The organism is Shewanella intestini (assembly GCF_018221465.1).
Lineage (GTDB): Bacteria > Pseudomonadota > Gammaproteobacteria > Enterobacterales > Shewanellaceae > Shewanella > Shewanella intestini.
In genome coordinates this window covers 1-57,671 of sequence record NZ_JAAIKR010000015.1, presented here as the reverse complement: position 1 = coordinate 57,671, position 57,671 = coordinate 1, and the positions used below count along the sequence as shown (strand labels likewise).

Below are 57,671 nucleotides of genomic sequence, written 5' to 3'. Positions count from 1 at the left end.
ACTGCGCAGAAACTAGTAATGAAGCACAAGAGTAATGCTAAGCAAATTGATTTCATGGGAGTTCCTTTGCCAGACGATATATTATTAGTTTAACGAGTTGTGGTGATTATAACGAAGTTAACGCGCCTTGGCGGCTACTTACTATGGCTATTTTTGCATGAACAGTTAACCGTGCCAGCAGGCTGACACGGTGAGTCAATAAACTAAAGTTAGCGTTATCTTTTGCAATGAAAATGATTGCCGTGTTGCCAACAATTACGCTTATTAATTCGTTTATTCACCACAATAATATTGGCATGGGTATGCTGATTATTGAGTTGAACTACCGTATATGTTGTGGGTTTATATGGGTGTTTTTTTACTTTATGAGGCGGTTGTTGTTGTTGGTTGCTTGAGCAAGCGGATAGTGCCAGTAATCCTACACATAGCGCTGAAACTTTTAGCAATCTAGTTCTAATAAATGAGACAGCCATAATAACTCCAGTGACGATGATTCATGTCGTTATAATACTGATTTTACAGTCAATGAACTGCTACAAAATGTAAAGCAATGCAAATATTGTTAGGGCTATAAACGCTATTTTTATTGATTGTTCATGCGAATTTTAACGATAACTTTTTGAGGCAGCTTACATAGCGAAGTGGATAACCATTTAAGCGTTTATGTTGGCGTTAATAGCCATAGTTAAAAAGCGAGTATGTAGAGAGTAAAGATAAAAAAATACCAGCGACAGCGCTGGTATTTTGAATGTTAAAGATAAAAATGACACTAGATGTAAATTACACGCGCACCATAATATCGGTTAAGTTGCGACGAGATTTTGGCAGCTTGTCGTTGTAGTCATCTTCCTGGTGTTTATAGCCTATCGCTAATGCCACATCACACTGATAACCATCAAGCTCGGCTTTGAATTCTTCATTAACTAATTCAGTATCAATGCCTTCCATTGGCGTGGCATCAATTTTTAAACGTGCCAAGGTATGGAGGGTGTTGCCAAGCGCTAAGTAAGTTTGTGCTTTAGTCCATGCGCTGTTGTCACCATTTTCATCGGTATTAAGTTCAGCAAACATGTAACTGTTAAATGCACTTTGGCGGTTTTCTTGTTTGGTGCGTTTGTCTTCAATGCCCTTATCAACCACTTCAGCATAATCTTTTTGGGTGTAGTTAGGGTTATGAGCAAACAAAATAACAAGTGAGCTGTCAAATATATGTGGTTGATTAGGTTTAAATTTATTGGCAAAAGTACTGTTCATGCGAGCTTTGGCATCATCGCTTTCAATGACCACAAAACGCCAAGGTTGAGAGTTAATTGATGAGGCAGAAAGGCGCATGGCTTCAAATAAAATATCTAAATCTGCTTGAGGAATTTGCTTTGACGTGTCGTATTTTTTTGCTGTATGACGCCAAAGAAGGTCTGCAATAATTGGATGTTGTTCGCTCAAAATTACCTCGCTATTATATTTTTATTTAATGATTGCTATGATGAAAAACCAACCGATGCACTTGTCTGTCGTTGCCGCCTGATTTAAAGCGCAATCTTTTCTCATTTAAAGCTAGCATATTCGTGAATAAGGGTTTGTAACTTATTTTTAATGTAGTTGCTTTACGTTGCAGGTGATGGCAATGGACTATCTTCGTTTGGCGGCTTGACTGTTTGGGATGTGCGGCGATGCATCGGAAATAAGATGGGCAATAACCCATTGTTGGGGAAAATTTCGAGTCGTAAATACCGAGCGCTGAGAAGGGAAAGGGCAAATAACTAAGGGGCAACATCATGTTGCCCCTTATGTGTTAGTGGGTTATGAGAACCTATTGTGATTAACGATATTTGGCCGAGGTAATAAATTCACCAAAGCGTTCACACCAAATTATCACGGTATTGTATTGATCTAATTGCAGTGGCACGGAGGAGTGCAGGGCAAAGTTGTCAAAGGTTTTCACTTCACCAACTTTATGCATAGCATATTTTAAGCGTTTGAACTCGGACTCTGTTTCAACAAATTTAGGTGATAAATACACTTTATAATCTGGCCCTGGAGAAAGTTCACCAATAAAAGTAATCGCGTGATCGCCCAATGAGACAGTGCCTTTTCCCCAGTGCAGTAAATCGCTGTCTTCTAGGTCTTTGGTGAATTTAGCAGTGTAACGGCTGTCGAGTGACAGTTTGGCAATGTCAGCGTCGCTAATTGATGGCGGAGCGCTAAGAATGGGTAATGCGTAGATTCCAAGGGCAAAACCAATGGCGGCGAATGAGAAATGTGAAAGAGTAAGCAAAATTTTTGATGAAAATCGCATGTGAGTCCTAAAACAAGTACGGAATTTTGTTGCTAAATACAATGTATATTAGCGAAACGTTATCATGATTGAGCCGTAACTTACAGTGATAATTTAGGCTTAATATAATCGATAAACGCAGACACCCTTTTGGCGACAGATGATGACTTGTAATACACCGCATTAATGCGCTCTCGGCCAGTATCGGTAATTTTTTCATTCGTTAATAGCGGAATTAAATTGCCTTGCTCAATGTCTCTTCTGACCATAAATCCAGACAAACACGCAATGCCGTTGCCTGCCAATACTAACTGACGTATCGCTTCTCCATTTGAACAAGTGATCTTAGGGGTGAGAGTGTCAAACCCTTTTAGTGGCCAACGGTTTAAAATTTTTGGTGAGCTAAAACCAATGGTGTCATGTTGGGCTAATTCATTGACCTTCTTCGGCGCGCCATGTGTTGCAAGGTAATTGGGGGCGGCGACAATATAGAGTTCGCTTTTACCTAGTGCTCTGGCATGTAAGGTAGAGTCGGTTAACTCGCCAATTCGAATGGCTACATCAGTGCGTTTTTCAAGTAAATCAACAAAACCTTCGTTAGAGCTTAAGTCGATTTGAATGTCTGGGTAAGCTTGATTAAAACCCGCAATCAACGGGACTAATTGATGGAATACAAACGGACTTGCGGCGTCAACGCGTAACCGACCTCGCGGGAGCTCGCCTTGCATAATCAAGCTCTGCTCGGCTTGTTGAATATGGTCTAAGCCATTGCGGATTGTGTCGACAAATTGCTTGCCTTCATCAGTAAGTTCAATGCGCCGCGTGGTGCGAATAAGAATAGAAACACCTAACTGCCGCTCCACTTTGGTGACCGCGCGTGACACTCTGGCGACTTGAACATCTAACGCTTCTGCTGCCGCTGAAAAACCGCCGCTATCAATAACCGCCAATAACATATGCAAATCATCTGAGCGAGTGAGCATTTGACCACCTTAACCATTTATGGCTTTCATGAGGCTTAATCTTAGCACTATTACCACTATTTATAACAAAAGTCATTTGCAAAAGATGCTGTTTTTCACAAATATGGGTTTGGGCATAATAGCGCCATCGAAAACAAGCTGGCTAAATTAAGCCCGCTTATTAACAAGAGAGCAGATTATGCCTTTAGCACTTCTTGCATTGACGCTAAGCGCCTTTGCTATCGGAACAACAGAGTTTGTTATTGTTGGCTTGATCCCAACAATGGCATTAGATTTACACGTGTCATTACCATCGGCTGGCTTATTAGTCAGCTTATATGCCTTAGGCGTGGCGATTGGTGCACCAGTATTAACCGCGTTAACAGGCAAGTGGAATAGAAAGTATGTTTTACTTTCGGTTATGACGTTATTTGTATTGGGTAACGTATTAGCTTGGCAAGCACCCGGTTATAGCACCTTAATTTTGGCGCGTATCCTGACCGGTCTTGCCCATGGGGTTTTCTTTTCAATCGGTTCGACTGTTGCGACAGGTTTAGTCCCTAAAGAAAAGGCGGCGAGCGCAATTGCGATTATGTTCACTGGGCTGACGGTAGCGTTAGTGACGGGTGTACCACTAGGAACGTATATTGGCCAAACGTTTGGTTGGCATGCAACATTCTTAATTGTGGCACTTCTGGGTTTAGCGGCGTTAATTGGCAGTGCGATATTAGTACCAAACAACTTAAAGCAACCGCCAGCAGCTAAATTGTCGGCACAGTTAAAAGTGTTAACTCAACCAAGACTATTATTAGTTTATGCCATGACAGCTCTAGGTTATGGCGGCACATTCACCGCATTTACTTACCTTGCGCCAATTTTAGAAAACGTGTCTGGTTTTAGCTCTGGTGCCATTGGTTTAATTATGTTGGTTTATGGTGTATCGGTTGCTGTTGGTAATATTTGGGGCGGTAAAATGGCTGATAAATTTGGCCCAGTAAAAGCGCTGACGATTATCTTTATTGGCCTTGCTGCAGTACTACTTACCTTTAATGTGACGGCGTTTAATCCTATTGCGGCAGTGGCAACGATTTTAGTTTGGGGTGCGTTTGCCTTTGGTAATGTGCCTGGATTACAAGTGTATGTTGTTAAGCTTGCTGAAAAATATACGCCTGAAGCTGTAGATGTGGCGTCTGGTTTAAACATTGCCGCCTTTAATGTGGGGATTGCATTAGGCTCTTGGGGCGGCGGAATGATTGTTGCTGACTCAGGTTTAATGAATACGCCTTGGATTGGTGCATTGATTGTCTTGGTGGCTTTAGGGTTAACCCGCTTAAGTGGCCACTTAGATACACGCTCAAGTCATCAGGGGGGTTACTCAAAGGTAGCATAAGTTAACTTAGTGTCTGTTATATCACGACATATCACCGCAGTATAAACAACAGGGCGATGCATTGCATCGCCCTGTTTTTTTGTGTTAACTCATCTAGCAGTAAACCCATTTAATGATTGGGTTAGATTATGAATATTTGATATTCATTGAAATCATTGCTTCACGTGAGCCTTTTTCCGCGCGAAGGCGGGCGAGGTATTTTTCCCAAATTTCAACTTGCTGACTACCCAGTTCATATAATATTTTCCATGAAAATAGCCCTGTGTCATGGCCATCATCAAAGACAATTTTTACCGCATAATTACCCACAGGTTCAATGGCGGTAATGTTGACCTCTTTTTTATGGGTTACCAGTATTGGATTGCCGTGGCGCTGCACCTCGGCAGATGGAGAGTGGACCCTAAGCATTTCACAACTGATGTTGTAGGTTTCATTATTGTCAAAGCTAACCACTAACATTTTTGATTTGCGCTTTAGTTTTATGTCGGTCACTACGGGTGAAGCAGTCATAACATGGCTCACTTGGTTTGGGGTTAAGGGGTAATTGATTATGATTTTAGCAAACTGTGCCAATAAAAAAGGTGGTCACTTCAATGAAGTTTACCACCTTTAATGATATTAGCTGGGCGCTGGCTTACCTTTTAAGGAAGCACAGCAGCTTAGTATGCCTTTAGAGAATGAAGCGACTTAAATCTTCATCTTGCACTAATAGATCAAGGTGGCTATTTACATAGCTGTCGTCAATCACAAATGAAGTGCCTGACTTTTCTGATGCATCATAGGAGATGTCTTCCATTAGTTTTTCCATCACCGTATGCAAACGACGTGCGCCAATGTTTTCGGTGCGTTCATTTACTTGCCATGCGGCTTCTGCAAGACGGGTAATGCCTGATTCAACAAACTCAATGGTGACGCCTTCAGTTGCCATTAATGCCACGTATTGTTCGGTTAACGATGCGTGAGGCTCAGTAAGAATACGTTCAAAATCATTGGCGGTTAAGGCGTCTAATTCAACACGAATGGGTAAACGACCTTGTAGCTCAGGGATTAAGTCTGATGGTTTTGACATTTGGAATGCACCAGAGGCGATAAACAAAATGTGGTCTGTTTTTACCATGCCGTGTTTGGTATTGACGGTGCAACCTTCTACTAATGGCAGTAAGTCGCGCTGGACACCTTCACGAGAAACGTCTGGGCCTGAAGATTCGCCGCGTTTACAAATTTTGTCGATTTCATCAAGAAATACAATGCCATTTTGTTCTACTAACTCAATCGCTTGTTCTTTTAAATCTTGTTGATTAACTAATTTTGCCGCTTCGTCTTCAACCAGTTGTTTACGCGCATCTTTGATTTTCATCTTTTTGCGTTTGGTGGTGTCTTGACCGCCCATGTTTTGGAATAAACCTTGAAGCTGGTTGGTCATCTCTTCCATGCCAGGAGGTGCCATGATTTCAGCAGTAATTTGCGGTGCAGCAACATCAATTTCAATTTCTTTGTCGTCTAACTGACCTTCGCGCAATTTTTTGCGGAAGATTTGGCGCGTACTTGAGTTATCTTTCTCTTGTGCGTCCCACTCACTTTTTTTCGGTTGCGGTAGCAAGGCATCTAAAATACGCTCTTCGGCTTGTTCTTCTGCGCGATATTGGCATTTTTTCATTTGCTGTTCGCGCGTGAGTTTAATTGCTGAGTCCGTTAAATCACGAATGATTTGCTCAACTTCTTTACCGACATAGCCCACTTCAGTGAACTTGGTGGCTTCTACCTTAATAAAAGGCGCGTTAGCCAGTCTAGCAAGGCGACGCGCAATTTCAGTTTTACCTACGCCGGTAGGGCCAATCATGAGAATATTTTTTGGGGTAACTTCTTGGCGCAATGAAGGCTCAAGTTGCATACGACGCCAGCGGTTGCGCAATGCAACAGCTACTGAACGCTTCGCTTTACTTTGACCAATAATGTGAGAATCAAGTTCGTGAACAATTTCACGTGGAGTCATTTCAGACATGGTTATTCCTTACGTTCAGGTTTAGTAGTCGATTTGCTCAACCGTTTTGTGTTGGTTGGTAAATACGCAAATGTCACCCGCAATGGTGAGTGACTTTTCGGCAATTTCACGAGCGCTAAGTTCGGTGTTTTGAATTAATGCCAATGCTGATGCGTGGGCAAAGTTGCCACCTGAACCAATGGCAATTAAGTCGTGTTCTGGTTGGACGACGTCACCGTTACCGGTAATAATTAATGACGCTTCGGTATCGGCTACAATGAGCATGGCTTCTAGGTTGCGCAACATTTTGTCGGTGCGCCAGTCTTTGGCGAGCTCAACGGCAGACTTTAATAAGTGGCCTTGGTGCATTTCGAGTTTGGTTTCAAAACGCTCAAATAGGGTAAAAGCATCAGCAGTACCACCGGCAAAGCCAGCGAGTACTTTATTGTGATATAGACGACGCACCTTACGTGCATTGCCTTTCATGACAGTATTGCCGAGGGAAACTTGGCCATCACCAGCGATGACAACTTGATTATTGCGGCGTACGGATACGATTGTAGTCACGGTAAATCCTCTTCACTTTCACACCGCATGAGTGGATCCTCAGCGGTTGATTGATAAAAAAGATATGGGGATAATATTTATTATTTCAAGGACAGATAAGATTCAAGCCACAAAATGTGGCCTGAATGAATACCGTTATTGCTGAGGGTGAGCGATTATTGCCATAACCAAATTTGACAGCCGTTTATGCCATCTTTTTGAAGCTTATGGTTTTGTGTTTCTGCTAGGCGTTTACCTTCATAAGGCCCCATGACCACTTTATACCAAAGACCCGTGGTGCCTTCTGTTCGTTTAACTTGCGCCTCAAACCCTTGAAAAGCAATGCGCGCTTTTAATGTTTGCGCTTGCGATTCTTTGCGAAATGACCCGCACTGCATTTGGTACAGCTTAACTTGCAGCTTTTCAGACTCAGGAATATCAACTTCAATTTGCTTATTTTTAAGCTCTTCTTGGTAGGTCCATTTTTGTTCAGGTTTAGGCGGTAAGTCGTCTTTTTTCACCGGTTTTGCGTTAGGTTGTTCAATCACCACCGGCGTTTTTATCGCTGGGGCCGCAGGTTCAGTGGTCGGGCTTTTTAACCACCACAAGAAGTAGCCAAAAACACCAGCAAAAACCAATACCATGAGGAATAATCCATAAGGTTTCCTGCGTTGTGGTTGCGCTTTTTTGCCTCGAGTTGCACGAGGCTTTTTGGCTGTTTTAGGTTTACGATTTGCGTAGTCACGACTCATAATTACATGCGCTCTAGAGTGTCAATGCCTAATAAAGATAACCCGGTTTTTAGCGTGTTAGCGGTCAGTTTAGCCAACAATAAACGAGACTCTTTTTGTGCTTGGGTGTCTGCAGCAAGCACTGGGCAAGCCTCATAGAAGCTTGAAAACTCACTGGCAAGTTCGTACAAGTAAGCACATAACACATGCGGCTGACCTTTCGTGGTCATGCGGGTAAGCACTTCATTAAATTGTGCTAATTTGTTGGCTAATTCTTTTTCTTTAGTATGTTCAAGGACAATTTTTGCCTGACTTAAATCAACATCTTGTGCCCGTTTGAAGATACCCGCCACGCGCGTGTATGCATAAAGTAAGTAAGGTGCGGTGTTACCTTCAAAACTGAGCATTTGTTCAAAGCTAAAGATGTAATCGCTAGCACGGTTTTTAGATAAATCAGCATATTTAACGGCGCTAATACCAACGACACGGGCGATTTCAGCTAATTCGGCTTCGTCCATGTCTGGGTTTTTACTGCGCACTAACTCTAATGCACGTACGTCGGCTTCATCTAATAAGTCGACTAATTTAACTACGCCGCCTGAACGGGTTTTAAATGGACGGCCGTCTTCACCGTTCATGGTGCCAAACCCGGTGTGTTCTAATGACATTTCTGGATTAACAAAGCCTGCTTGGCGTGCAAGACTAAATACTTGCTGGAAGTGCAATGCTTGGCGTAAATCAACAAAGTACAATGCGCGGTCGGCTTTTAGTACGTTTGAACGGTAACGCATGGCGGCCATATCGCTCGTTGCGTATAAGTAACCACCATCAGCTTTTTGGAGGATAACCGGTAATGGATCGCCGTCTTTGGTTTTAAATTCGTTTTGGAAGACGACTTTAGCGCCATTGCTTTCGCTCAGCAAGCCTTTGGCATCAAGGTCGGCAACCACTTGCTCAAGGTCAGCATTGTATGCACTTTCGCCGCGTACGTCTTCACGGGTTAGGCTAACACCTAAACGTTGGTAAATTTCAAGACAATGGCTTAGAGAAATGTCGTTAAATTCACGCCATAGTTTGTTGCAGTATTCGTCACCTGATTGCAGCTCAACCACTAATTTACGGGCGCGAGTGGCAAATTCGTCAGATTCATCAAAGCGGACTTTTGCTGCGCGATAAAATTCTTGTAAGTCAGATAATTGCAATGACGCTTGTGCTTGATCGTCAGTACGTAATTCTTCCATGTAAGCCAACAGCATACCAAATTGCGTGCCCCAATCACCGACATGGTTTTGGCGAATAACATGGTGGCCTTGAAACTCAAGTGCACGCACCACACTGTCGCCAATAATGGTCGAACGTAAGTGACCTACGTGCATTTCTTTTGCAAGGTTTGGTGACGAGTAGTCGACAACAATAGTTTGTTTCGTTGGGCGTTCAATACCAAGGTGATCATCGTTTAGGGCGGCTTGCAATTGGCTTGCGAGGGCATTGTCGTCAATAAAGAAGTTAATGAAACCCGGGCCGGCAATTTCTACTTTGGCCACATGGCTAGACTCAGGCAAGTTGTCGATGATCAGCTGAGCGATGTCGCGAGGATTCTTTTTTGCCACTTTGGTGAGCATCATTGCAAGGTTAGTTGCTAAGTCTCCATGACTCTTATCTTTCGTGCGATCCACTTGTATGCGAGCTTGAAAATCGGCAGGGATCAGTGCTTGCTGCTTAAAGGATTCAACGGTTTGTTCTAACAAAGAGATAATATGTGATTTCATGGCGTTTATGTGCACTTAAAAATGGGTTTAAAATGGGTAATCAACAGACGTGACTGAACCGTTTATTTTACCTGTTTATACTGTCTAATTGCTATGCGTTTTGTGGCATTTGTTGAGTTTTTTATCAAAACGGCCGTTGTTTGCCCTAAGTTTTGAGCTTTTGTTGTTAGATTGTGATCACATTAAATCTTGTGGATCTCTATCTAGACTCCACCGACAACGTTTTTGCTCTGGCAATTGTTCGATTAAGGGGAGTGCATGTTCAAATGCCCGCTGCAATATCACTCTGCTTTTGGTTTGAAATAATAATTGGCGACGGTATTTACCGGCTTTACGATCAAGCGGAGCAGGAATTGGACCAATGATTTCGCATTCTTTATTTTGTGGTAATAACTGGGCAACGGCCTCTAAAAAGCTATCGGCATCTTGAGCGTTATGGGCTTCAGCACGCAGTAGTAACATATGCCACACTGGCGGCAATAAAGCTTGTGATCGTTCTGTGAGTTGGTTTTTAGCAAACTGGTGATAACCATGCTTAATAATGTCGCGAATAATCGGGTTGTCACTTTGATGAGTTTGTAATAAAACTTTTCCGGGTTTATCTGCACGTCCTGCACGGCCTGACACCTGAGTATAGAGTTGGGCAAAGCGTTCTGGGGCGCGAAAATCTGCGCTAAATAATGCGCCGTCGACATCAATTAACCCAACTAAGGTAACGTCAGGAAAGTGATGTCCTTTAGCAAGCATTTGCGTGCCAACTAAAATTTTGAACTCACCTTTATGAATTGCATGTAATTGTTTCTCTAATGAGCCCTTTTTACGGGTGGTATCGCGGTCGATTCGTACCACGGGATGTTTAGGAAACATCTCACTTAGTGCTTGTTCTAGTTGTTCGGTTCCTAAACCGTGACCCATTAGCATTGTGCTGCCACATTGGTGGCACTGGTGCGGTATGGCATAGTCGTTACCACAATGATGACAACGGATTTCATTAAGTCCTTTATGGACGGTAAAAAAGGCATCGCAGCGATCGCATTCATGCAAATGGCCGCACTCATGGCATAACAACGCTGGGGCAAAGCCGCGGCGATTTAAAAATAACAACACTTGGTTGCCAGCGTCTAAATGCATGCGCATTTCATTAATTAATGCGTCGGATAAACCGACTTTCAACGGCAATGAGCGGATATCAATTAAGCCTTGCTGTACCATTTGCGCTTTACCAGCACGCTCAGAAAGTTCAAGGTGATGATAACGACCATTGAGGGCATTTTGTAAGCTTTCTAATGAAGGGGTTGCGGTGCCGAGAATGACGGGAATATCTTCATAATGGCCGCGCATAACCGCAAGATCGCGCGCATGATAACGTACGCCTTCTTGTTGTTTGAAGCTGCTATCATGCTCTTCATCTAAAATAATTACTCCAGGAAAGGCCATCGGAGTAAATAGTGCTGAGCGAGTGCCGATAATAATCGCGGCTTGTCCTGAGCGGGCCATTCGCCATGCATCTAGACGTTGGTTGTCTGTTAATCCCGAATGAATAACTGCAATATGAACATCAAATCGACGTTTAAAACGGTTAATTGTTTGTGGGGTTAAGCCAATTTCTGGTACTAAAATAAGTGCCTGTTTTCCCTGCTTTAATACGGTTTCAAGTACATTAAGGTATACCTCGGTTTTACCTGAACCGGTGACACCTTCAACTAAGGTGCAATGATAGCCTTGTTGTTGATTTAAAATCGATACAGCAATGGCTTGCTGCTTATTGAGTTTGTGACCCGACTCGTTCATGGTTAATTGTTGTCGCCAGCTTAAATCAACCGAAATGGCAATGTCTTGACGGATTAACCATTGACGATCTTCAAGCGCCTTTAATGCTGCTTTGCTAAATTCAAGGGCGTTAAATTCATCGATAGTGAGTGGTTTTTTACTCAGTTGTTCAAACAGCTTTTTCTGTGCAGGTGCTCGTGATAACACCTTGATGTCAGCTTGTTGGCCTACCTCTGATAATTGCAATTGAGTGATAGATTTCGGTGCCGCGTCAGCGCCTTTTCGTAATGCGACCGGTAATGCTTGGCTTAACATTTGCCCTTGGCTACAAAAATAGTAGCGTGCCGCCCAAAGCGTTAATATAAAGAGCGACTCAGGTATGAGCGGCTCTTCATCTAAGGCGATGGAAATGTTTTTGACCTTGGCGGTATCAAAAGTGCAAGTGATGTCGAGTTTAGTGATTAAGCCGATTTGTTGGCGCGGTCCAAAAGGCACTTTGACACGCAGACCCACTTGCATTTTAGTTATCAAATGTTCAGGGACTTGATAAGTAAAGTTTTGTCGTAATGGTACAGGGAGGGCAACTTCTACAAACACAGGGCAACTTTCAGCAAGGATTCATATCATCAGTTTACCTTTAACTTGGCTTAAAGCGTTAGCGCTGTGTTGAGCTAATATTTTGTCATAGCTAACAACCTTATAAATAGTAGGTTGTAATTAGGCTACAATAGCGATTAAGTTATCGGTGTTGCTCATTCTTTTGTTTTATTACATTAGCGCTTGGAAATGTTAAAACATCTCGAAATTATGTCTTGTTTAAGATAAATTAATCTTTAGTACGAGGGATTAGCTAGCTTAAACTTTATGGCTTATTTATTATGCTGTATCGATAACCAATAATTTTTGCCTTAATTATCATATTATTGTGTTAGGTTAGCGATGTTGCACTTATGGAATTAAAACAATAATTCAGAAAAACAAAATGTTGAATATTTGTGAAAACTGAAGTGAACCAAAAGGATTGATTTGATGAAAGCTTTTGCAGCGTTAGCTTTGTTGGCTACGCTGGCTATTAGCATTACGGCACCGGTATTTGCTGAAATAAGCCATGTAAAAATTGACACCAAACAGTTTGAAGCGGGCTCGCTTCCAACTATTACGGTAAATGTCACATCTGAGTATCGAGATTTATCTCGGCTGCAATTTTACTTACGTCAAATCTATCAAGGCACAATCGTGCTTGAGAAACTTGAGGTAATATCTAATCGAGGTGGGCGCCTTGAACTGCAAGGTAAGGAATCGTTTCGAGACCCTAATGCAGTATTAATTGTGTCAGAGCGCCGCCAGGGGAAATGGCAACAATATAAACCTGTCCCTGTATTTGACCCGCCAGTTATCTCTGTTAATAACAAACAACCTATTGGTGTAAAAACCATGAAAACAGGTGCTAAATCTAAAGCTTACGTTCAAGCTGATTTAACGAGTTCTGTAGAAGGTTGCCATGTAATTAGAGCTGAGGGTGATACATTGTGGCGCATTGCTGCAAAAAACGAGCAGCATTGGGGGACAAATACTTTTGGTGCCATGCTGGCGATTTATTATGCCAACCCAAGGGCGTTTAAAGGTAATTACATCAAACGTTTACGAGCTGATAGCCAATTAACTTGTCCATCAACGCAAGAACTCGCCCAATATATTGATATCAACCAAGACAAGCAGGCATTTGACGCACTGGTTGCAGCGGGTAAACCTGATGCTAAGACACAAACAGTTAAAGACGAACAGCCTAAGACTCAAGCTGGCACTGCCAAGGTTGAGGCGGATTTAATAACAGTATCAAGCACGGTTGAGGCTAAGCAAACAAAGGCGCCAACTGAGTCTTTAGTTGTGGCGCGTGAAATAGAGTCACAAGTTGCGGCTGAGTCTGAGGTGAATACTGTTTCAGAGTCGTCAGTATCGACGATGAATGATGCCCCCGTTGAAATTGTTGAACCAATCAAGCCTGCATTAACGGACGCGCAAAAATCACAAGCAATTGTCGAAGATATCAACAATGCCCACATCGCAGTAAAGTTGGCTGATATTAGTGAACCAAGTTGCCAAGTTGAACAGGCTGCTGGTGACACGTTATGGAAACTTGCACAGAAAAATCGTCAAGCATGGAATGTTGGATTATTTGGGGCAATGCTAGCGATTTATGAAGCGAATCCAAAAGCATTTTCTAATAATAAAATTAGCAAAATGCGCGCCGATGTCGCGTTAGTTTGCCCAAGTGAGCAGCAACTACAAATACAACGTGATACTGACAACACGAAAGAAAAGTTTGACCAATTGGCGGCGCAGTAGCGAACCCTCTGTAGTGTAGTAGGTTGTTTTAAGGTAGCCATTTTAGAGCATGCCTTTAAAGCGTAAGAATATTGCTGTGTGATTACGCTATTGCACTAATAGCGATTACAAGCCTAATTTATCCATGTCGATAAATTAGGCTTGTTTGTATTGGGCATAAGCTGTATTATTCCGCGCCTAAAACATATTGTTAATAACATCATGTGGTGCTCAACTTCGGGTTGGGAGAGCGACATGGCCTTTATTTGAGGTAATCCTAATGAAAGCAGGTATTCATCCAGAGTACGCAGAAATCACCGCAACTTGTACTTGTGGTAACGTAATTAAAGTAAACTCTACTGCAGGTAAAGATTTACATTTAGACGTTTGTGGTGCATGTCACCCATTCTATACTGGTACTCAGAAAGTTGTTGATACTGGTGGTCGCATCGACAAATTCAATAAGCGTTTCGGTATGCTTAGCAAAAAATAATCGACTTAGATTATTGACTAAAGGCGCCTATTGGCGCCTTTTTTGTTGGCTAACATAAACATTAAGCGGTTGAAAATTAATTGTATTATTGATGAGTGTTTAGGCTTTTAGCATTAATGTTCTAGTCCACAGTCCACAGTCCACAGTCCACAGTCCACAGTCCACAGTCCACAGTCCACAGTCCACAGTCCACAAATTATAACTGACAAGTACATGAGCATTCATAGGGGGTGATTTCAGCAGTGACTCAGTGTGAGTTATGAGCATCGCCAGGCTCGGTAATGAGCTTTAGTGTTGAATATATTTTTAATGGTGAGTGGAAAAGATGGTCTGATAAACTTTTTAGTTATAAATAAGATGTTTTATATTCACTTTGTTTTATCGTTATGTTTACAAAATTTGCAGCGGAAGTTCAGTAATTTACCGGATTGCTGCATGAAATCTTGTTATTTTCCTACATTTTTAACTTGTTGATTTGTAAGTGTTACTAATCGATTAGTTTTCTTTTTGGTATTGATGAGTATTTTGTTGCTGCTAACGGCTGTTAAACGCATTTTTTGATTTATATCACATCTTAACTAGCGTATTGTTAGCCTGATTTTGACGAACAAAAAAAATGAGTTAACTCAATAGCAAAATCACGGCCTACTTCCCTAAAAATTGTGCATTTCAGGATGTTTAACATGTCAGATTTACGTCAGCAAGCTCTCGATTACCATGAATTACCTGTTCCCGGAAAAACTGCCGTGCAGTTAACTAAACCCGCGCAAACGAGCCATGATTTATCTTTGGCTTATAGTCCCGGTGTTGCAGAGCCTGTGCGTGAGATTGCCGCTGATCCTGAAAATGCTTATCGATATACCAATAAAGGTAATACGGTTGCCGTCATTTCAAATGGCACGGCCATTTTAGGCTTAGGTAACTTAGGTCCATTAGCGTCAAAACCCGTTATGGAAGGTAAAGCGCTGCTATTTAAGCGTTTTGCCAATATCGACTCCATTGATTTGGAAGTGAAACACCGCACCAGTGAAGACTTTATCCAAACGGTCGCCTCTATTGCTGATACCTTTGGTGGTATTAACCTTGAAGATATTAAAGCACCTGAATGTTTTGAAATTGAACGAGAGCTGATTTCACGCTGTAATGTCCCAGTTTTTCATGACGATCAACATGGTACGGCGATTGTGACTGCAGCAGGCATTATTAACGCATTAGAGATTCAAGGTAAGAAAATAGAAGAGTCAGTATTCGTTTGTATGGGGGCTGGAGCCGCTGCTATTGCGTGTATGACCATGATAGTAAAATGTGGCGCTATGCGAGAAAATGTCTACATGTTAGATCGCCAAGGCGTTTTGCATACTCGTCGTGACGACTTAAATGAATACAAAGCGTTGTTTGCCAATAATACCGATAAGCGCACGCTGCAAGATGTGATTAAAGGCGCAGATGCTTTTCTTGGTTTATCAGGTGCAGACTTATTAAAGCCTGAAGACATTGAGTTAATGGCCGAAAAACCCGTGGTGTTTGCATGTTCAAACCCAGACCCTGAAATTAAGCCTGAGCTTGCACACGCCATTCGTCATGACTTGATTATGGGGACGGGGCGCAGTGATTACCCTAACCAAGTTAACAATGTATTGTGTTTTCCGTTTATTTTCCGTGGCGCGCTTGATGTACGAGCATCAACCATTAATGATGAAATGAAAATTGCAGCCGTACACGCTATTGCAGACATTGCTAGGCAACCTGTTCCAGCTGAAGTGTTAGCGGCTTATCCTGATGTTGATCACTTAACCTTTGGGCCTGATTACGTGCTCCCAAAACCGATGGATCCTCGATTATTACCAAATGTTGCCAAAGCGGTTTCGCAAGCGGCAATTGATTCTGGTGTAGCTGCGATTAAAACCTTGCCAAAACATTATGATTTTTAAGCTGATTTAATCAACCAAACAAAAAGGGGCATAAGCTCCTTTTTTTATGGCTAATAACGATTAATTAGGCTAAATAGTGATTTCATGTATACTCATTTTAGTAGGCTTAACATCATAATAAATCACCTATTTTGTAGGTAAAAAAACAAGATGAAACTGACGAGAATTCTTACAAAGAAATTAACTAGCTTTTGGCTGTTTTCACTTGGCGCCGTCGCATTTGTATTTTTATTGACCGCATTTATTAGCTTTATTCAATTAACGTATACCTTCCAACAACAAAAAGTCACCGAGCTACACCATGTGGTCATTGAGCATTATCAAGATGACAACCTCGAACAATTATCAATGTGGTTAAAACCGATGATGGAAGCTTTCCATGCCGGTGAGTTTACCTTAACTGAAAACGGCAAGGTATTAATGGCTATCAATACGAGGGGTGATAAGACCGTATCTGGTCTGCGAAATTATCGTTTTGAGGTGGATGCTCAAAAACATGTTTATATGGACATTACGTTGCCGCAACCTTTTTCACAGCATCAATTAAGTCTGTACGAAATGCTTACTTTACTCGTTGGATTGAGTGCGATTGCCATTTTTGTGCGTTACGGCTACTTGTGGATTGCAAAGGAAGTCAATGGTATTGAGGTACTTGCAACCAGAAGTCACCTTATTTTAAATGGCGAATATCAAGCTGCTGGCACAACAGATTTTAAAGACGGCAAACCGCTACTAATTAACCGGGCATTGAGCAAACTACTTGATGATCTAGACGATGCGAAAAAAGAACGTGGTCGCTTTGATAAATTTATTCGTGCAAATACTTTTTTAGACCCTGAAACTCAAATGGGTAATCGGTTATTTTTTGAAAATCGCCTTGATGCATTAAGTCATGATCAAGAAATGATCGCTCACGGTATCTTACTGTTGATTGAGTACGATATTGACGCTAAATCAGCAAGTGTCGCTGAAGTAATGAAAGCCACAGCAGAGGCAGTTAATAAACTAATTGAAACGCTGCCAGACAGTTTTATTGCTCGGCGTCATCAACAGCAGCTTGCGGTCGTGGTGCCGCAGCTTTCGTTAGCAGAGGCCGATGTACTTGCAAATAAAATATTGAAACACTGCCTAACCTTAGCAAGTGATAATGTGACTGAAAAAGACAATTACCTTCATATTGGGGCGGCATTTTACAAGCTTGCGGATATGACAACACAAGTTGTCGATGAAGCGGAAATGGCACTCAAAGCGGCACAGTTACAGCGGGTTAATACTTGGTTTATGTACGACAAAGGCGTATTAGATAGTGAAATTGCCAAAGGCTCAGTGCGCTGGCGTAGCTTTCTTGAAAATGCGTTAGTGGCTAAGCGCTTTTATCCTGTTGCGCACGCTATTGTTGATAGTGATGACAAACCGCTTGCTCAAGAAATACTGAGTCGAGTAAAGGACAATAATGGCAATGATATTCGGGCTACGCTGTTTATCCCAATGGCAAATAAATGTGGCTTAATGCCGCAAATTGAGCGGCAACTCCTGACACATGTGATGCAAAAAATGATGCTGCAAAATGAACAAGTTTATTCCATTAATCTCAGTGCTGATGCCTTAACAAGTCGGGCGTTTGTGCGTTGGTTACAGTCCACATTGCTTGAACATCGGCCCTTAGCAGCCCGATTAATCTTTGAAGTGTCAGAAGATATTGTTGTCAAACACAAACGTCAGCCAATGTTGATGAAAACCTTAAAAATGATCAGGAAAATGGGGGCTAAATTATGCGTTGATCATGTTGGTCAACAGGTAGTCGGCACCCATTATATTCAAGAGTTTGATTTTGATTTAGTGAAATTACATCGATCGATTGTGCATAACATCCATCAACGCTCTGAAAACCAACTTTTCATTCGTTCACTGATTGGCGGGCTTTATCGCGCTAAAGTGCATGTTTTAGCTGAAGGAGTTGGAAGTATTGAAGAATGGCAAACGTTAAAAATTTTAGGGGTAAGTGCTGGCCAAGGCGCGTTTTTTAGTCAGGGCATCGTGAATATTTCAACTAAAAAATCACCCGCATAACATTATTCTCCTAATCGTGGTATTCAAGGTTTTATCTTTGATTTTTACTTGTATAAGCCTGATTCACAATCTATCTTAACTAAAGGCACATTTTTAAAGTAAATTTCTATAAAATTAGCAAATTAGCGTTTAGAATTAACAAAAGGTGCTTTCTAAAAAAATTTGCTGTTGTAATCTTAGTTAATAGCGAACATCGTTAAATTTTCGAGTTAATGCAGCAAATATAAAATGGTCTATGCACAGTTCAACTCACGAAACCACGTGTTATATGGCAATGAGTGAAAGCTTCATGTGTTAAATGATTTCGCACAAGAATAAGATAATCAACATCATATAACCAGAATGCAGCCAAACTGTGTTCAATAAGACTACGGAAAGCAGAATGGGTAATGGCTTTTTTAAGAAGTTAGCTTTTTGGCAATCAACCGCCTTAGAAGGTGAAGTTGGTGTGTATCTCAGTGAGCACATGTTGTGGCTGTGCGATGGAACAACAGAAGATGCTGCCGTAAAAATTGTGTCCATTGCGGTGGTCGATGGCCAATGGCGACAAGCTTTTGAATCTATTAAGTCCCAATATGGCCTGGTGACACTGCAAATTGTGTTGGCCGAGAACCTATATCAATTACTACAAGCTGACAAACCTCATGTCGATCAAGCTGAGATTAATCAAGCCTTAATTTGGCAAGTAAAAGACATGGTTACCGAGCCTGTTACTAATATTCATCTTGATTACTTTGAAACCAGTGTTAGCAATAATGACAAAGTCAGTGTGGTTGTGGCTAACCGCCAATTTTTGGTTGATATTGCCGTTATCTGTGATGACTTAGGCTTATTGATTGCTGGCATAAGCATTGAAGAAATGACCGTGACTCATTTATTGGCAAATGAAACACTCGCCCATATGGTCGTCATGCATCTTCCTGGGCAAGAATTACTCTTTACTGTGGTAAAAGCCGGTGAATTATTAATGCAGCGGCGTGTACGCGGCTTTAACCAACTTGATACTGTAAAAGTTGAAGACCTCAATGACGGTATTGCCGACAACCTGAGCTTAGAAATTCAGCGCTCAATGGATTACTTTGAAAGCCAATTGAGGCAACCGCCAGTGGCATCTATTAAGCTGCTGGTCGAAGGTGAGATTGAAAAGCTAACTGAGTTAGTTGCGGCTAATTTTAATCAACCTGTTCAAGCTATTGCGCATGATGGCGTTGCTAGTTTTGTTGCCCATTCAGCCCATCAAGAATTAATGCGGGGTGCAATATGATTAAACAATCCGTTAATTTATATTCCAGCTCATTATTGCCACCAAAATTGAAACTATCGTTCAAAAGACTGGTTGCTGGCGCCGTTGTTGTATCGATTATTGCTGTTGTGTGTGGGACGCTGCTTATGTGGCAAACCTCCCGTGTTGAAAATAAGCTGGAAATTGCAAAGACCGAACAAGATATTTTTAACCAGAAAAAACAGCAATTGGAAGCACAAATTGCGGTAAGAAAACCGGATAATAAATTAGTTGAGCAAGTTAATTTAGAGCAGCAACGATTAACATTAAAGCAAAAGCTAAAAGGCGAACTGGCCGCACGTAGAACCGCAGTGAGTATGGGGTATTCACCGTTATTGGTTGATTTAGCCAAAGTCTCTGATGCCTCTGTGTGGTTAAGCCGGATTCAAATTAATAAAGGTAAGTACGAGTTTGAAGGTTACGGTGCTACGGCGCAAAGTATTCCATTATGGGTCGAAAAACTTAAAGCAACAGACACCCTTAAAGGCTACACCTTTGCGGCAATGACAATGAGTCGCGGTGAAGATCGCCCCCTTGCATTTAAGCTTACCAGTCAGCCAGTTAAGGAGGACGTGCAGTGAAGCAACCGTGGCAGTATCTTGAAACCAAATTTAATGTGCTAACTGAACGCGAACGCGGGCTGATTTTTTTAGTGGTCGCAGCATTGGTGGTTATGTTGGCTTATACATTCATTGATGCTCAATGGCAGCAGTTGAAACAGCACAAAACTCACTTAGCGAATATTGAACAACAAAACCTGCTTTCTGAGCAGCAAATTGGATTATATAACCAACGTTTAGCTATTGACCCTAATGAAGATTATCGTCAACGCTTGACCCTAATAAATGAACAAGCTCAGGAAATTGATGCCAATTTAAAATCGCAAATGATTGATATGGTTCCTGCTCAATACATGCCAACAATGTTGGCAAACTTATTAGCCAATATGCACGGTGTTCAATTGGACTCATTTTCTTCTATTCCTCCAACCCCTTTGCTTGATATTAAAGAAAATAGCGATGACAAAGCTGACCACAAACTGAATCTATACAGTCATGGGATTAAATTGTCGTTAACGGGAGACTATTTTTCAATATTGAAATTTGTCAAAGCGATAGAAGACATGCCAGATAAACTATTTTGGGAACATTTAGACTATAAAGTGGACAGTTATCCAAAAGGGACAATGGAATTAGAAATGTATACCTTGAGTATCAATAAGGATTTTATCGGTGTTGCGAATTAAGACTAAATGCTTAACGTTGATAATAGCGCTTAGTTCGTTAAGTGTGTTATCGGCTAATAGCCAAACATTAAGAGACCCCACATTACCTGGCCGTGACCAAGTGGTCACTGAAGTGGGTACTCAACAACAATCATTAGTTCTTAACAGCATTGTTAATGGTTCAACCCCTTATGCGGTAATTAACGATACTATTTTGTCTATTGGAGACATTATTCAAGGACGAAAAATTTCATATATCGGTCAAGATTACGTTAACTTCACAGATGGCAGTAAATTACAGCTGTTTATGTCGATAAAAAAGAGATAGGAAGCGCAATAAATGAAAGCAATTAAAATTATCACCCCTGTGCTATCTCTGTTTCTTGTGGCTTGTCAGTCTGTTGACCGGCCGCAACCGACAGCGGCTAAAGAAGCTGTTAATGAATCAGTGGTGTTAGCCAAAAACGCAGCGGCAAAACCCACTCCGCCACCGGCGATGATGCCTGCTGATGTTCAACGTGAGCTTAATAACAGTCAAAATATTGGAAGTGTCAGTTCAGCCCCCGCTGAGCGTCGATTTGATGTATCAGCGAATAATGTTGACGCTAGAGTATTCTTTCCAAGCTTAGTTAAAGGCACGCCATTAAGTGTGGCGGTACATCCGAATGTACAAGGAAAAATTTCGTTATCACTGAAAGGGGTAACATTGTCTGAAGCCATAAAAGTTGTTGAAGATATTTACGGTTATGAAGTGAGCCGAGAAGGGCGCATTTTACGTGTTTACCCTGCTGGTATGCGTACAGAAACATTCCCGCTGAACTACTTATCAATGAAGCGCGAAGGTTTGTCATTAACGTCTGTGAGCTCAGGGCGAATTTCAGATAATAACGCTAATAACAGTAACAGCAATAACAGCAGCAATAACAGTAACAGCTCAAGTGGCTTTGGAAACAATAGCGACTCAGGCAGCAATAACAGTAATGGTGGCGATAACACTAATGGTACCTTTATTCGTTCAACCACCGAAACTGACTTTTGGGGTGAACTAACTGACACGCTAACCGCCATTATTGGTGGTAATGATGACGGCCGCAAAGTTGTCGTGACGCCACAAGCTGGCTTAGTGACCGTTCGGGCTTTTCCTAACGAGCTCAGAGAAGTACGTGGCTTTATTCAAAAGGCTGAGTCGCATTTACAACGCCAGGTTATTTTAGAGGCTAAAATTTTAGAAGTGACGTTGTCTGATGGTTACCAGCAAGGGATTCAATGGGATAATGTTGTCGGCCATGTAGGCAATACCGATGTCTCATTTGGTACTTCACCAGGTTCTGGGTTAACTGACCAAATTACCAGCGCAATTGGTGGGGTTACGTCAATAAACTTTAAAGGCAACGACTTTAGCACCATGATCAACTTGTTAGATACTCAAGGTGATGTTGACGTGCTGTCTAGCCCACGAGTGACGGCATCGAATAACCAAAAAGCGGTGATTAAAGTCGGTAATGATGAATACTTTGTCACTGATGTATCCTCAACGACCGTTGCCGGCACCACACCTGTGACGACTCCGCAGGTTGAACTTACACCTTTCTTCTCGGGTATTGCTTTAGATGTTACCCCGCAAATTGACGCTGAAGGTAATGTGCTCTTACATGTACATCCATCAGTGATTGATGTGAAAGAGCAAACCAAGTCTATAAAAGTGAGTGACTCAACATTGGAACTGCCATTAGCGCAAAGTGAAATCCGTGAGTCAGATACCGTGATTAAAGCCGCATCAGGAGACGTGGTTGTTATCGGCGGATTAATGAAAAGCGATACCACTAAAATTGTATCTAAAGTACCACTGCTGGGTGATATTCCACTTTTAGGTGAACTCTTTACCAATCGTAGTAATGCAACCAAGAAAACCGAATTAATCATTATGCTTAAACCAACGGTTGTTGGTGGAGATACGTGGGCAAATGAACTGCAACGTTCTCGTGACTTAATTGAGCGTTGGTATCCGTCAGACAAATAAGTTTGCAGAGAAAAAATTTATGTATTTGCAACATTTTGGCCTTGCTCAGCTCCCATTTACGCTGACGCCAAATACCGGATTCTTTTTCGGTTTGGCACCCCATGTTGAGGCGCTACAAGTGTTGCAAACGGCATTGTCTACCGGTGAGGGATTTATTAAAGTCACCGGTGAAGTTGGCACCGGTAAAACGCTGGTTTGTCGTAAGCTGCTTAATGAGTTACCTAAACAGTACCACTGTGCATATATACCGAATCCTTATTTAACCCCGGTAGAACTGCGCTGGGCCGTCGCCAACGAACTGGGCATTGATACGCCTAATGACGTTAACCAACAATATCTTGCAGGGCTTATCCAAGCCAAATTACTTGAGTTAAACGAGCAAGGTTTTAACGTTATTTTAGTGCTAGATGAAGCCCAATCTCTGCCTGATGACAGCATTGAAGCCCTGCGATTGTTTACTAACCTTGAAACCGAAAACCGTAAGTTGTTGCAAGTGGTGCTATTTGGTCAGCCAGAATTAGATGTACGCCTAAGCCAGATTAAGTTTCGCCAACTGCGTCAACGTATTACGTTTAGTTATCATTTACGCCCACTGAGCTGGGATGAAGTGCACGCTTATATGCAACACCGTTTGTGTGTTGCCGGTTATCAAGGTGATAACCTGTTTAGTGCTTCTGATGCAAAATTTATTGCTCATGCCGCTCGAGGAATTCCAAGGTTAGTGAATATTATTGCGCATAAAAGTTTGTTATTAAGTTTTGGTGATGGCAGTGAGAAGGTAAAACTAAAGCACTGCCAAGATGCAGCATTAGATACTGAAGATGTCCAGCTTAGTCGTACCAGTATAACTCAACCTAAACGGGCATTATTATGGGCATTGTTAGCCGGTTTACTTGTATTAAGCCTGATCCAATTAGATGCAACCACTGATTTACTCACACGTATGAGAGCCTTAATATGAGCGTGATTAATAAAATGCTGCGAGACTTAGACAAAAGGCAGCATAGCGACTCAAATCGCCCATCCGATGCCATAAGCACCGATGTCATAGACACTCATTCAGCAAATAATGAACATACTGAGTTTGTAAAACCACAATTACAGTATCGGCAAGTCATGGCTAAGCCTAAACCTTATAAATCATTTATTTTTGTCGTTGGATTATTGATTGTGATGGCATGGTTTGGCATGGAATTACTGCAACAGGCAAGCTCTGAGAGTCAAGGCAATCATTCCCCTAATCCTCAGTTAATCACCGAAACTCACCACACTACAGCAACATCAGTTAATGAAGATAAAACGGCAACCAAAGCGCTGTTACAAGCCTCTGAGACTAAGCTTGTCGATATCACCTCTGCGGTAAAGCAGGTAGTTGATTCAAAGCAAGTTGAAACAGACTTAACTGATACATCGCAAACAGATAAGCAAAATGTAAAGTCTGTGCTTATCGCGAAAGCGGTTACGCCTTCGAGTAAACAAGTGGTTGAGACTTCGGTTGATGACAACGGTGTACCTAAAAAGGCTGCGCAGATCAGCACCGTTAAGACGGCAAATGCATTAACCGCTAACCAAGCACAAAAAATGCAGTCACCAGCACATTCTGACACAGCAAGTACGCAGTTAACGCAGACTGACGCCATTAAATTAATAACGCCTAGCATCTCTAATACAACAGCTAATATACACACGACATCAAATAATCAGCGGGTCAATGAGGTTGTCGTTAAGCCCGCGACAGCTAAGCAAGCAAAAACAGTGACGCAAACTGCGAATATGCAAGTAACTGAAGTGACGTTGAGTAAGTCACAGCTTGCACAGCGTGAATTTAAACAAGGAGTCAGTGCTGAAAATAATCGTAATATTGCCCAAGCAGCAGGCCATTATTTAGAGGCCATTATGTTACAACCTGATTTTCATAAAGCCCGTAAACGGTTAGCTGCGGCTTATTATCTTCAGCAAAATCCTTTAACAGCAGTAAGGGTACTTGAGAGTGGGGTGACGATGTTTCCTCAACAATCTGAATTTTATTTATTAATGTCTAATTACCTCATCAATATTGGTGATTATGATAAAGCCTTAGCCAAATTAGATAATATTGATAATGCCAGCCACTGGGCACGAGATAAATGGATTGAGCAAACCGAAATAGCACAACAATCACAACGGCCTAAACTTGCTGAGCAAGCATACCGAGAGCTGGTTCGTTTAGAGCCAACTCAGGGGCGCTGGTGGATGGGGTTAGCTTATGCTCTGGACACTCAAACACAATATTCACAAGCCGCGCAAGCTTATCGCTCTGCGTTAGATAATAACGGCTTATCAAATGCTGCCATGCAGTTTATCGAAAATAGATTAGAACAGTTAGGGACTAACCGATGAAACTGAAGCTAAAAATGCGCTTAGGTGATTTGCTAGTTCAAGAGCAAATCATTACCGACGAGCAATTAAAACAAGCCCTTTCGGAGCAGCGTCATACCGGCCGTAAATTGGGTCGAACTCTCATTGACTTACAAAGTATTTCAGAAGACCAATTACTGCAATTTTTATCGCAACAGCTTAATTTGCCATACCTTGATATTAGCCGTCGTCCTATTGCGCCGGAGGTCGTTAATGTATTGCCAGAAGTGCAAGCGCGTCGTTATCGTGCCTTAGTGGTTGAAAACCATGATGATCACGTGCTTGTGGCAATGAGTGATCCTGCTGACTTACAAGCTATCGATAACTTAGAAGTCTTTTTTGCTCCTAAAACACTGAAGTTAGCAGTGTGTCCTGAGCAACAATTACTCGATGCATTTGATAACCTTTATCGCCGCACTGAACAAATTGCTGAAATTGCAGGCAAGCTTGAAGAAGAATATGCCGCCGATGATATGTTCGACTTAGCAAACCTGACTCAAGGCGACAGTGATAATGAAACAACGGTTGTAAAACTGCTGCAATCCATCTTTGAGGATGCGGTGCAAATGCGCGCTTCGGATATTCATATTGAACCCGGTGAAAATGTACTGCGCATCCGTCAACGGATTGATGGTCAATTACATGAAAACATTTTAAATGAAGTGAACATTGCAGCAGCATTGGTACTGCGATTGAAGCTGATGGCGGGATTAGATATATCAGAGAAACGCTTACCACAAGATGGACGTTTTCATATTGAAATCAATGGACACAAGATTGATGTGCGTATGTCAACTATGCCCATTTACCATGGTGAATCTGTGGTGATGCGTTTATTAGATCAAACTGCTGGGCTTCGTACTTTAGACGAAACCGGCATGCCGCCTCATATTGTTGAACGTATTCGTAAACAAATTCGTCGCCCACATGGGATGTTATTGGTGACCGGGCCAACCGGTAGCGGTAAAACCACCACTCTTTATGGTATTTTAAGTGAACTCAACACGGCTGATAGGAAGATCATTACCGTTGAAGACCCTGTTGAATATCAACTTCCACGAATAAACCAAGTACAAGTAAGCCATAAAATTGGGCTAGATTTTTCTAACGTACTGCGTACTACGCTTCGCCAAGATCCCGATATCATTATGGTGGGGGAGATGCGTGACCAAGAAACTGTTGAAATTGGTTTGCGTGGTGCATTAACAGGTCACTTTGTTTTATCAACCTTACATACCAATGATGCTGTCACTAGTGCGCTACGTTTACTCGACATGGGGGCGGCAAGTTATTTGGTAGCCAGTGCGTTGCGAGTGATTATTGCGCAGCGTTTAGTTAGGCGTGTTTGTCATAACTGCGCCATTGATTACCAACCAACAGCGGGTGAGCGCAGCTGGTTGCAAAGTATGTCTAAGTTTGACTTTACCCAAGCAAAATTCAAAGTGGGTACGGGTTGTCAAAGTTGTAATGGTTCGGGTTATCGTGGTCGAATTGGTATTTTTGAAATACTCGAACTTGACGAAAACATGATTGACGCCATGCGTACTGGTAATCCACAAGACTTCGCCCGTGCAGCGGCTCAAAGCCCTAACTTTATTCCATTGGCCGACTCTGCTTTATCGTACTTACAACGTGGAATCACAACCATTGAAGAGGTCGCTAAACTGGTAGAAGACGTCAGTGAATCAGAGACACCGTTGGCTGATGATATCGTTAACGAACATCACGGTGAGAGATAAGCGTTATGGCTATATTTGAATATCGTGGACGAGACCCGCAAGGGCAACCTGTAAAAGCGCAACTTGAAGCGGCTGATGAAAGCAGTGCAGCAGACACCTTAATGTCTCGCGGAATCATCCCGATTGAACTACGGGAAGTAAAACAAGCGAAAGCATTTTCGTTTAAAAGCTTAGTTGGTAGCCGTGTATCGTTGGAGGAATTGCAAATATTCACCCGACAAATGTATTCGTTAACGCGTTCTGGTATTCCAATTTTACGTGCAATTGGTGGTTTATCAGAAACCACCCATTCTCAACGTATGAAAGAAGCGCTTGATGATATTGCCGAGCAATTAACATCAGGTAGACCACTTTCGTCTGCAATGAATCAACATCCTGATGTTTTTGATTCGCTGTTTGTCTCTATGGTTCATGTTGGCGAAAACACCGGTAGATTAGATGAAGCCTTTATTCAATTATCCGGTTATATCGAGCGTGAACAGGAAACTCGCCGCAGGATTAAATCTGCAATGCGTTATCCCATGTTTGTGTTAATTGCCATCGCAATTGCGATGGTGATCCTTAATATTATGGTTATTCCTAAATTTGCCGCCATGTTTGCCCGCTTTGGCGCTGACTTGCCATGGGCAACCAAATTGTTAATTGCCACCTCAGACTTATTTGTTAATTATTGGCCACATATGATTGGCGTGTTAATTCTCACCGTGTTTGGTATTCGCTATTGGTATCAAACCGCAAAGGGTGAGAAGCAATGGGATCGCTGGAAAATGCACATTCCTGCAGTTGGCTCAATTATCGAGCGTTCAACCTTGTCACGTTATTGCCGCAGTTTTTCGATGATGCTTAGTGCTGGCGTCCCCATGACACAAGCTCTTAGCCTTGTGGCTGATGCCGTTGATAATGCGTATATGCACGACAAAATTGTTAATATGCGTCGTGGAATTGAGTCTGGTGAGTCAATGTTAAGGGTGTCCAATAATAGTGAGTTATTTACACCATTGGTACTACAAATGGTCGCTGTTGGTGAAGAAACTGGACAAATTGACCAATTACTTACAGATGCCGCCGATTTTTATGAAGGCGAAGTTGATTTTGATCTTAAAAACCTCACCGCAAAGTTAGAGCCTATTTTAATTGGTTTCGTTGCCTGTATTGTGTTGATTTTGGCACTAGGTATTTATCTACCAATGTGGGATATGCTTAATGTCGTAAAAGGCGGTGGCTAAGTGATTAAACAATACGACGCTGAGCAAGGTATTATTAAAGTTTATGTGCGGATCATTTCAGTGTCTATTTTACTCATCGTGCTTGGCGTTCTAAGCTACCGGCACTTTAACACCTTACCTAACTTTGTTAGCCAAAGTTTAGCCATAGAACATAAGCGGTTATTAAATATATTAGCAATGGTGCGCAGCCAATGGTTGTCAAAAGGCAGGCCTAACACCTTATTATTAAATTGGGATACTTTGGCATCAAATATGCTTGATGATAATAAGGGTGCTAATGCATTGTCAGGAAATAATCGCAATGGAACACAATCGGAAATCCGTTTAGTTGGTGAAAACGGTAACCGAATTAGGTTATCTAAGCAAGGTTGGCCATTACTTGAAAGTAATGATAAAACAGGGTGTTATCGCCTTTGGCACCAATTGCTTGCCAGTCGTACAGATGAGCTCACCGTGACATATAACGATAAAAACCAAGTATGTCATTATCAGTCGGCTAATTTTGACAGTGTCAGTTATCAGGCGCTTTCAGGACGAGTTATTTATTTTAAAGGCAGATGAATAACATAAAGGAAGCGTGTCATTATCACTTTGTGATAGTTGTTAATAATACTTGTGTATTGTGATTGGTTATTTTATTTTAGCTACTAGTACTAAGCTGGTTTGTTTATAGAGACCATTATAAGCATTAAAAGTATTTGAATTTTAAAGAATTGCTCGTTAATTAATGATGATTTTCATGATTTTGGTTAGCATGTCGAGTCATCATGCAAGTCAATTTCGATGTGGTTGTTTAAGTATCTAAGTTGTATATATTTTTTGAAGATAGGTGATTTTTATGTTTAGTAAGCAAAAAGGGTTCTCACTCATTGAGCTCGTCATTGTTATTGTTATCCTTGGGTTATTAGCGGCAACCGCTATTCCTCGCTTTTTAAACGTAACCGATGACGCAGAAAACGCCAGTGTAGATGGTGTTGCTGGTGGCTTGTCTACCGCGGTTGGTTTTGTGCGAGCACAATGGGAAGTTGATGGTCGTCGAAATACTTCGGTAACATTAGATGGTACTAATGTATCGCTTGATACCCGTTTTGGTTTTCCTACAGGTACAAGCAGCACTGACGTTACAGCAATGTCAGATGCAAATTGCCAAGAAGTTTTTAACAATGTTTTGCAAAGTGCACCGCGAAATGTGTTATCAACAACAGATGCGCGTAATCAACGTTATACCGTTAGAGTGTTGGACGGTGTTGGTGGCAATGCAACTGCAATTGATGGTACAAGCGTAACAGACATTGATTTATGTGTTTATCATCAAGTGGCATCATTAGTGTTAAACCAAGCGACAGGTTTACCTAATCCAAATCCTGACTTAACGACCCCTGGTGCAAAAGGTATTACCTATAATCCTGGTACTGGTCAAGTGTTATCGTTTACTAATAACTAAACACGACTGAATAAATTAATCTATTTTCGAGGTAACTATTATGAAAAAGCAACAAGGATTTACACTGATTGAATTGGTTGTCGTGATCATTATTTTAGGTATTTTAGCCGTTGTCGCAGCACCTAAATTCATCAACTTACAAGGTGATGCCCGCGTGTCAGCACTAAATGGTTTTAAAGCCGCCATTCAAGGGGCTAATACCTTAGTTTACTCAAAAGCCGCTATTGCGGGTAAAGAAAAAGAACCTGCTACTACAATTGATATTGGCTCTGGTTCAGCGGATCTTAATATTGCTTATGGTTATACATTTGCGACTCAAGCTGATTTAGAGCGTGCCATGGATGTGACGTTTGATTCAGTTACTGACATTAGCGATGCAGCTGAAATTGCTGCAAGTGGCACCAATGACTGGGTGATTCAGATCGGTACAGGTGCAGATGCTGGTGTGGCATTTATCATACAGCGCGGTGCACCGACAACGTGTAACTTTAGTTATAAACAGCCGACAGCTTCAAACTTGTTACCAGAGTACAGCACTGTCCCTGACGCTTCTGCTTGTTAAATTGCGCTGATTGAGCACGATGGTATGTAATAAGTCAATTTTTCTTGGTTGCCTGCTGTCAGTGATACATGCGCTAAGAATTTAGTTATCAGTCTAATATCGAAGTCTATTAGACATATTTTAAAGCGGCTATATTACCATTGACTTGTTTTTGTCGTTAAGCATGAACACATGGTAATTGAAGTGCTATTTTTGATTAAAAAGTAATATTGACCTTAGGATTAGAAGTAATGAAAAAGCAACAAGGTTTTACCTTAATTGAACTGGTTGTGGTGATTATTATTTTAGGGATTTTAGCTGTAACTGCAGCGCCTAAATTTATTAACCTGCAAGGAGATGCGTATAAGTCGACTTTAGAAGGCTTAAAAGCATCGTTACAAGGTGCTAATACCTTAGTTTATTCAAAGGCTGCCATTCAAGGCTTGGAAAAAGATGATGATGGCGTTGTCGATCTTGGTGATACCAGCTCTGTAAAATCGAGATTTGGTTATTTGCAAAACGATGCCACCTCATTAACGACTGCCTTGCAGCTCGATACCACCAATGAATGGAAGATTGTTGAAGGAGCTGCAGATCAATCTACTGCGACAATATTGTATCAAGTGGGTTCTCCTTACTCGAGTACCGTTGCTTGTAACTTAGAATATACACCTGCTCAATCCGTTAATGGTCTACCTACTTATACCGTTAAAGCTGATGGTTGTTAATATGTAAGCGTGGTAGTGACATTAAAACCTGCATTTTGCAGGTTTTTTTATGCCCAAATAGTAATGGGAGCAATACCAATATGACCGTTAATGTGAGCAGATTTTTACACTTTTAGAATGACAATAGCTTACGGATTAACTAAATGGCAGTCTGTTTAACACGAATGATAGATGTTGCCATTAATCATAGTTAAGCCAAGTACATTGCTTTGAGTGTAAATTTTGTGACTCATTTGGTGTAAGGTGATGATGTTCGTGGAAATTTAGATGATAACATGTTAATTTTCCGCTTAAATTAATAATGAATAATTAAGAGGTTTATTCATGCAAAAACAACAAGGCTTTACTCTAATAGAATTAGTGGTGGTGATTATTATTCTCGGCATTTTGGCCGTCGTTGCCGCACCTAAATTTATCAATTTACAAGGTGATGCTCGGGTATCTACGCTACAAGGTGTTAAGGCTGCAATACAAGGTTCCAATACCTTAGTATATTCAAAAGCTGTGATTGCCGGTGAAGAAAAAAAAGGATTGAATACTGAAAGAGGTTCGGTAGACATTGGCTCGTCATCTCCTGTTTCAACTCGTTTTGGCTATATTGAAGGTGATGCTGCTCAATTGTTATTGGCTGTTGAACTTTCAGCGAGTGATTGGTCTGTAACTGGTACTGGTGGTAAGGTTAGAATTCAGCAAGTTGGTGCGCCAGATACTTGTTATTTAGATTACAATGAGGCGGCTAGTGCTGGTGCATTACCAACATTTACAACCGATATTGAAGACCCTAACGATTCAACTAAAAAATTACCAATGCCTGCAGCATCTGATTGTTAATCTTTATTGACTACGAGCATTTAATAAAAATACCGTCTTTATGTCGGTATTTTTTGATCTATCATTTGAACATTTTCAATGATTGAGTTTGTAGCATTGATAAGCAGCTATACATCAAGGCAGGTTTTGTGGTGTTAGCTGTTTTAATGTGAGTTTGGCTGCTATTCACAACTTGGGTGTATTTTTTTTGGTCAATTAGTTAAATTGATTATTTAAAATATGCAGTTTACATTTCTCAGTTTCATCATTTAGTCCTTATTTTAGAGTTAAAATCAGCGAGCTTTTCTATAAAATAAGACGATTAAAAACCTTATTAATTAATGGTTTATTTTAAGTTTGTTTCATTTGGTTACGCTTGAGGGTACAAGTGTCCATTTTTTGTATTTATCTAAGCTAGTTTGTTGATATCCATCATATTTATTTTATCTATTTTGCAGCGTATTTTTTGTTGCAAACCGTATTTTAGCCAGTAAACTTGCCGCCATTCGTGTTGGGTCACGACTCAGTGTTGTCAGTATATTGAGTTATATTAACAACGCTAAACAAGCATAATAAATTTGAGAAGCATAATGAAAAAATCAATAGTCACCTTAGCGGTTAGCACCGTTGTTTTAGGGATGAGTTCACAAGTCAGTGCAGCAGGTTTCCAATTGGCGGAATATTCAGCAACAGGATTAGGCCGCGCATTTGCGGGTGATGCAGCAATGGCTGACAACGCATCGTCTCAGTCTAGCAATCCGGCAATGTTAAGTTACCTTAAGGGAGCGCAATTCTCTGGTGGTGGTGTTTACGTGATGCCTGATGTAGATGTTGTTGGCGATATTTCTGTTGAATCACCTCTTTTACCTGATGCAATGATCATGAATGCTGATGCGATTGACGTGGCTGATAATGCGTTTGTACCTAATTTTTATTATTCAAACCAATTAAATGATCAATGGACTTGGGGGGTGGCGTTTAACTCTAACTATGGCTTAGCGACCGAAATCCCTGAAGATCATACCGCGGCTATTTTTGGTAATCATACTTCTATTACCACGGTTGAGTTCAACCCGAATGTGGCGTACCGCATTAACGAGCAGTTCTCAGTGGGTGCGGGTTTGCGTGTTGTATATGGTGATGGTGAAATTGGTGCCAGTACACCAGCTTGGGTCGGTGGTTTAAAAGCAATGCCAGGAGTGCCTGATGATGTGAAAGCGGCGCTACCTGATGGTGGTACGTCATTGAAATATATGAAGGGTGATGACATTGCCTTTGGTTGGAAGTTCGGTGGCAGTTGGCAACTTGACGACACTAACCGTTTGGCCTTTGCTTACCATAGCGGTGTGAAGCTGGAACTTGATGGTTATGCTTCTGGGTTAGTGTATGAAGGTGAGTATCAAAAACCGAAAATAGACGGTTATATCCCGCTTGAATTACCTGCTTTTGCTGAGTTAGCGTCATATCATCAATTAACTGATAATTGGGCTATTCATGGCAGTGTTAACTGGACTCAATGGAGTGTGTTTAAAGAGTTAGTGGCTTATTTCCCTGATGAAACACCGAATAAAGATGTGGTAAAAGTAGAAAACTTCCATGACAACTGGCGTTTTGCGTTAGGCACCACTTATGACATTAATTCACAATGGTTAGTGCGCGCGGGTGTTGCGTTAGATAAAACAGCTGTAGATGATCAAGACCGTACAACCACTATCCCCGATGCTGACCGTTTATGGTTTAGTGTTGGTGCGAGTTATCAAGCGACTAAAAACTTAAGCGTTGATGTTGGAGTTACTTATATTCACATGAATGGTGATGCCCCCATTACAGAGTCACAAAATTTAAATGGGTTAGCTAAAGTCAACTTTAGCGGTGAAGCACAAGGAAGCGTGTTGTTAACCGGTATTCAGTTAAGCTACAAACTATAATGTAGCAATGCCGATAGCGTTAAAAAGCCTCAACAATTGTTGAGGCTTTTTTGTGGGCGCGGGTGAATTATGTTTAAGAGAATGATGTGCTAATTTATCGTAAAATCCCTGCAAAGGCAGGTGAAGTAAGCTGGAGATAAGATGAGTGATAAACCGTATATTGTGGCATTAGACCAAGGCACAACAAGTTCAAGAGCGATTGTGTTTGACCGTCAAGCCAATATAGTGGCGATATCGCAACGAGAGTTTAAACAAATTTACCCTAAAGCGGGTTGGGTTGAACATGATCCTATGGAAATTTGGTCATCGCAAAGCTCATCGTTAACTGAAGTGTTATCTCGTGGGGGAATTAGTCATAGTGACATTGCCGCTATTGGTATTGCCAACCAACGCGAAACCACCATTGTTTGGAACAAGCATACGGGCAAACCCATTCACGGTGCAATTGTGTGGCAATGTCGACGCTCTTTAGCTATTTGTGAGTCATTAAAATCTCAGGGATATGAACCGCTGATTAAGCAAAAAACGGGCTTGGTGCTCGACCCGTATTTTTCTGCATCTAAGGTTAAATGGATTCTTGATAATGTAGATGGTGCACGTGAACAGGCGCAAGCGGGTGAGCTGCTATTTGGTACGGTCGATACTTGGCTTGTGTGGAAACTGACCGAGGGTAAAGTGCATGTGACTGAGCCCACTAATGCAAGTCGCACCATGTTGTTTAATATTCATCAGCAACAGTGGGATCAAGCTCTGCTCGAGTTATTTACTATTCCTGAGTCAATGCTGCCACAAGTGAAAGCGTCTAAGGATGTGTATGGCACTACCGCAATTGTTGGCGGACAAGTCCCTGTTGCTGGCATGGCCGGCGATCAGCAAGCGGCACTCTTTGGCCAATTGTGTATCAAACCTGGCATGGTAAAAAACACGTATGGCACGGGTTGTTTCTTGTTAATGAATACCGGTAAACAAGCGGTAGTATCTAAATATGGGTTATTAACGACGGTGGGTATTGGCGACAACGGTGAGGCATGCTTTGCTCTTGAAGGTTCAGTGTTTATGGGCGGCGCGATCGTGCAGTGGTTACGTGATGAATTAGGCTTGATTGAACATGCTTATCAAACCCAGTCATTAGCTGAAAAGGTTGCTGATACCAATGGTGCTTACTTGGTGCCAGCCTTTGTTGGTTTAGGTGCTCCTTATTGGGATGCTCAAGCGCGTGGGGCAATTGTTGGCTTAACGCGTGGGGTTAATCGTTATCATATTGTTCGTGCTGGGCTTGAGGCGATTGCTTATCAGTCATGCGATTTAATTACGGCAATGATTAAAGATGCCAAAGTGACGTTGCATCATATTCGAGTGGATGGCGGTGCGTGTGCTAATGACTTTTTAATGCAATTTCAAGCAGACATGAGCGATGTTGAAGTTATTCGTCCTGCAATGGTTGAAACCACGGCTCTGGGCGCGGCATTTTTAGCCGGATTAGCGGTTGGCGTGTGGCAATCAACGGCACAGTTGCAGCATTTGGTTAATGTAGATCAAACCTTTAATAGCACAATGGCAAGTGACGATCGCCAATCTCGATTTGCAGGCTGGCATCAGGCATTAACGCAAGTAACCCATAATGTGCCCGTTAATGGCGCACATTAAAATAAAACATAGGGCGTTTTAACGGCTGAATACAAAGGTGTAATAGGGTTTAATTAGTTTTATTAAGCGGATAATTGTGCAGAGGCTTTATTACTTGTTCGCCACGTTTTATCCGTTAGTTAACGCGTGGTCGATGAACAAAAGGCGTTAAATTTCGACATCGATACGGTGAGTCGGTGCCTTAGTGGGTAATGGCGCATCGTCATCAGTGATATCGTTATGCTTGTGCTTTGTCGGTGCTTGTCTCGATTGGGGGGCCTCTTTGGTATTCGCACTGATTGATGTATCTTCATTTACCCCGCCGACTTTTCGTTTCGGGGTATTGTCCATCCGCTGCAAACGGTGCGGCCTTGCAAGCATGGCATAAATACTGTCGAGTCCGGTCATGTATCCTCCTTAATATTGCTGCTAGGGCATCGAATTCTTTGCAGCATCGTTATCTCAATATGAACCTTATCTTTATATCGGCCGTTATTGGTTAATATTTAGTCAGCAATAGGATGTTTGAGGCTGCATTTTTGGCTGTTTGCTATGGGACTTAATAAAACCTGTAAAATCTCCCACTGATAATGGATGCAAATTTGACGGTAATGATGAATTTTTTTAATTATTTTCAATCAAAATCGTTCATGTTTTCATCGGTTAACCATTAATTAATGGCTTGTTACTACCTCGATTTTAATCAGTAATTATTGGCTGTAAAAGAGTGCTAACCCGCTTGGTAACAGGCTTTAATATCTCTCTTCTTTCCTTGACAACCCTTGCATTGAGTCCCTAAACTTAGCAGTTGTGGGAAAAAGTGGATCATTGTGGATCAAATAACACAAATAAGGACTGAATAATTGTGCTCAGAGGCGCCAGTGCTATCAATATGGATGCTAAAGGACGGATCGCTATTCCAGCGAGATTCCGTGAGTCCTTGCGCAGCCAGCATGAAGGTATTGTGGTGGTGACAGTCGATATCAGTGAGCAATGTTTGTTGATTTATCCGCTTCACGAATGGGAATTAATTGAGAATAAACTCAAGCAATTGTCCGATACCAACCCAGCAGAGCGCATGTTTAAGCGTAAGTTGCTCGGTTATGCTCAGGATTGTGAGCTTGATTCGCACAGCCGGATCGTGATCCCGTCAGCACTTCGCCAATACGCGAACTTGGTTAAACCAACCATGTTGGTGGGCTTAAGTAATAAATTTGAATTATGGGAACAAGCTGCGTGGCAGCAGAAGTTAGATGACGATAATGCGTTAATTCAACAATTGGAATTAACCGATAATCCGCGTTTGGCTGACTTTTCCCTATAACTAATAAGAAGACACACATGAGTCAAGAGTTTGCCCATTTATCCGTACTACTAAAAGAAACCGTTGATGGTCTCAATATTCAGCCCGATGGCATTTATATTGATGGCACTTTTGGTCGTGGTGGACACTCAAGACAAGTGTTGGCGCAACTAGGTGACAAAGGGCGCTTAATTGCCATTGATCGAGATCCACAAGCGATTGAAGCGTCAAAACAGTTTGCCGATGATCCTCGTTTTCAAATTGTTCATGGTGGATTTGGGCAACTGGCTGATTATGTTGCCGACCTTGGCCTAACTGGCAAAATTAATGGCGTATTATTAGATTTAGGCGTGTCGTCGCCGCAACTTGATGATGCCGATCGTGGCTTTAGTTTTTTACGTGACGGCCCATTAGATATGCGCATGGATAACAGTCAAGGTCAAACGGCGGCTCAGTGGCTTGCTCGTGCCGAAATTGAAGACATGGCATGGGTATTTAAAACCTATGGTGAAGAGAAAAACTCACGTCACATTGCCCGCTGTATTGCTGCTGATCGCGAGCAAACTCCCTTTACTCGTACCAAAGAACTCGCTGATTTAATTGCTCGTATCACTAAGAAAAAAGAAAAGAACAAACACCCCGCTACTCGGGTATTTCAGGCGATTCGTATTTATATCAATAGCGAACTAGAACAAATTGACCAAGCACTTGAAGGGTCGTTAGTGGCATTAGCGCCACACGGGCGATTGTCTGTGATTAGCTTCCATTCTTTAGAAGACCGAATGGTGAAACGTTTTATTCGTCGTCATAGCCAAGGTGAAAGCGTGCCGCATGGTTTACCTATTACCGAAGCGCAATTAAACAAAAACAAAAAACTCAAAGGCTTAGGTAAGGCGCTTAAACCTTCAGAAGCTGAACTTGAGGTTAACCCTCGAGCACGTAGTTCAGTATTACGCGTTGCTGAACGCTTAGATTATTAATGGGCGGTTGCTTGTGAGTCAGTCTTCATTGAGTTTACCTAAAATAGTGATACAAGACTTATGGCGACATAAGGTTATGGTGCTACTCGCTATTTTAGTGCTTTTTAATGCTATAGCGGTGGTCTTAACTGCGGACAAAACCCGTAAATTGACATCAAAATGGGATGTCTTGCAGCAGTCTCAAGACCGTTACGACATTGAATGGCGTAACTTATTGTTAGAAGAACAATCACTGTCTGAACACAGCCGGGTGACACGTATTGCCACCAAGCAGTTAGACATGGTAAGGCCAATGCCAAAAGAAGAAATCATCATTAGAACCAAATAATCAGGTACGAGGATAATGGCAAGACAAGCAAAAAGAAAACAGATACCAACCTTAATACCTTGGCGTTTATACGTCTTGGTTGGGGTGGTGATTGTGCTGTTTTTAAGCTTGGTTGCGCGTGCAGCCTATATTCAGCTGATTGAACCTGACAAATTACGTCATGAAAGCGATATGCGTACTTTGCGTACCACAAGTAATCAGGTGCAACGCGGGCTAATTTCTGATCGCAACGGCGAAATGATGGCCGTGAGTGTGCCGGTGCTGGCTGTGTGGGCTGACCCTAAAATTGCTCATGATAAACATGCATTTGAAGATATGCGCCGCTGGCAAGCTTTAGCTGATGTACTGCAACTGCCGGTCGATGGCTTGGTTGATAAAGTGCGTAATCATCCCAAACATCGTTTTGTATACCTAAAACGCCAAGTGATTCCAGCAGTAGCCGATTACATTAAAGAATTAAAAATTGATGGTATTTACTTAAAGCCTGAGTCGCGCCGTTATTATCCTGGTGGCGAAATCTCTGCCCAGTTAATTGGTATTACTAACATTGATGATGTTGGTATTGAAGGGATTGAAAACACGTACAACACTTGGTTAACGGGGACACCGTCAAAACAAAAAGTACGTAAGTCACGTGACGGTAAAGTCGTAGAGCATTTATCTGTGGTCGAAAAAGGCGAGAACTCAAACGATCTTGTATTGAGCATCGATCAACGTATTCAACAGTTAGCTTACCGTGAACTCAAACGTACGACTGAATTGTACCAAGCTACATCGGGTTCAGTGGTGGTGATTGATGTTGAGACTGGCGAAGTGCTCGCGATGGTTAATACCCCATCTTATAACCCCAATTCGCGTCAAAAACTGCAACCTCATCGTATGCGTAATCGCGCCATTACCGATACCTATGAACCGGGTTCAACCGTTAAGCCATTTGTGATTGCTGCGGCATTAGAGTCAGGTGCGGTAAAAGCAGATGATTTAATTTCAACCTCGCCGGGCTGGATGCGTATCGGCGGCCGACAAGTACGTGATTCTCACAATAATGGCGACATGTCATTAGCCAAAATTTTGATTAAATCTAGTAATGTCGGCATTAGTAAGGTGGCCTTGTCGATGCCAATCCAGCAGATACTTGGCACTTACCAAGCAATGGGATTGGGAAATTATTCTGGCATTAACTTAACCGGTGAAAGCGCGGGTATTATCCATGACCGCCGCCGTTGGTCAGACTTTGAGCGTGCGACGTTATCTTTTGGATATGGCTTTACGGCCACGCCGCTACAAATTGCACATATGTACGCCACGCTTGGCAGTGGTGGGATTTCATATCCCGTTTCTATTTTAAAACTAAAGAAAAAGCCAGAAGGCAAACAAGTTATTTCGTCTAAAGTAGCGCATCAAGTAATGAAAATGCTCGTTGGCGTAACAGAGCCTGGTGGCACTGCCAGAAAAGCACATATTTCAGGTTATCCTGTGGCAGGTAAAACAGGCACTAGCCGAAAAGCGATTGCTGGTGGTTATGGTGATGATTATGTGGCTTTATTTGCTGGCGTCGCACCGGTACACAAGCCACGTTTAGCCATTTCGGTAGTGATCAATGAGCCTAAAGGTGATACCTATTACGGTGGTCTTGTCGCAGGCCCAGCTTTTGCAAAAATTATGTCTGGAGCTCTGCAAATGCTTAATGTTGAACCCATTACCAAACGTGAGGCCATTAATCTCGCCTCGATATCAGGGAACGCTAAATGATGTTGTTGAAAGATTTGTTAGCACCTTGGTTTCATTACTCAGGTGCGGAAAACGTTGATGGCCTGATTCTTGACAGTCGTACTGTGAAACAGGCGAATGTTTTTGTCGCGTTACAAGGTTATCAAGTTGATGGGCGTCAATATATCTCGCAGGCAATAAGTGCCGGTGCAGGAGCGGTGATTGCTCAAACTGACGATCCTGCTCAACATGGACATGTGACCTTAACTGACTCGGGCATACCTGTGATCAGTTTTTTCCAATTAAATCGTCAGTTATCAGCCTTAGCGGCACAATATTATCAAGTGCATTCACAACAATTAGCCGTTATTGGTATCACAGGTACCAATGGCAAAACTTCAGTGAGTCAAATTATTGCTCAGTTAGTTGAATCGTTGGGAATGCAAGCTGCGGTAATGGGGACATTAGGTAACGGCCAGCTAAAACACTTGGTTGATAGCGGTAACACAACCGCTGATGCTATTACTGTGATGCGTCAACTGACAGAGTTTGAACAACAAGGTTGTCATGTCTGTGCGATGGAAGTCTCTAGTCACGGTTTGGCACAAGGGCGAGTGGAAGCGGTACCATTTACAACGGCGGTGTTTACCAATTTAAGCCGCGATCATTTGGATTACCATGGTGATATGCACGCTTATGGCGCGGCAAAAAAGCGTTTATTTACCTTTCCTCATATTAAACATGGGTTGATTAATGCCGACGACGAAGTTGGCCTACAATGGCTGAAATCACTTAATCAACCGCATTTTCAGTCTTATAGCCTGAGTAATGCTAATGCCAATTATTATTGCAGTGAGGTACGTTACCACTCGCACGGAGTCAGTGCTACGTTGCACTATCGGGTAGATGGCCAACTCGTTTCCGAGCCATTACGCTCAGGATTACTCGGTGAATTTAATCTTGTCAACGTGTTAGCTGCCGTTGCGGCGCTGCATCAAGAAGGTGCTGATATGGCTGAACTGTTGGCAGGTTTGGCCAAAGTAAAACCTGTTGCTGGGCGTATGGAGCAATTTACCCAACAAGGTAAAGCTACTGTCGTGGTCGACTATGCACATACGCCTGATGCGCTGACTCAAGCACTAAAAACGTTACGTTTACATTGCCAAGGCCAGTTGTGGTGCGTATTTGGTTGCGGCGGCGATCGCGACAAAGGTAAACGTCCATTGATGGCGCAAGCCGCTGAGCTTGGTGCTGATCATGTGATGATCACTAGCGATAATACCCGCTCAGAAGATCCTCTGTTGATTATTGAAGACGTAAAGCAAGGGTTAACTGCACCAGATAAGGCATATGTGGACGTTGACCGTGTTAGCGCAATTAAACAGGTTGTTTCATTGGCCAAAGCTACCGATGTGATTTTGCTTGCAGGCAAAGGGCATGAGACTTATCAAGAAGTGGCAGGTATAAAGCATCATTATGATGAACGGGCGCTGGTTGCACAATTACAAGGGGCTAAATGATGATTTCGACTTCTTTAGCGACCTTAGCCACGGTTTTAAAAGGCCAATTAGTCGGCGCGAATGTTGAAATTTCCTCTGTAAGCACTGATAGCAGAACCATTGAATCAAACGGGCTGTTTTTGGCGTTAAAAGGTGAGCGTTTTGACGGACATCAATTTATTGATACCGCTATTGGTCATGGCGCTGTCGCGTTAGTCGTTGACCATGTTATTGAAACTGATATTCCGCAACTAGTCGTAAGTGATACTCATGCGGCGTTGGGGCAAATAGGGGCATGGGTACGTGCACAAGTGTCAATCAAACGGGTGGCATTAACCGGCTCAAATGGCAAAACCAGTGTGAAAGAAATGGTTGCGGCTATCTTGCTGCAACAACATAAGGTGTTATTTACCGCGGGTAATTTTAATAATGATATTGGTGTCCCGCTTACTCTACTTCGTCTTAGTGCAGAACATGAGTATGGGGTATTTGAGTTAGGCGCAAATCACCAAGGTGAAATTAATTACACTTCATCTTTAGTATTACCCGAGGTGGCTTTAGTCAACAATATTGGCAATGCACACCTAGAAGGATTTGGTTCACAACAAGGTATTGCTCAAGCCAAAGCTGAAATATTTAATCACTTGGTTGCTGATGGCGTTGCCATCATTAATGCCGATGATGCATTTGCGCCCTTTTTACAACAAAAAGCGGCGCAATTTTCGTGTTTGTCATTCTCTAAACAATCCGATATCCAAGCAGATGTACAAGCTAAAAATGTGACTGTTGATAAGCTTGGTTGTTATGGCTTTGAGCTTACATATCAGCATCAGCGAGCGTCAGTGACATTGCCATTACCTGGTGAGCATCAGGTGAGCAATGCGTTAGCCGCCGCAGCAATATGTTTAGCGTTAAAGATTGATTTACATGTGATTGTGAGTGGACTTAATACGCTTAAACCGGTGAAAGGGCGAATGCAACCGCATGCATTAGGGCGCTTTGAATTGATTGATGACAGTTACAATGCCAACCCATCCTCAGTGGCTGCAGCAATTAATTGGTTGCAACAACGTGATGGATATCGCTGTTTAGTGCTGGGAGATTTAGGGGAATTAGGCGACAATGCTGCCCCTTTGCATGAAGAAATTGGCGCTTATGCAAAAGATGCCCAAATAGATTCTATGTTTTGTTGTGGAAAATTAACAACTTACACAAGTAAAGCATTTGGTAGTGAACATTTTGAACAAGTTAATGATGTTGTCCCCAAGCTAATTGAACAATTAAATAGCGTATCAGGGGCTGTCACTGTTTTAGTTAAAGGCTCTCGAAGCGCGGCGATGGAACGTGTCATTCAAGAGTTGGAAAATGCCTTTGGGCGTGGGGAGTTAGTGTAAATGCTGGTGTATCTGGCCGAATATTTAACCCAATTTTATTCTGGGTTTAATGTTTTTTCGTATGTGACGTTTAGAGCCATTTTAGGTTTATTAACTGCCTTGGTATTTAGCTTATGGTGGGGCCCTAAACTCATCGAGCGTCTGCAAGTTATGCAAATTGGCCAAGTGGTCCGTAATGATGGCCCAGAGTCGCATTTAAGTAAGCATGGCACACCTACAATGGGTGGTCTGCTTATTCTTGCTGGTATTTTTATTAGCGTATTGTTGTGGGGCGACCTTAGCAATCGTTATGTGTTAGTGGTGCTATTTGTGTTAGCTAGCTTTGGTGGCATTGGGTTTATCGATGACTACCGTAAGGTTATCCATAAGGACACGAAAGGCCTTGTTGCGCGTTGGAAGTATGCCTTGCAATCTATTGCTGCATTGGCTGTTGCTGTGGTGCTTTATATGACAGCGAAAACGCCGGGTGAAACACAATTGGTTGTGCCTTTTTTTAAAGATGTGATGCCACAACTCGGTTTCATGTTTATCGTGTTGGCGTACTTTACGATTGTCGGTGCGAGTAACGCGGTTAACTTAACTGACGGACTCGATGGCTTGGCCATTATGCCAACTGTCATGGTAGCAGGTGCTTTTGCCCTCATTGCTTATTTATCTGGCCATGTTGGCTTTGCAGAGTATCTAAATATTCCTCATTTACCTTTGGCGGGTGAGCTGGTTATTGTTTGTACCGCGATGGTTGGCGCTGGATTAGGCTTCTTGTGGTTTAACACTTATCCTGCGCAAATGTTTATGGGTGATGTGGGATCACTAGCATTAGGTGCTGCATTAGGTGCTATTGCTATTTTGGTTCGTCAAGAGATCTTATTAGTGATAATGGGCGGCGTGTTTGTGATGGAAACCGTGTCAGTGATTTTGCAAGTCGGTTCATACAAGTTACGTGGTCAGCGTATTTTTAGAATGGCGCCTATTCATCATCATTATGAATTAAAAGGCTGGCCTGAACCGCGAGTCATTGTTCGTTTTTGGATTATTTCTTTATTCCTTGTGTTGCTAGGGTTAGCAACACTGAAGTTAAGGTAGTAACAAATGCAAAATGGCCATACGCATATTGTATTAGGGTTAGGTGCAACGGGGTTATCCGTTGTCCGTTATTTGGTATCCCAAGGGATTAAGCCGTTAGTCATGGATACTCGCCGCACCCCTCCAGGTGCAAGTGAGCTTGCCAATGAGTTTCATGATATTGAGCTTATTTGTGGTGGGTTTGACTGCCGAGGTTTAGTACAAGCGACTCAAATTATTGTTAGCCCCGGTATTGCTTTGGATACGCCAGAAGTACGCGCAGTGCTAGATATGGGCATTGAAGTGATTGGTGATATTGAGCTATTTGCTCGTGCGGTTGCTCATAGAAAACCATGCGTGATTGGTATTACCGGCTCTAACGGCAAATCAACGGTCACGACATTAGTTCGAGACATGTTAGTCCACGGTGGTAAAAAAGCCGTAATGGGCGGCAATATTGGTGTGCCTGCCTTAGATTTACTGCACGCAGATGTTGATTACTATGTGCTGGAACTGTCGAGTTTTCAGCTAGAGACAACATCATCACTTAATTGTATTGCAGCAACATGCTTGAACATTAGCGAAGATCATATGGATAGGTATAGCGATATTAATGCATACCGTGAGGCTAAGTTACGCCTTTATCAACAGACGCGCTTTTTAATGTTCAACGGTGACGATGCACTGACAGAACCCTTTGAACCAATGAATCAAAACACCTTTAGTTTAAGCGTTCCAGAACACGATGAGTGGGGCGTTGCAGACGGTAAAGTGTTTCATGGTAGTAGCCAAATTATGGCATTAGACGACATTAGTTTGATAGGCAGCCATAACCACGCCAACGTAATAGCGGCAATGGCGCTGGTGGATGCTTGTGACATTGATAAGCAAGTGATGATTGATATTGCGAAAGACTTTAAAGGCTTATCGCACCGTTGTGAATTAGTTGCTGAAAAAAATGGCGTGTTGTATATCAATGACTCGAAAGCGACAAACGTGGGGGCAACTGTTGCTGCCATTGAAGGCTTTAATGATCACTTAGGTGACATTTATCTGATTGTCGGTGGCGACGGTAAAGATGCTGATTTTGCGCCTTTAATACCTGCCTTGAATAAGGTTTCACAAGTTATCGCCTTGGGCAAAGATGGCGATAAGCTTGCAGCATTAAAAGAAGGCGCAATTAAAGTGAACACAATGAGTGAAGCGGTGAATGTTGCCACAGCTGAAGCAATGTCAGGTGACATTGTCATGTTGTCACCAGCGTGTGCCAGCTTAGATATGTATGCCAACTTTATGGCGCGTGGTGATGATTTTATCCAGTGTGTGGAGCAAATAACAGATGGCCAAAGCTGAACAACAACTGAGTTTGTTCAAGCGGGGTCTTAATTGGTCTTGGCTGACATTATTAGGTGAAGAGAAACCCACAGAAGTACAACTTTATGACCGTAGTTTATTAGTTGCTGTTATTGGGTTGATGGGATTTGGTTTTGTAATGGTGATGTCGGCGTCAATGCCTGAGGCTGCCAAATTAACCGGTAATCCTTATCACTTTGTTATTCGCCATTTACTGTATTTGCTTGGCTGCGTAGTGATAGCCGCATTTGTTTTACGCATAGAAGTGAAGTATTGGGAACGGTACAGCCTGCAGTTAATGTTCGCAGTGTTGTTGATGCTGATTGCCGTGTTATTTGTTGGCACAACAGTCAATGGTGCGCGACGTTGGTTATCCATCGGACCTTTGCGTATTCAGGTTGCCGAAGTCGCCAAGTTTATTTTTATTGTGTTTATGGCGGGGTACTTAGTGAGACGCCATGATGAGCTGCTCGATAACAATAAAGGTTTTTTAAAGCCCATTGGTGTTTATTGCTTGTTTGCGGTGCTGATTCTTTTCCAGCCAGATTTAGGTACGGTAGTTGTACTGTTTGTTTGTACCGTGAGTTTACTGTTTTTAGCGGGCGCAAAACTGCTTCACTTTTTTGCATTGATTATGCTGGGCGTGATCACTTTTGTATTATTGGTCTTATTTGAACCCTATCGACTTCGACGGGTAACCTCATTTATGGACCCTTGGGAAGACCCATTTGGCAGTGGTTACCAGTTAACTCAATCGTTAATGGCCTATGGGCGCGGCGACTGGTTTGGACAAGGCTTAGGTAACAGCATTCAAAAACTGGCTTACTTACCTGAGGCTCACACCGATTTTATTTTCGCCATTATTGGGGAAGAACTGGGATTTGTTGGCATTGTACTGGTGCTTAGTGTGCTTTGTTTTGTCGCTTTAAGGGCCATTCGTTTAGGTAACTTTTGTTTGAACTCACAGCGTCCGTTTGAAGGTTATGTCGCTTACGGTGTTGGGGTGTGGATTTGTTTTCAGGCCGTGGTGAATGTCGGTGCCAGTATTGGGATGTTACCAACCAAAGGGTTAACGCTGCCATTTGTGAGTTATGGCGGCAGTAGTTTATGGGTCATGACGACCGCAATTATGCTGTTAATTCGAATCGACTATGAACGGCGGTTGCGATTAATTCAAGCTATTCAAGGGAGGGCGACGTCATGAGTTCAGTTGCGACAGTAAACGCGCCTAAATTACTTGTGATGGCTGGTGGCACTGGTGGCCATGTATTTCCTGCATTAGCCGTGGCTAAGCATTTGGCTGACAAAGGTTGGCAAGTGCGTTGGCTTGGTACTAAAGACCGTATGGAAGCGCGTTTAGTGCCGCAATATGGTTTTGACATCGACTTTCTCGATATTAAAGGTGTACGCGGCAATGGCAAACTAAGAAAGCTTGCTGCGCCGTTTAAAATTATCCGTTCAATTATTCAAGCTAAGACCGTAATAAATGAATTTCAGCCTGATGTTGTGTTAGGGATGGGCGGTTTTGCAAGCGGCCCTGGTGGCGTGGCAGCTAAATTGTCAGGTATTCCAGTGGTGTTGCATGAACAAAATGCGATACCAGGGTTAACTAATCGCTTATTGTCAAAAATAGCTAAAAAAGTTTTATGTGCATTTGCAGATACCTTTGACAGTTCAGTGAAACATGTTGAGGTTGTCGGTAACCCGATAAGACAAGAGCTGGTGGTTTTAGGGCAACAGAAACCGTTGTCTTTGGCTAACCAAAGTCATGAATTAAAAGTATTAGTGGTTGGTGGTAGCTTAGGCGCTAAAGTGCTTAATGACACCTTGCCTTCCGCGCTAGCCATGTTAAGTAAGCAGCATTTGGTGACGGTATGGCATCAAGTTGGTAAGCACAATGTGGATGTTGTAAAAGCATCGTACCAGCAACAAGGCCAGCAAGATTCAGTGAATGTCACCGAGTTTATTGACGATATGGAAGCGGCGTATCGTTGGGCGGATGTTGTTGTTTGTCGCTCAGGTGCATTAACCGTGTCAGAACTTGCTGCAGTGGGTTTACCGAGCATATTAGTGCCATACCCACATGCGGTTGATGATCATCAAACTAAAAATGCGGCAGTATTACTGCAAGCTGGGGCGAGTTTTTTAATACCGCAGTCGCAAATGACGCCGCAAAGCCTTGCTGAAAAGCTATCTAGATTGGCGTCAAATAGAAATGAATTAGTCCTAATGGGACAACAAGCAAAAGGTGTGGCCGTGACTGATGCCACCCAAAGAGTCGCAGATATCTGCGTGTCTTTAGCAAGCAAGGGTTGAAATGACTAAAACGGAAAAGTACGCACAACTACGCACAATGATCCCTGAAATGAGACGGATCAAACGCATTCACTTTGTTGGCATCGGTGGTGCTGGGATGGGTGGTATTGCTGAAGTGTTACTTAATGAGGGCTACCAAGTCAGTGGTTCTGATATTGCCCCAAATACCGTCACTCAAAGGCTGATTCGCTTTGGTGCAAAAGTGATTATTGGTCATCAAGCTCAAAGTGTTAATGGGGTCGATGTTGTGGTTGTTTCAACGGCAATCGATGAGCAAAACCCAGAAATTATCGCCGCAAAAGAAAATCGTACTCCGATTGTTCGTCGTGCTGAAATGCTAGCTGAGTTGATGCGTTACCGCCACGGTGTGGCTATTGCTGGCACACATGGGAAAACCACGACGACCAGCTTAATATCTAGTGTATATGGCCAGGCAGAACGTGATCCGACCTTTGTTATTGGTGGCTTATTAAATAGTGCAGGCACGAATGCGCGCCTAGGTACAAGCCGTTACTTGATTGCTGAAGCCGATGAAAGTGACGCGAGCTTTTTACATTTACAACCCATGGTTAGTGTTGTCACCAATATTGAAGCTGATCATATGGATACCTATGGCGGTGATTTTGAAGTATTAAAAAATACCTTTGTTGATTTTTTGCATAATTTACCTTTTTATGGTGTGGCAGTGATATGTATTGATGATGACGTTGTGCGCGAACTTATGCCAAGAATTGGTCGTAAGTTAGTGACCTATGGGTTTAGTGATGACGCTGACATACAAGCCATTGATTTTGACCAAAGCGGACATCAATCGCGCTTTAATGTGAAACGCGTCGGTAAACCTGATTTAGCCATTACTTTAAATTTACCCGGCCAACATAATGTATTAAATGCACTCGCGGCGATAGCAGTTGCTACCGAAGACGACATTGAAGATGACGCCATCGTCAGTGCTCTTGCAAGTTTTGAGGGGATTGGGCGTCGCTTCCAGCATTTGGGCGAATTTAACACCTCAAATGGTAATGTCATGTTAGTTGATGATTACGGACATCATCCAACCGAAGTCGCTGCAACCATCAAAGCCGCACGTGCAGGTTGGCCTGACAAGCGCTTGGTGATGGCTTATCAACCCCATCGATTTAGTCGGACACGTGATTTATATGAAGATTTTGTTGAGGTATTATCGCAAGTTGATTGCCTGATACTGCTTGATGTTTATGCCGCTGGAGAAGCGCCTGTCCCTGGGGCCGATGGACGTGCATTATGCCGTTCTATTCGTGCTCGCGGTCAGTTAGATCCTATTTTTGCTGCGACACCTGAACAGTTAGCATTAGTATTGCCCGATGTGTTGCAAAATGGCGATTTATTGCTCACTCAAGGAGCAGGGAATATTGGTGCTTTATCGCAACAATTAGCCTCAAATTGCTTAGGGTTTGATTTAATAAACAATAGTGTTGGAAATGATTGATTTGCTGATGAATTTTTAAACAGTAATTCAAACTTTAATAGTCGTTAAATGGGCGATATAATGGCCGATTTCTGTGCAGAAAACCGTATTCGAATAATGGAGTGGCAGTAAGTTGTCTTGGAGTCAAAAAGGACGCCAATTAACGCAATCCTTAAAACAAGTTAATTGGTACTTGTGTACGGGGTTATTGTTCTTATTCAGTGTAATATTTGGCATTGGCTGGATTGCGCATTCATTACATGATGTATTGAATGATGCAGATGCTCTACCGATTGAGGCTATTGCTGTAAAAGGTGAGCGACAGTTTACCTCAGATGCTGAAATTCAACAGGCGCTGCAATCAATGCTAGCGAATAGCTTTTTTAACGCTGATGTCATGGATGTTCAAAAAGCCTTAGAAGCGTTGCCATGGGTTTATCATGCATCGGTAAGGCGGGAGTGGCCAGCAAAATTTAAAGTGACACTGCAAGAACAACAAGCACTTGCTCACTGGAATGTCGCGTCATGGGTGAATGTTAAAGGTGAGGTCTTTGATGCATTGATGCATCCAGAACTCGAAAACTTACCTTTACTTGCTGGGCCTGAAGGTTCAGCAAAAGAAGTGTTAACTGTTTATCAGCAACTTAATGAGCTTTTAAGTATAAATGGGTTTAATTTAGCCAGCTTACATTTAAGTCCACGTCATGCGTGGTTTGCTGTGCTCGATAACGGCATCAAAATTGATTTAGGGCGAGAAGACAAGATGTCTCGCGTGCAACGCTTTATTAATGTATACCCGACACTGATGCAGTCGGATAAAAAGATAGACACGATAGATTTGCGATACGATACCGGATTTGCGGTAGGCTGGCAGAAAACTAAAAAAGAGAATCGACGATAAATGACCAAAAATCTCGAAAAGAACCTCATTGTAGGGTTAGACATTGGCACATCAAAGGTTGCGGTTATCATTGGTGAAGTGCTGCCAGACGGAGAGATAAGCATTATTGGCTTAGGTAACCATCCGTCACGCGGTATGGATAAAGGTGGTGTTAACGACCTTGACTCTATCGTCCGTAGTGTTCAGCGTGCACTTGACCAAGCCGAGTTGATGGCAGATTGCCAAGTATCATCGGTTTATCTCAGTATTTCGGGTAAACACATTGCTTGCCAAAATGAAAATGGCATGGTGTCGATTAATGATGAAGAAGTCACACAAGAAGACGTTGATAACGTGATCCACACTGCCCGGTCAGTGAAGATCCCAACTGAGCGTCGTATTTTGCATGTGTTACCGCAAGAATACTCTATTGATGTGCAAGACGGCATTAAAAGTCCAATTGGTATGTCAGGCATGCGTATGGAAGCCAAAGCTCACATTGTGACTTGTGCTAATGACATGGCCAAGAACATCACCAAAAGTGTTGAACGCTGTGGCTTAACCGTTGACGATTTAGTGTTTGCGGGTATTGCATCTGCTGACTCGGTGTTAACAAGCGATGAAAAAGACTTAGGTGTTTGCTTAGTTGATATTGGCGGTGGCACGACTGATATTGTGGTTTATACCAGCGGTGCGCTTCGCCATTGTGCGGTCGTACCTGTTGCCGGTAACCAAGTGACGAGCGACATTGCAAAAATCTTTAGAACACCACAGCCTAATGCAGAGCAAATTAAAGTGCAGTACGCCAGTGCTCGCAGTAATCGCGTTAGTCGTGAAGAAAGTATTGAAGTTCCTTCAGTGGGTGGGCGTCCATCTAGGAGTATGTCACGTCATACGCTTGCTGAAGTGGTTGAGCCACGATATGAAGAATTGTTTGAGTTAGTTCTTAAACAATTGAAAGACAGTGGTCTTGAAGAACAAATTGCAGCAGGCATCGTTTTAACCGGTGGTACATCGTCAATAGATGGTGCCGTAGACATTGCTGAAGCAACATTTGGTATGCCAGTTCGTGTGGCATCACCATTGCCTGTAAAAGGCTTATTTGAACAAGTGGATAAACCAATTTATTCAACTGGAATTGGTTTATTGCATTATGGGGCGAGAAGGGTGATTGAGCGTCAATACGAGCGCCCAGATCGTCAAGGGGTTACTAGCTTTTTAAACAGGGCAAAAAGCTGGTTTAAGGGTGAATTTTAATAACGCATACAAACGGAGATCAGACAATGTTTGAGATCATGGACACTCATTCAGACGAAGCGGTGATTAAGGTCATCGGCGTCGGTGGCGGTGGCGGAAACGCTGTTGAACATATGGTTAAACACAGCATCGAAGGTGTTGAGTTTATCGTAACAAATACAGATGCACAGGCGCTGCGTAAATCAAGCGCTGGCTCGACAATCCAGTTAGGCCGAGATGTGACTAAAGGTCTTGGTGCTGGAGCTAACCCAGAAGTGGGACGTCAAGCTGCAGAAGAAGATAAAGAAAACATCCGCTCGGCTATTAAAGGCTCAGACATGGTGTTTATCGCTGCTGGTATGGGTGGCGGAACCGGTACTGGTGCCGCACCTGTTGTTGCAGAAGTTGCACGTGAAGAAGGCATTTTGACTGTGGCTGTTGTGACTAAGCCGTTCCCATTTGAAGGCAAAAAGCGTATGACTTATGCCGATCAAGGGATTGAGCAACTTGCTAAACACGTTGACTCATTGATCACTATTCCTAATGAAAAGCTATTGAAAGTATTAGGCCGTGGTACATCATTACTTGACGCTTTTGCTGCCGCGAACAACGTATTGTTAGGCGCAGTGCAAGGTATTGCAGAGCTAATTACCCGTCCCGGTTTAATTAACGTCGATTTCGCCGATGTCAAAACTGTTATGTCTGAAATGGGTAATGCCATGATGGGTACCGGTGTTGCTAAAGGTGATGACCGCGCTGAAGAAGCTGCAGAATCTGCAGTGGCGAGCCCGTTACTAGAAGATATTGATCTAGCTGGTGCACGCGGCGTATTGGTTAACATTACTGCCGGTATGGATATCAGTATTGAAGAGCTTGAAACCGTAGGTAACCATGTCAAAGCATATGCTTCTGACAATGCAACTGTGGTTGTGGGCGCAGTGATTGACCCTGAAATGAGTGAAGAGCTACGCGTGACGGTCGTTGCTACTGGTATTGGTGCTGAGAAAAAGCCTGATATTCAATTAGTCTCAAAGCCTGTGGCACCTCGTCCAGAGCCGGTAGCAGCAGAACCAGCTGTTGTAACACCAGAAGTTATTGATGATGCTCAAGCACAAACTTCAGCACCGACATATACTTCAGGTAATGCGGCACAGCAAACGGCAACTGAAACACGTAGCGATCCAGAATATCTTGATATTCCAGCGTTCTTACGTAAGCAAGCCGACTAAATTATCTTTGCTTTGCCCGATTAGATAACAACATAATCGGGTTGTTAAGTTGAGTTATTCAGTGCAAGCAGCTACACGTATACTCCCAATATGTGGCTATTTTTTTGTTAATAGTCAAAATTGTGATAGCATACGTGTCCAGCTATGCACGGTGCTTAGCGTCAATTTAGTGCATCTAATTGTTTATTAAGAAATTTAACGGGTAACTGACATGATTTTTCAAAGAACAGTTCAAAAAATGGTAAGAAGCATTGGTGTCGGATTACACTCTGGCAACAAGGTCACTCTATGCATTTTACCCGCACCTGCTAATACAGGCATCATTTTAAAGCGTACAGATTTAAATCCAGTAGTGTCTATTCCTGCTAAGGCGCATCTTGTACGTGAAACAACAATGTGCACTGCACTTGTTAATGATGATGGTGTGCGAATTTCAACAATTGAGCATCTTTTTGCCGCGCTTGCCGGTCTTGGCATTGATAACGCGGTTATCGAAGTCGATGCACCTGAAATTCCAATTATGGATGGCAGTGCTAGTCCGTTTGTTTTTTTACTGCAAAGCGCAGGAATTAAAGAACAAGCAGCACCAAAAAAATACCTTAAAATTACCAAGCCAATCCGTGTTGAAGACGGTGATAAATGGGCTGAGTTAAAGCCATTTAAAGGTTTTAAAGTTGACTTCAAAATTGATTTCAATCACCCCGAAATCTCAAGAAGCCAGCAACATATGGTAATGAACTTTTCCACTTCGGCATTTGTTAAAGATATCAGCCGCGCAAGAACCTTTGGTTTTATGCGTGATATTGAATATCTTCGCGCAAATAATTTAGCGCTAGGCGGCAGCATGGAAAATGCTGTTGTGCTTGACGAGTATCGTGTCCTTAACCCCGATGGACTGCGTTATGACGATGAGTTCGTTAAGCACAAAATTCTCGATGCATTCGGTGACTTATATGTTGCTGGACATGCTATTGTCGGTGAGTTTTGCGCATACAAAACGGGTCATGCACTCAATAACCAACTTGTAAGAGCGTTACTTGCTCAACAAGAATCTTGGGAGTTGGTAAGCTTCGAAAATGAAGCTGAGGTGCCAGTGAGCTTTATGGTGCCAGGCGCCATTGGCGTTTAAGTTAATCGTTTTGCCTATTACGGCTGGCTAATGCAGCCAGCCGTTTTAGTTTTACGCCCAGTGAACCTTCCACATTGTCAGCTAATGCTTCAATATGTTTAGCAGATTGCGCACTGATTTTAGATTGGTTTACAGTTTGATGGCGCTCAACTTTTGCTAATCGAGGATTTATTTTTACCTCAATAGCGGTTAGCATCGGTAATGTTTCAGCCTGAAGTTGTCGTAGTAGTTTAGGCTTTTGGAAATTAACTCTGGCAGCCCACGCTGCAGAAGTTGTTTCAATAACAAGAACACCCTGGCGGAGATTGGCCACATGAAGCTGATCAGCCACAGGACCAATTAATACCTGTTTCACATGATAGTTCAGGTTATTAATGAGTTCTGCTTTCTCAGCAAGTTCAGGAAATGAACCTGATAAATGTAATAAACTGCTGAGATCCTGAGGGGGCTTTTTCATATGATAATTAAATGGCTAAAATAGGCTATGAGTGTAACAGTTTTTATTCAAGGTCGAAATGGCGTTACTCGCTGGCAGCCAGGTAAGCGATGGTTTCTTTTGCCGCTGATGCTGATGGTTGCAGGTACAGGATTGTATCAATACACCGAAGACCGTTTTGCCGAACAACAGGCGCAGGTTGACGACAACAAACACCTTCGCGAACAACAAAAGCAGCAAGTCGTTGAACTTAAGTCTGCTACAGAATCCCAACTGGCTCTGCTCGTCACGCACGTGGCAAAATTGCAGGCCAAACTCACCCGTCTAGAAGCATTAGGTCAACAAGTTGCAGATAACAATTTACTGACTGAACAATTCGATTTTTCTGATGAAGTCGGACTAGGTGGTATGAATGAAATAGGTCGAAAAATTGAACTCAAACAATTAATCGATGACATGAATTCTTTGGCATCAAGAATAGATAATAACAATACTCAGTTATCTTTACTTGAAACTGTCTCTTCTAATCTCCATATAGATAAAGAGCGCTACATTTCTGGCAGACCGATCTCCACAGGTTGGTTATCGTCTGCTTATGGTTTACGTAATGATCCTTTCACCGGTCGACGGACAATGCATAAAGGTATTGATTTCGCTGGGAGTGAAGGTGCTGATGTAATTGCCACTGCTGCAGGGGTAATTACATGGTCAGGAAGTATGTTTGGTTATGGCGAGTTAGTGGAAATCGATCATGGTAATGGTCTCCACACTCGGTATGGACATAATAAAGCTTTGTCAGTAAACGTGGGTGATGTCGTGGCCAAAGGCGATATCATTGCCAGCATGGGAAGTACAGGTAGGTCAACCGGCCCACATGTGCATTACGAGGTATTACGAAACGGACAACAAATTGACCCACGAAAATTTGTTTATCGTAAAGCCAGTTTATAAATTCGGTTTTTGCGCTCATCGAGCCAAGCCATCAATAGATAAGTGATTAAGATGTTAGGTAAATTACTGACAAAAGTATTTGGAAGTCGCAACGACCGTACCCTGAAAAGTCTTGGCAAAATTGTCAAAAACATTAATGCATTAGAAGCTGAGTACCAACAGCTTTCTGATGAAGAGCTTAAAGCGAAAACTGCTGAGTTTCGTGAGCGTATTGAAGGCGGTGAATCAATTGAAGCCTTAATGGCTGAAGCCTATGCCGTTGTGCGTGAAGCCTCAACCCGTGTATTTGGTATGCGACATTTCGACGTACAGCTACTTGGTGGCATGGTGTTAGACAGCAATCGCATAGCTGAAATGCGTACCGGTGAAGGTAAAACGCTTACTGCAACCTTACCAGCTTATTTAAATGGTTTAACCGGTAAAGGTGTTCACGTCATTACAGTCAATGACTACCTTGCTCGTCGTGATGCTGAAATTAACCGTCCATTATTTGAATTCTTAGGTTTTACTGTCGGGATTAACGTTGCCGGTTTAGGACAAGCAGAGAAAAAAGAAGCGTATAATTCTGATATCACATACGGTACCAATAATGAATTTGGCTTCGATTACCTTCGTGACAACATGGCATTTTCTCCAGAAGAGCGTGTGCAACGTCCTTTACATTACGCCTTAATCGATGAAGTCGACTCAATCTTAATTGATGAGGCGCGTACTCCGTTGATTATCTCAGGTGCTGCAGAAGACAGTTCTGATTCATACACCAAGGTAAATACCTTTATTCCACAACTTATCCGTCAAGATAAAGAAGACACCGAAGACTATGTCGGTGAAGGTGACTTCAGTATTGACGAAAAAGCCAAACAAGTGCATTTGACCGAACGTGGTCAAGAAAAAGTAGAGAAGCTGCTTATCGAACGTGGCATGTTGTCAAATGATGACTCGTTATATTCAGCGGCAAACATTTCTTTACTGCACCATGTTTATGCAGGTCTACGTGCTCATAAATTATTTGAACGTGATGTTGATTATATTGTTCAGGATGATGAAATTGTTATTGTTGATGAACATACTGGCCGCACGATGCCAGGTCGTCGCTGGTCAGAAGGTTTACACCAAGCTGTAGAAGCAAAAGAAGGTGTGAATATTCAAAACGAAAACCAAACATTAGCGTCAATCACATTCCAAAACTACTTCCGCCAATACGAAAAACTAGCGGGTATGACAGGTACTGCCGATACAGAAGCATTCGAATTCCAACACATTTATGGATTAGACACTGTCGTCGTACCAACAAACCGTCCAATGGTCAGAAAAGACATGGCCGATTTAGTTTATCTGACCGCACAAGAAAAATATGATGCGATCATTAAAGATGTTCTAGGTTGTCGTGAACGTGGCCAACCCGTTTTAGTTGGTACTGTCTCTATTGAGCAATCAGAAGTATTAGCAACGTTATTACAACAAGCAAAAATCCCTCATAATGTCTTGAATGCTAAATTCCACGAAAAAGAAGCTGACATCGTAGCTCAAGCTGGTCGACTCGGTGCTGTAACAATTGCGACTAACATGGCAGGTCGTGGTACCGATATCGTATTGGGCGGTAACTGGAATATGGAAGTGGCAGCGCTTGCAAATCCATCAGACGCGGATATTGCTAAAATTAAAGCTGACTGGCAAGTACGCCACGATGAGGTCGTGGCAGCAGGTGGCTTACACATTCTTGGTACCGAACGTCACGAATCACGTCGTATTGATAACCAATTGCGTGGTCGTTCAGGTCGTCAAGGTGATTCAGGTTCATCTCGTTTTTATCTTTCTATGGAAGATAGCTTAATGCGCATCTTCGCCTCTGATCGTGTATCAGGCATGATGAAAAAACTAGGGATGGAACAAGGAGAAGCGATTGAACATCCTTGGGTATCTCGTGCAATTGAAAATGCCCAACGTAAAGTCGAAGCCCGTAACTTTGATATTCGTAAGCAATTACTTGAATACGATGACGTGGCCAATGATCAACGCCAAGTGGTTTACTCTCAACGTAATCAATTGATGGATGCGGAAAGTATTGAAGATACCATCCGTAATATCGAACAAGACGTTATTACCGATATCATCAATCAATACATTCCACCACAATCAGTAGAAGAATTGTGGGATGTTGCCGGACTTGAGCAACGCCTTAAAAATGAGTTTAGCTTAGGGTTAACTATTCAAGAATGGTTAGACAATGAAGATGACCTACACGAAGAAACCCTTCGTGAACGTATTCTTGAAACTTGGGTGACATCATATAAGAATAAAGAAGAAATGGTTGGCGAAGGCGTTTTACGTCAGTTTGAAAAAGCCGTCATGCTTCAAACCTTAGATGGTTTGTGGAAAGAACACTTAGCGGCGATGGATCACTTACGTCAAGGTATCCATTTACGTGGTTATGCACAGAAAAACCCTAAGCAAGAGTATAAACGTGAGTCATTTGAATTATTCCAACAAATGTTGGACTCATTAAAGAATGACGTCATCAGTATTCTGTCTAAAGTTCAAGTGCAAGCTCAATCAGATGTAGATGAAATGGAACAGCGCCGTCGTGAAGAGCAAGAAAAGATCCAACATGATTATCAACATGCTGGCTCACAGGCACTCGGTGAAGAAGATTCAGCTGTACCAGAAGCACCTAAAACCGTTATTCGTGAAGGTGAGAAAATTGGTCGTAACGATCCATGTCCATGTGGTTCGGGCAAAAAATACAAACAATGCCATGGTAAGTTGTCTTAATCGCAACATACCGTGAAATAAAAGCAGCGCACTTGCGCTGCTTTTTTGTATCTGCATAAAAAAATGGCCTGCAGACAAGCAGACAAGCAGACAAGCAGACAAGCAGACAAGCAGACAAGCAGACAAGCAACCAATCTAACCATTTAAATTGATTTTATGTTTATCTATAAAGCGAATAACAAGTCCCAGCAATCGTCGTCAAAATGGCTATTTAAATATGAAATGTGGATAAAATTGAGGATAACTAGTGAGTTAAATGTGCGTAAATAGGCAATTTGGTATTTATTGAAAAAAAAGTGATTTTTTTAATAAAAAGCCCTTGCGCAGTTCTAAAATCTCCCTATAATGCGCATCCACTGACACGGCACAGCAGCAAATACAACGTGTAAACGAAGTACTTGCCAGCACCGAGCCAGCTTGGTTTAAGACGCTAATTG

Annotated in this window: 50 protein-coding genes (1 of these 50 running past the window's edge); 38 read left to right on the top strand and 12 right to left on the bottom strand. The window is 42.4% G+C overall.

Translation table 11 applies throughout. The features are described 5' to 3' along the window. The 4 genes from G3R48_RS14020 to G3R48_RS14005 form a co-directional block, all read right to left on the bottom strand. Window positions 1–56 carry the 5' portion of a hypothetical protein gene (locus G3R48_RS14020; protein ID WP_153665651.1) on the bottom strand. Its footprint begins 508 nt before the window's first position, so only the first 56 of its 564 coding nucleotides appear in the window; the start codon lies at window positions 54–56; its stop codon lies off the left edge, out of view. 724 nt (window positions 57–780) lie between these two features. Further along, window positions 781–1,443 carry a nitroreductase family protein gene (locus G3R48_RS14015; protein ID WP_153665649.1) on the bottom strand — a complete coding sequence of 221 codons (663 nt, stop codon included), beginning with the start codon at window positions 1,441–1,443 and terminating at the stop codon, window positions 781–783. 376 nt (window positions 1,444–1,819) lie between these two features. Then, the gene (locus G3R48_RS14010) at window positions 1,820–2,296 is read right to left on the bottom strand and encodes a DM13 domain-containing protein (RefSeq protein WP_153665647.1); all 477 of its coding nucleotides are present in this window, start codon (window positions 2,294–2,296) and stop codon (window positions 1,820–1,822) included. Between the two features lie 80 nt (window positions 2,297–2,376). Continuing rightward, window positions 2,377–3,258 (bottom strand): LysR substrate-binding domain-containing protein, encoded by an 882-nt coding sequence (locus G3R48_RS14005; RefSeq protein WP_153665645.1) that lies wholly within the window; start codon window positions 3,256–3,258, stop codon window positions 2,377–2,379. Window positions 3,259–3,436: 178 nt separating this feature from the next. Between G3R48_RS14005 and G3R48_RS14000 the strand changes: the two genes are divergently transcribed. Continuing rightward, entirely contained in the window at window positions 3,437–4,627 is a 1,191-nt protein-coding gene (locus tag G3R48_RS14000; protein WP_153665643.1) for an MFS transporter, read from the top strand. Window positions 4,628–4,753: 126 nt separating this feature from the next. Here the strand turns inward: G3R48_RS14000 and G3R48_RS13995 are convergent, their stop codons facing one another. From G3R48_RS13995 to priA, 6 genes are all read right to left on the bottom strand, one after another. Then, window positions 4,754–5,137, bottom strand: a complete 384-nt coding sequence (locus G3R48_RS13995) for a gamma-butyrobetaine hydroxylase family protein (protein ID WP_153665641.1) — start codon at window positions 5,135–5,137, stop codon at window positions 4,754–4,756. A gap of 160 nt (window positions 5,138–5,297) precedes the next feature. After that, window positions 5,298–6,629 (bottom strand): ATP-dependent protease ATPase subunit HslU, encoded by a 1,332-nt coding sequence (hslU, locus tag G3R48_RS13990; protein ID WP_153665639.1) that lies wholly within the window; start codon window positions 6,627–6,629, stop codon window positions 5,298–5,300. A gap of 21 nt (window positions 6,630–6,650) precedes the next feature. Beyond that, window positions 6,651–7,175 carry an ATP-dependent protease subunit HslV gene (gene hslV, locus G3R48_RS13985; RefSeq protein WP_212593369.1) on the bottom strand — a complete coding sequence of 175 codons (525 nt, stop codon included), beginning with the start codon at window positions 7,173–7,175 and terminating at the stop codon, window positions 6,651–6,653. 155 nt (window positions 7,176–7,330) lie between these two features. After that, the gene (locus G3R48_RS13980) at window positions 7,331–7,906 is read right to left on the bottom strand and encodes an SPOR domain-containing protein (RefSeq protein ID WP_153665637.1); all 576 of its coding nucleotides are present in this window, start codon (window positions 7,904–7,906) and stop codon (window positions 7,331–7,333) included. Window positions 7,907–7,908: 2 nt separating this feature from the next. Next, a complete protein-coding gene (argS, locus tag G3R48_RS13975) occupies window positions 7,909–9,654 on the bottom strand; it encodes an arginine--tRNA ligase (RefSeq protein WP_153665635.1) in 1,746 nt (581 codons plus the stop codon). 177 nt (window positions 9,655–9,831) lie between these two features. Further along, window positions 9,832–12,021, bottom strand: coding sequence for a primosomal protein N' (gene priA, locus G3R48_RS13970; protein WP_323741275.1), 2,190 nt, complete (start codon window positions 12,019–12,021; stop codon window positions 9,832–9,834). 432 nt (window positions 12,022–12,453) lie between these two features. On the opposite strand from priA, the gene G3R48_RS13965 reads away from it, so the two are divergent. The 20 genes from G3R48_RS13965 (at window position 12,454) to glpK (ending at window position 35,230) form a co-directional block, all read left to right on the top strand. Further along, window positions 12,454–13,770: a FimV/HubP family polar landmark protein gene (locus G3R48_RS13965; protein WP_153665633.1), complete on the top strand. Its 1,317-nt coding sequence runs from the start codon at window positions 12,454–12,456 to the stop codon at window positions 13,768–13,770. 259 nt (window positions 13,771–14,029) lie between these two features. After that, the gene (gene rpmE, locus G3R48_RS13960; RefSeq protein ID WP_153665631.1) at window positions 14,030–14,242 is read left to right on the top strand and encodes a 50S ribosomal protein L31; all 213 of its coding nucleotides are present in this window, start codon (window positions 14,030–14,032) and stop codon (window positions 14,240–14,242) included. A gap of 683 nt (window positions 14,243–14,925) precedes the next feature. Next, a complete protein-coding gene (locus G3R48_RS13955; RefSeq protein ID WP_153665629.1) occupies window positions 14,926–16,173 on the top strand; it encodes a malic enzyme-like NAD(P)-binding protein in 1,248 nt (415 codons plus the stop codon). 150 nt (window positions 16,174–16,323) lie between these two features. Next, window positions 16,324–18,243 (top strand): RNase E specificity factor CsrD, encoded by a 1,920-nt coding sequence (gene csrD, locus G3R48_RS13950; protein WP_153665627.1) that lies wholly within the window; start codon window positions 16,324–16,326, stop codon window positions 18,241–18,243. Between the two features lie 382 nt (window positions 18,244–18,625). Continuing rightward, a complete protein-coding gene (locus tag G3R48_RS13945) occupies window positions 18,626–19,507 on the top strand; it encodes a biogenesis protein MshI (protein WP_153665625.1) in 882 nt (293 codons plus the stop codon). After that, on the top strand, window positions 19,504–20,106 hold the full coding sequence (locus tag G3R48_RS13940; protein ID WP_153665623.1) for a PilN domain-containing protein: 603 nt from the start codon (window positions 19,504–19,506) through the stop codon (window positions 20,104–20,106). The genes G3R48_RS13945 and G3R48_RS13940 overlap by 4 nt, the downstream gene beginning before the upstream one ends. After that, window positions 20,103–20,771 carry an MSHA biogenesis protein MshJ gene (locus G3R48_RS13935; RefSeq protein ID WP_212593368.1) on the top strand — a complete coding sequence of 223 codons (669 nt, stop codon included), beginning with the start codon at window positions 20,103–20,105 and terminating at the stop codon, window positions 20,769–20,771. Before G3R48_RS13940 ends, G3R48_RS13935 begins: the two co-directional genes overlap by 4 nt. Then, window positions 20,758–21,078, top strand: coding sequence for an MSHA biogenesis protein MshK (locus tag G3R48_RS13930; RefSeq protein WP_323741274.1), 321 nt, complete (start codon window positions 20,758–20,760; stop codon window positions 21,076–21,078). Before G3R48_RS13935 ends, G3R48_RS13930 begins: the two co-directional genes overlap by 14 nt. Window positions 21,079–21,090: 12 nt before the next feature. Continuing rightward, window positions 21,091–22,770 carry a pilus (MSHA type) biogenesis protein MshL gene (mshL, locus tag G3R48_RS13925; RefSeq protein WP_153665621.1) on the top strand — a complete coding sequence of 560 codons (1,680 nt, stop codon included), beginning with the start codon at window positions 21,091–21,093 and terminating at the stop codon, window positions 22,768–22,770. A gap of 19 nt (window positions 22,771–22,789) precedes the next feature. Continuing rightward, entirely contained in the window at window positions 22,790–23,731 is a 942-nt protein-coding gene (locus G3R48_RS13920) for an ExeA family protein (protein ID WP_153665619.1), read from the top strand. After that, complete coding sequence (locus tag G3R48_RS13915; RefSeq protein ID WP_153665617.1) at window positions 23,728–25,149, top strand: tetratricopeptide repeat protein; 1,422 nt, start codon at window positions 23,728–23,730, stop codon at window positions 25,147–25,149. Before G3R48_RS13920 ends, G3R48_RS13915 begins: the two co-directional genes overlap by 4 nt. Continuing rightward, window positions 25,146–26,906 carry a GspE/PulE family protein gene (locus tag G3R48_RS13910; RefSeq protein ID WP_153665615.1) on the top strand — a complete coding sequence of 587 codons (1,761 nt, stop codon included), beginning with the start codon at window positions 25,146–25,148 and terminating at the stop codon, window positions 26,904–26,906. The genes G3R48_RS13915 and G3R48_RS13910 overlap by 4 nt, the downstream gene beginning before the upstream one ends. A 5-nt stretch (window positions 26,907–26,911) precedes the next feature. Beyond that, window positions 26,912–28,132, top strand: coding sequence for a type II secretion system F family protein (locus tag G3R48_RS13905; protein ID WP_153665613.1), 1,221 nt, complete (start codon window positions 26,912–26,914; stop codon window positions 28,130–28,132). Further along, the gene (locus tag G3R48_RS13900; protein ID WP_153665611.1) at window positions 28,133–28,693 is read left to right on the top strand and encodes a hypothetical protein; all 561 of its coding nucleotides are present in this window, start codon (window positions 28,133–28,135) and stop codon (window positions 28,691–28,693) included. It begins immediately after the preceding gene. A gap of 277 nt (window positions 28,694–28,970) precedes the next feature. Next, window positions 28,971–29,576, top strand: coding sequence for a pilin (locus G3R48_RS13895; protein WP_153665609.1), 606 nt, complete (start codon window positions 28,971–28,973; stop codon window positions 29,574–29,576). Window positions 29,577–29,616: 40 nt separating this feature from the next. Beyond that, a complete protein-coding gene (locus G3R48_RS13890; protein ID WP_153665607.1) occupies window positions 29,617–30,138 on the top strand; it encodes a type II secretion system protein in 522 nt (173 codons plus the stop codon). A 230-nt stretch (window positions 30,139–30,368) separates the two neighbouring features. Continuing rightward, window positions 30,369–30,845, top strand: coding sequence for a type II secretion system protein (locus tag G3R48_RS13885; RefSeq protein ID WP_153665605.1), 477 nt, complete (start codon window positions 30,369–30,371; stop codon window positions 30,843–30,845). A gap of 324 nt (window positions 30,846–31,169) precedes the next feature. Further along, window positions 31,170–31,676, top strand: coding sequence for a prepilin-type N-terminal cleavage/methylation domain-containing protein (locus G3R48_RS13880; RefSeq protein ID WP_153665603.1), 507 nt, complete (start codon window positions 31,170–31,172; stop codon window positions 31,674–31,676). A gap of 569 nt (window positions 31,677–32,245) precedes the next feature. After that, window positions 32,246–33,583 carry an outer membrane protein transport protein gene (locus G3R48_RS13875; RefSeq protein WP_153665601.1) on the top strand — a complete coding sequence of 446 codons (1,338 nt, stop codon included), beginning with the start codon at window positions 32,246–32,248 and terminating at the stop codon, window positions 33,581–33,583. 141 nt (window positions 33,584–33,724) lie between these two features. After that, complete coding sequence (gene glpK / locus G3R48_RS13870; protein WP_153665599.1) at window positions 33,725–35,230, top strand: glycerol kinase GlpK; 1,506 nt, start codon at window positions 33,725–33,727, stop codon at window positions 35,228–35,230. A 147-nt stretch (window positions 35,231–35,377) separates the two neighbouring features. Here the strand turns inward: glpK and G3R48_RS13865 are convergent, their stop codons facing one another. Continuing rightward, window positions 35,378–35,617, bottom strand: a complete 240-nt coding sequence (locus G3R48_RS13865) for a hypothetical protein (protein WP_153665597.1) — start codon at window positions 35,615–35,617, stop codon at window positions 35,378–35,380. A 457-nt stretch (window positions 35,618–36,074) separates the two neighbouring features. Between G3R48_RS13865 and mraZ the strand changes: the two genes are divergently transcribed. The 15 genes from mraZ to lpxC all read left to right on the top strand — a co-directional run bounded on the left by mraZ (window position 36,075) and on the right by lpxC (window position 53,075). Then, window positions 36,075–36,533 (top strand): division/cell wall cluster transcriptional repressor MraZ, encoded by a 459-nt coding sequence (mraZ, locus tag G3R48_RS13860; protein ID WP_212593367.1) that lies wholly within the window; start codon window positions 36,075–36,077, stop codon window positions 36,531–36,533. Window positions 36,534–36,550: 17 nt separating this feature from the next. Beyond that, window positions 36,551–37,492, top strand: coding sequence for a 16S rRNA (cytosine(1402)-N(4))-methyltransferase RsmH (gene rsmH, locus G3R48_RS13855; RefSeq protein WP_153665595.1), 942 nt, complete (start codon window positions 36,551–36,553; stop codon window positions 37,490–37,492). Window positions 37,493–37,505: 13 nt separating this feature from the next. Next, entirely contained in the window at window positions 37,506–37,820 is a 315-nt protein-coding gene (gene ftsL, locus G3R48_RS13850; RefSeq protein ID WP_212593366.1) for a cell division protein FtsL, read from the top strand. Window positions 37,821–37,835: 15 nt separating this feature from the next. Continuing rightward, on the top strand, window positions 37,836–39,572 hold the full coding sequence (locus G3R48_RS13845; RefSeq protein ID WP_153665593.1) for a peptidoglycan D,D-transpeptidase FtsI family protein: 1,737 nt from the start codon (window positions 37,836–37,838) through the stop codon (window positions 39,570–39,572). Further along, window positions 39,569–41,050: a UDP-N-acetylmuramoyl-L-alanyl-D-glutamate--2,6-diaminopimelate ligase gene (murE, locus tag G3R48_RS13840; protein ID WP_153665591.1), complete on the top strand. Its 1,482-nt coding sequence runs from the start codon at window positions 39,569–39,571 to the stop codon at window positions 41,048–41,050. Before G3R48_RS13845 ends, murE begins: the two co-directional genes overlap by 4 nt. Continuing rightward, on the top strand, window positions 41,050–42,423 hold the full coding sequence (locus G3R48_RS13835; protein WP_153665751.1) for a UDP-N-acetylmuramoyl-tripeptide--D-alanyl-D-alanine ligase: 1,374 nt from the start codon (window positions 41,050–41,052) through the stop codon (window positions 42,421–42,423). Before murE ends, G3R48_RS13835 begins: the two co-directional genes overlap by 1 nt. Next, window positions 42,424–43,506, top strand: coding sequence for a phospho-N-acetylmuramoyl-pentapeptide-transferase (gene mraY, locus G3R48_RS13830; RefSeq protein ID WP_153665589.1), 1,083 nt, complete (start codon window positions 42,424–42,426; stop codon window positions 43,504–43,506). Window positions 43,507–43,512: 6 nt separating this feature from the next. Next, window positions 43,513–44,838, top strand: coding sequence for a UDP-N-acetylmuramoyl-L-alanine--D-glutamate ligase (murD, locus tag G3R48_RS13825; protein WP_153665587.1), 1,326 nt, complete (start codon window positions 43,513–43,515; stop codon window positions 44,836–44,838). Continuing rightward, window positions 44,825–46,042 (top strand): cell division protein FtsW, encoded by a 1,218-nt coding sequence (ftsW, locus tag G3R48_RS13820; protein ID WP_153665585.1) that lies wholly within the window; start codon window positions 44,825–44,827, stop codon window positions 46,040–46,042. The genes murD and ftsW overlap by 14 nt, the downstream gene beginning before the upstream one ends. Beyond that, window positions 46,039–47,154: an undecaprenyldiphospho-muramoylpentapeptide beta-N-acetylglucosaminyltransferase gene (murG, locus tag G3R48_RS13815; protein WP_153665583.1), complete on the top strand. Its 1,116-nt coding sequence runs from the start codon at window positions 46,039–46,041 to the stop codon at window positions 47,152–47,154. Before ftsW ends, murG begins: the two co-directional genes overlap by 4 nt. Window position 47,155: 1 nt before the next feature. After that, the gene (gene murC / locus G3R48_RS13810; RefSeq protein ID WP_153665581.1) at window positions 47,156–48,622 is read left to right on the top strand and encodes a UDP-N-acetylmuramate--L-alanine ligase; all 1,467 of its coding nucleotides are present in this window, start codon (window positions 47,156–47,158) and stop codon (window positions 48,620–48,622) included. Window positions 48,623–48,734: 112 nt separating this feature from the next. After that, window positions 48,735–49,502, top strand: coding sequence for a cell division protein FtsQ/DivIB (locus tag G3R48_RS13805; protein ID WP_153665579.1), 768 nt, complete (start codon window positions 48,735–48,737; stop codon window positions 49,500–49,502). Next, entirely contained in the window at window positions 49,503–50,738 is a 1,236-nt protein-coding gene (gene ftsA, locus G3R48_RS13800; protein ID WP_153665577.1) for a cell division protein FtsA, read from the top strand. A gap of 26 nt (window positions 50,739–50,764) precedes the next feature. Further along, window positions 50,765–51,946, top strand: coding sequence for a cell division protein FtsZ (gene ftsZ / locus G3R48_RS13795; RefSeq protein ID WP_153665575.1), 1,182 nt, complete (start codon window positions 50,765–50,767; stop codon window positions 51,944–51,946). A gap of 211 nt (window positions 51,947–52,157) precedes the next feature. After that, window positions 52,158–53,075, top strand: a complete 918-nt coding sequence (gene lpxC, locus G3R48_RS13790) for a UDP-3-O-acyl-N-acetylglucosamine deacetylase (protein ID WP_153665573.1) — start codon at window positions 52,158–52,160, stop codon at window positions 53,073–53,075. Between the two features lies 1 nt (window position 53,076). Here lpxC and G3R48_RS13785 read toward each other — a convergent pair whose 3' ends face one another. Next, window positions 53,077–53,532 (bottom strand): DUF721 domain-containing protein, encoded by a 456-nt coding sequence (locus tag G3R48_RS13785; protein ID WP_153665571.1) that lies wholly within the window; start codon window positions 53,530–53,532, stop codon window positions 53,077–53,079. Window positions 53,533–53,559: 27 nt separating this feature from the next. Between G3R48_RS13785 and G3R48_RS13780 the strand changes: the two genes are divergently transcribed. Together G3R48_RS13780 and secA are read left to right on the top strand one after the other, a co-directional pair. After that, on the top strand, window positions 53,560–54,462 hold the full coding sequence (locus G3R48_RS13780; RefSeq protein ID WP_153665569.1) for a M23 family metallopeptidase: 903 nt from the start codon (window positions 53,560–53,562) through the stop codon (window positions 54,460–54,462). A gap of 51 nt (window positions 54,463–54,513) precedes the next feature. After that, a complete protein-coding gene (gene secA / locus G3R48_RS13775; RefSeq protein ID WP_153665567.1) occupies window positions 54,514–57,234 on the top strand; it encodes a preprotein translocase subunit SecA in 2,721 nt (906 codons plus the stop codon). Window positions 57,235–57,671: the final 437 nt, after the last annotated feature.

Excerpts from the sequence above, each read along its gene's own strand:
- G3R48_RS14010 (WP_153665647.1), bottom strand. The coding sequence starts at position 2,296 with ATGCGATTTTCATCAAAAATTTTGCTTACTCTTTCACATTTCTCATTC.
- G3R48_RS14005 (WP_153665645.1), bottom strand. The coding sequence starts at position 3,258 with ATGCTCACTCGCTCAGATGATTTGCATATGTTATTGGCGGTTATTGAT.
- G3R48_RS14000 (WP_153665643.1), top strand. The coding sequence starts at position 3,437 with ATGCCTTTAGCACTTCTTGCATTGACGCTAAGCGCCTTTGCTATCGGA.
- G3R48_RS13995 (WP_153665641.1), bottom strand. The coding sequence starts at position 5,137 with ATGACTGCTTCACCCGTAGTGACCGACATAAAACTAAAGCGCAAATCA.
- hslU (WP_153665639.1), bottom strand. The coding sequence starts at position 6,629 with ATGTCTGAAATGACTCCACGTGAAATTGTTCACGAACTTGATTCTCAC.
- G3R48_RS13980 (WP_153665637.1), bottom strand. The coding sequence starts at position 7,906 with ATGAGTCGTGACTACGCAAATCGTAAACCTAAAACAGCCAAAAAGCCT.
- argS (WP_153665635.1), bottom strand. The coding sequence starts at position 9,654 with ATGAAATCACATATTATCTCTTTGTTAGAACAAACCGTTGAATCCTTT.
- G3R48_RS13965 (WP_153665633.1), top strand. The coding sequence starts at position 12,454 with ATGAAAGCTTTTGCAGCGTTAGCTTTGTTGGCTACGCTGGCTATTAGC.
- rpmE (WP_153665631.1), top strand. The coding sequence starts at position 14,030 with ATGAAAGCAGGTATTCATCCAGAGTACGCAGAAATCACCGCAACTTGT.
- G3R48_RS13955 (WP_153665629.1), top strand. The coding sequence starts at position 14,926 with ATGTCAGATTTACGTCAGCAAGCTCTCGATTACCATGAATTACCTGTT.
- csrD (WP_153665627.1), top strand. The coding sequence starts at position 16,324 with ATGAAACTGACGAGAATTCTTACAAAGAAATTAACTAGCTTTTGGCTG.
- G3R48_RS13945 (WP_153665625.1), top strand. The coding sequence starts at position 18,626 with ATGGGTAATGGCTTTTTTAAGAAGTTAGCTTTTTGGCAATCAACCGCC.
- G3R48_RS13940 (WP_153665623.1), top strand. The coding sequence starts at position 19,504 with ATGATTAAACAATCCGTTAATTTATATTCCAGCTCATTATTGCCACCA.
- mshL (WP_153665621.1), top strand. The coding sequence starts at position 21,091 with ATGAAAGCAATTAAAATTATCACCCCTGTGCTATCTCTGTTTCTTGTG.
- G3R48_RS13920 (WP_153665619.1), top strand. The coding sequence starts at position 22,790 with ATGTATTTGCAACATTTTGGCCTTGCTCAGCTCCCATTTACGCTGACG.
- G3R48_RS13915 (WP_153665617.1), top strand. The coding sequence starts at position 23,728 with ATGAGCGTGATTAATAAAATGCTGCGAGACTTAGACAAAAGGCAGCAT.
- G3R48_RS13910 (WP_153665615.1), top strand. The coding sequence starts at position 25,146 with ATGAAACTGAAGCTAAAAATGCGCTTAGGTGATTTGCTAGTTCAAGAG.
- G3R48_RS13905 (WP_153665613.1), top strand. The coding sequence starts at position 26,912 with ATGGCTATATTTGAATATCGTGGACGAGACCCGCAAGGGCAACCTGTA.
- G3R48_RS13895 (WP_153665609.1), top strand. The coding sequence starts at position 28,971 with ATGTTTAGTAAGCAAAAAGGGTTCTCACTCATTGAGCTCGTCATTGTT.
- G3R48_RS13890 (WP_153665607.1), top strand. The coding sequence starts at position 29,617 with ATGAAAAAGCAACAAGGATTTACACTGATTGAATTGGTTGTCGTGATC.
- G3R48_RS13885 (WP_153665605.1), top strand. The coding sequence starts at position 30,369 with ATGAAAAAGCAACAAGGTTTTACCTTAATTGAACTGGTTGTGGTGATT.
- G3R48_RS13880 (WP_153665603.1), top strand. The coding sequence starts at position 31,170 with ATGCAAAAACAACAAGGCTTTACTCTAATAGAATTAGTGGTGGTGATT.
- G3R48_RS13875 (WP_153665601.1), top strand. The coding sequence starts at position 32,246 with ATGAAAAAATCAATAGTCACCTTAGCGGTTAGCACCGTTGTTTTAGGG.
- glpK (WP_153665599.1), top strand. The coding sequence starts at position 33,725 with ATGAGTGATAAACCGTATATTGTGGCATTAGACCAAGGCACAACAAGT.
- G3R48_RS13865 (WP_153665597.1), bottom strand. The coding sequence starts at position 35,617 with ATGACCGGACTCGACAGTATTTATGCCATGCTTGCAAGGCCGCACCGT.
- rsmH (WP_153665595.1), top strand. The coding sequence starts at position 36,551 with ATGAGTCAAGAGTTTGCCCATTTATCCGTACTACTAAAAGAAACCGTT.
- G3R48_RS13845 (WP_153665593.1), top strand. The coding sequence starts at position 37,836 with ATGGCAAGACAAGCAAAAAGAAAACAGATACCAACCTTAATACCTTGG.
- murE (WP_153665591.1), top strand. The coding sequence starts at position 39,569 with ATGATGTTGTTGAAAGATTTGTTAGCACCTTGGTTTCATTACTCAGGT.
- G3R48_RS13835 (WP_153665751.1), top strand. The coding sequence starts at position 41,050 with ATGATTTCGACTTCTTTAGCGACCTTAGCCACGGTTTTAAAAGGCCAA.
- mraY (WP_153665589.1), top strand. The coding sequence starts at position 42,424 with ATGCTGGTGTATCTGGCCGAATATTTAACCCAATTTTATTCTGGGTTT.
- murD (WP_153665587.1), top strand. The coding sequence starts at position 43,513 with ATGCAAAATGGCCATACGCATATTGTATTAGGGTTAGGTGCAACGGGG.
- ftsW (WP_153665585.1), top strand. The coding sequence starts at position 44,825 with ATGGCCAAAGCTGAACAACAACTGAGTTTGTTCAAGCGGGGTCTTAAT.
- murG (WP_153665583.1), top strand. The coding sequence starts at position 46,039 with ATGAGTTCAGTTGCGACAGTAAACGCGCCTAAATTACTTGTGATGGCT.
- murC (WP_153665581.1), top strand. The coding sequence starts at position 47,156 with ATGACTAAAACGGAAAAGTACGCACAACTACGCACAATGATCCCTGAA.
- ftsA (WP_153665577.1), top strand. The coding sequence starts at position 49,503 with ATGACCAAAAATCTCGAAAAGAACCTCATTGTAGGGTTAGACATTGGC.
- ftsZ (WP_153665575.1), top strand. The coding sequence starts at position 50,765 with ATGTTTGAGATCATGGACACTCATTCAGACGAAGCGGTGATTAAGGTC.
- lpxC (WP_153665573.1), top strand. The coding sequence starts at position 52,158 with ATGATTTTTCAAAGAACAGTTCAAAAAATGGTAAGAAGCATTGGTGTC.
- G3R48_RS13785 (WP_153665571.1), bottom strand. The coding sequence starts at position 53,532 with ATGAAAAAGCCCCCTCAGGATCTCAGCAGTTTATTACATTTATCAGGT.
- G3R48_RS13780 (WP_153665569.1), top strand. The coding sequence starts at position 53,560 with ATGAGTGTAACAGTTTTTATTCAAGGTCGAAATGGCGTTACTCGCTGG.
- secA (WP_153665567.1), top strand. The coding sequence starts at position 54,514 with ATGTTAGGTAAATTACTGACAAAAGTATTTGGAAGTCGCAACGACCGT.